Raw genomic sequence first — 57,671 nt, forward strand, 5'->3', positions numbered from 1 at the left:
ACGCCACATACTATTCATAATACGCGAACTGCTCGACTTCAATCCGGAAAGCAAAGGCACCGACATAGGCGGTGCCCTACGCTACATGACCGACGCGCTAAAGAAGAGATGCACGACATTTGTCATCTCCGACTTTATTGACAGCCACGACTACTACAAGGCGCTCACAATCGCCAACAACAAGCACGACGTGACAGCCATACAGGTCTATGACAAGCGCGACGCCCAGCTGCCCGACGTAGGGCTCATGAGAGTCGTTGACCTTGAAACCGGCGCCGACCGCTGGGTCAACACATCCTCAGCCAAAGTAAGGCAGGCTTTCAACAAATGGTGGTATGAACGACAGCAGACGATGATAGAGCGGTTCAACCGCAGTCGTGTCGAACATGCCTCTATCACTACAGATGAAGACTTTGTCAAGGCGCTCATGGCGCTTTTCAAAAAACGCGAACTGAGATAGACACTATGAGCAAATCAATTATCATAAGCCTTATTATCGCCATTGCAGGACTGGCAGTGTCAGACCGCGCGGCTGCCGCTCCCGTGAGCGTAAAAGCGTCGCTCGACTCCGCCTACATCCTGATGGGAAAGCAGACAGTGCTTAATCTTGAGATTGTGCAGGACCGGGGCACTCAGGGTGCGTTTATCAACAACAGCGGCGACACTCTTACCCGCGAAGTGGAAGTCATCAGAGCCGTGAAACCTGACACAACCGACCTGGGCAACAACCGCGAAGAGATAAAACGCGAACTCGTAATCCAGTCATTTGATTCCGGACTGTATACGATTCCGCCATTTGTATATGTAGCCGGCAAGGACACCTTTACGTCCAATGCACTTGCACTTAAAGTAATACCTGTGCCGGTAGACTCTATGGCGACAATTCACGACTATGCCGGTGTCGTCAAGCCCAATACTCGCATATGGGATTATCTTCCCGACTTCATTGTCGACTACTGGTGGATATTCATCATTGTATTGCTCTGTGCGGCAGGCATATTTGTATGGATGCGCTACATCAAGGGCAAGAAAGCCATTCCACTTGTTCCAAAGAAGAAGCCCGTTCCGCCTTATGAGCTTGCAATGCAGCAGCTTAACAGGCTCAAGTCAGAGAAGCTCTGCGAAAACGGTCATGAAAAAGAGTATTACACCCGACTCACCGAGATATTGCGTATATATCTTGACAAGCGATTCGGCATAAACGCCATGGAGATGACATCAACCCAGATTATGCATCATCTGCAGTCCAACGATGATACAAGGACCTCGGCTCCGGTCATGAAACAGATTCTCGAAATGGCTGACTTCGTGAAATTTGCAAAGGTAAGACCTCTGCCCGATGACAACCAAAAGGCATTTAACAATGCCGTGACATTTGTAGAAAACACAAAACCGGTTGAGCCAACCGAGGCAGTAAATGATAACCCACAACCAAAAGTGACTGAATAATGCAACTCGCCCATCCAGAATATCTATGGCTTTTCCTTCTGTTTATACCACTGATAGCGTGGTATATATGGAAACACCGCAATGCCTATCCCGCATTGGAGATTTCTTCAGTGCAGCCCTATGCGAAGCTGCCGAGATCTTTCAAGGAATATCTCATGCACGGTCTCTTTCTGCTTCGTCTCGCCGCAATCGCATGTGTCATCATCGTACTTGCACGCCCACAGACACGCGACAGTTGGCGCACCTCATCGACAGAAGGTACCGACATCATTATAGCCCTTGACATCTCCACGTCAATGCTCGCGCGCGACTTCAAGCCCGACCGATTTGAGGCTGCCAAGGACGTGGCTGCTAAATTTGTGGCGGGACGCACAACCGACAACATCGGTGTAGTCATCTTTGCCGGTGAAAGTTTTACCGCTGTCCCGATGACGACCGACCGCGGAATGCTCGCCAACTATATCCACGACATCAAAATGGGGATGCTTGAAGACGGCACCGCGATAGGTGACGGTCTTGCGACCTCCATCAACCGCATAAAAGACGGAAAGGCTAAATCAAAAAGCATAATTCTCATAACCGACGGAACCAACAATACCGGCAATGTGGCACCGCTCACTGCTGCCGAGATTGCTAAAAAATATGGCATCAAAGTCTATACGATCGGTGTCGGTAAAAACGGCACCGCGCCCATGCCACAACAGAATTACTACGGAGGCATCGACTACGTAAACATGCCTGTAGTGATTGATGAAGCCACGTTGCAGTCTATCTCCAACACTACGGGAGGCAAATACTTCCGCGCGACGGGCAACACCGTGCTTAAAGACATATTTGCGGAAATAGACCAGCTTGAAAAGACCCAAATGGATGTGCGCCACTTTTCTCACACCGAAGACAACTACATGATGTGGGCATGGCTCGCGCTCGGTCTGTTCCTCTTAGAAATCATACTGCGCCACACTGTTTTGCGCACAATCCCTTAGAATAAATAAGCCTATGTTCAGTTTTGCCAATACATATCTGTTATATCTCCTGCTACTGCTTCCCGCAGTGGCTCTGCTCTTTCTTTGGGCGCGCCATTCACGCCGCAAGAGGCTGTCAAGATACGGAAAGACCGATACCCTTCTGCCGCTCATGCCCGACGCATCACGCTATAAGCCCGGCATCAAGATTGTGTTGCAGCTCATCGCGATAGCCGCGCTTGTAATAGTGCTTGCACGACCAAGAGCGGGCGCCAGAGAGGAGGTCAGCGAAGTTCAGGGCATTGAGGTAATGATATGTCTTGATGTGTCCAACTCCATGCTCGCCTCTTCGACCGACGACCCCAAAGGAGTGTCAAGGCTACAGCGCGCGAAGCTTGTGCTTGAAAAACTCATCGACAAGCTTGACAACGATAAAGTGGGGCTTATAGTCTTTGCGGGCGACGCTTATACACAGCTGCCCATCACCAGCGACTTTGTATCGGCAAAAATGTTTCTTAACAGCATATCTACAGAGATGGTACCCACACAGGGCACATCTATCGGCGCCGCAGTAGAGATGGCGATGAACTCTTTCACCCCCGACGAGGATATGCAACGCGCCATAATAATAATCACCGACGGCGAAAGCTTTGACGACGACCCGATTGCGGCAACCAAGGCAGCGGTAAAGCAAGGTATACAAGTCGATGTCATAGGACTTGGCTCGACCAAAGGCTCGCTTATACCTATAGGCGCCAACGGTCAGTTCATGAAAGATGACAGCGGCAACCCCGTCACCACCCGCCTTGATGAAGAGATGGCTCAGAAGATAGCCGATGAAGGCGAAGGCATATATGTGCAGGGTGCGTCGTCAACCGTCGTAAAAGACATAGCCGACCAGCTTGACACACTCTCTAAGAGCAATCTTGAAAAAGTCGTATACTCGGCAAGCGCGGAGCAATTTCCCGTATTCGGATGGATTGCGCTGACATTCCTGATACTTGACATATTCATGCTTGACCGCAAGGTAGGCTGGCTTAAAAAGATTAATTTCTTCAGTAAGTAAAAAAAACAGGCTCAGTCATGAAACATATCATACTTATCATATTACTGGCTACGGCTATCCTGCCGGCGGCGGCTAAGGAAGACACCAAGGACACTTCCACCCGCAAGGAACGCAATTTCATAAGAGAAGGCAACAAGTATTATGAAGAAAAGCGATTTGCCGATGCGGAGGTTGCCTATCGCAAGGCACTGGAGGAAAACGCCGCAAGCGAGATTGCAATGTACAATCTCGCGACATCGCTGATACGCCAGTCGGGCAGCGCCAACCCTAACGAGGGAAACAATCCTGTGGCAGAAGCGCAGACGCTGCTACAGAATGTCGCACAGTCGGCTCAGGACATCTCAGTAGCGGAAAACGCCTTTTACAATCTTGGCAACATGGCGTTTAACCAGCAGCAATATGACCAGGCGATAAACATGTATAAAGGCGCATTGCGCAAAAATCCCGACAACGACAAGGCGCGTGAAAACCTGCGCCTTGCGCAGCTGAAGAAACAGCAACAGGAGCAACAGCAACAAAACAAGGACCAGAATAAAGACCAGGACAAGCAGGATCAGAACCAAGATCAGCAACAGCAGCAGAACCAGGATCAAGACAAAGACAAGGATAAAGACCAGGACAAGCAAGACCAAAATCAGCAAAAGCAAGACCAAAAACAGCAGCCGCCGCAACAGCAACAGGGCGGCATAAGCGATGCCAATGCCGATAAAATCCTCAAGGCGATGGAAAACGAAGAAAATGCCACCCGCCGCAAAGTCCAGGAAATGAAAAAGAAAGAGGCAGGAGCTTCATCGCGACCTGTCGGCAAGCAATGGTAACAATAACCAGCGATTATGATTAGACGAGTATATATATTGATTGCCATCCTGATTGGTATCGCTTTCGGTACCCACGCAGAGACTTCGTTCACGACAATTCCGCCGCGGACAGTCATAGCAGGCAACAAATTCAACATCACATTCCGACTTAAAGACGGTCAGGGTTCGGGGCTGAAAGCTCCGGAAGTAAAGGGGTGTACCCTACTTTTCGGTCCCTCTACGTCAACAATGCAAAACTACCAGTGGGTCAACGGCAAGTCTACTTCATCGACAACGGTCGACTACTCGTTTACCTATCGTGCCGACAGCCCCGGAACATATGTAATCGGCGAAGCCCACATCACATCAGGCGGAAAAACCTATACCACTAAGCCGGTAAGCTTCACGGTGCTTCCCCCCGATAAAGCAGCCCAGGCAGGTCAGAGCGCACGTGTCGATGACATAAGCAGCCAGTCGCCCGACAAGACCGTGTCGGCAAATGACGTGTTTGTGCGCATCATCCTAAACAAGTCCCACGCTTACGAGCAGGAAGCGATACTATGCACCATAAAGCTATATACCAAGTATAGCATAAGCTCTTTTATGCCTACCACCCAACCCGCTTTCGACGGATTTCTCATTGAAGAGCTTAACCTCCAGCCCCAGCTCAACGAAGTCGAGCACTATAACGGTCAGAATTATATGACCGCGATATTGAAGCAGTGTATCATATTCCCGCAGAAGTCAGGAAAGCTCACCATAAACTCCGGCAAATATGATGTGACAGTCGTGCAGCATGAGCGCTTCACCGGATTCTGGGGTGGCACACGCCCTGTTGAAAAAGAGATTAAGGTAAGCTCCAACTCAGCGTCTATCAACATCACCCCGCTGCCGCAGCCACAGCCCGAAGGATTCACAGGTGCAGTCGGTACATTCTCAATCGACAGCAAGCTTAACACCGCTTCGTTCAAGACCAACGAAGCGGCGTCACTGACCTACACCATAAAGGGCACAGGCAATATCAAGTCAATCAAAGAACCCGAAATTGACTTCCCGAGCGAATTTGAGCAATACACACCGCAGACAAGCGTTGACGCCCGCGTCACCGGCTCCACGGTCACAGGCTCAATGACAGTTGAATATACATTTGTCCCTCAGACAGTGGGCAACTTCACAATCGGAGCTGACAAATTTGTCTATTTCAATCCCGACACAAAGCAATACGTGACATTATCGACCCCGTCTTATAACATCAAAGTAGCACAGGGCGCAGCAGTGTCATCGACAAGCAACGTCAGCAAACAGTCGATAGCAAGCAAGAATACCGACATACTGCATATCAAGATGGGCGACCTCGGCTTGAGCAAGACCCACACTTACATCTTCCATTCATGGTGGTATGTTCCGCTCTACATCCTCCTTGCCCTCATTTTGCTCGCCGTAATTCTAATCTACCGCAAGCAGGTGAAACTTAACGCCGACATACAAGGACGACGCCTCGCCCATGCTGGCAAAGTCGCAAAAAAACGTCTTAAAACAGCAAAAGGCTATCTTGACGCCCACGATAACGACAAGTTCTACGACGAGATGCTGCGTGCCGTGTGGGGATACCTCAGCGACAAACTCGGCATCCCTGCGTCACAGCTTACACGCGACAATATCGCCCAGCAGCTTCAGAGCTACGGTGCAAGCGAAAATCTTACATCGTCAATAATCGAGATTATCGACGAGTGTGAGATGGCTCGCTATTCACCAGCAAAGAGCGACGAACAGATAGAACACCTATTCAGGCAGGCATCCGAAGCGATGAACGACATGGAGAACCTGAAGCGGGCTAAACGCTAACAATCATTACTTTCAGCATTATGAGACGAAACGTATTAACATATATCATATTGTTGCTGGCGACAGTCACTGCATTTCCTGCGTCAGGCGTCAACCTGACCCAGGAAGCCGACTCAGCCTACATGCACGATGACTTTGCCGAGGCGACACGCCTCTATCTACAGATTGCCGAAACCGAAGGCACATCATCGGAGCTATACTACAATATCGGCAACTGCTATTACCGCCAGAAACAACTTGGGAAAGCCATTCTCTACTATGAACGCGCGCTACGCCTTGACCCGTCAAATGAAGAGGCACGCGCCAATCTTGAATTTGTAAACTCAAAAATCACTGACGAACCAGGCGACAGAGGAATGTTCATCTCCAATACCGTCAACGGATTTGCCTGCAAAGTGCCTGCAAATACATGGGCGGCGATAGCCATCGGAGCTTTTGTACTGTTTCTCGGAGCGATTGCCCTGTATGTATTCATGTCAGATGTAAGGCTACGCAAGACAGGATTTTTCGGAGCCATCATACTACTTGCCATATGTGTGCTTGCCAACATATTTGCGTCAATATCCACCCGCTACTCCACTTCAGGCAATATCGCCGTGGTAGTCGAGCCATCGACCCTGTTGAGCACTTCACCCCGCGCGCCAAAAGACAGGAGCGAGGAAGCCGTACTGCTCCACGAGGGCACAACTGTAGAAATTCTCGATTCACTGTCGACCAAAGTGGACTCCACTACAGTAAGATGGTATGACGTAAAAGTCGACAACAGCACCCGCGCCTGGATACGCGGCTCTGACATTGAGCGCATTTAAAAAAGCATGTTTTTAAACACATAATATTTCCCTGTTCAAAATTTGGAATTCTGCTGTCAAAATTATAATTTTAACGACAACAAATACTAACAGAATTAATTTACTAACTAAAACTTATAGTATCATGACTAAGACGATTTCATTCAACGATCTCCGCCGCATCAAGGACAGTTTGCCCGACGGGTCAATGCATCAGATAGCCGATAAGCTCAATTGCACCGTACAGACAGTCCGTAACTATTTTGGTGGCAGCAACTATCAGTTTGGACAAAATTGCGGCGTACACATAGAGCCGGGGCCCGACGGGGGAATTGTTGTCCTTGACGATACTACAATATACGACATGGCTATCGCCATACTCGAAGAGCAAGCTGCCGGAAAGGAAGCGTAATCCGAGAAAAACTTATGACTGAAGATCGCCTCATCACTGTGGCAATCCACACTTACGAGCACGCCTTACGCCTCAAGTCACTCCTTGAAAGCGAAGGCGTGCCTGTGGTTTTGCACAATGTAAACCTTTCTCACCCTGTAGTGTCAAGCGGGGTACGTGTAAGAATCCACGAAAAAGACCTCCCTCTTGCACTGCGTATTATTGAAAACACCGATATTTTTGCGACGCCCGACAATGACGCTCTGCCGCCCCACAACCGGGTCATGATTGTGCCTGTCGACTTCAGCGACCACTCTGTCAAGGCATGCGACATAGCCTTTCATCTCGCCTACCGTCACAAAGCGTCAATCATCCTTCTGCACTCATTTCTCAACCCCTACATGGCAAGCGACATGCAGCTTTCCGATTCCGTGAGCTACGACATCGCCGACAGCGAAATGAAGCTGATGATGGAAAAAGAGGCCGACAAGCTAATGACCGGATTTGTCGCCAAAATCCGTGACAGGATAAAACACAGCGAGCTGCCGCCTGTAAAATTCACCACATCGGTAGTGGAAGGCGTCCCGGAAGAAGCCATCATAGAGCTTGCCAAAGAAAAGAAGCCGGAGCTTATAGTAATGGGTACACGCGAAGCCGGAAAAAAAGAAAAAGAGCTGATAGGAAGCGTCACGGCAGAGGTGCTCGATTCTTGCCGTTTTCCTGTGTTTACTGTCCCTGAATCAGCTGAGATATCACGTATGGACGACATACGCCATGTCCTGTTTTTCAGCAACCTCGACCAGGAAGACATCCTTGCGCTTGATGCCGTATATAGATTCTTCACCGACGAGCGCCTTGACGTGACAATAGTAAATGTGCCTTCGCGGAAATTTTCAGGCAACCGCGCGGCTGCGTCCGACAAACTGCTCTCATACTGTGCCGAACACTATCCCTTGTACAAATTCAAGCTTGCTGACCTCTCGCTGAACAATGTCATTGATGACTTCCATGCCATCGAGCAAAATCAGCGTATTGACCTGATAGCCGTGCCTAACAAGAAAAAAAATATATTTGCACGCCTGTTTAATCCGTCGATTGCCCACAAGATGCTATTCTACTCCGACATCCCCATGATGGTAATCCCGGTCTAAAGCACTATGCGCCCCGGACATACAATTTTCATCAGCCGACACCGCAAGTTTTATGCAGGTGAGTATGATTGTGGAATTAAGCGTACAAATTAGCAACGGCAATCTTATCGACAAAAAAAAATTTTAAATTTCTTAAAATCAAAGAGGCCGTTCATTTGAACAGCCTCTTTTTATGTCACAAAAGTCAGTTGGATGGGGTTGATTCCGGAGCGGGCTTCAGCCAGCGGTCAAACCAGCGGAAGAACAGACGCTGCCATAATATGGCGTTCTGAGGCTTGAGAATCCAGTGGTTCTCATCCGGGAAGATGACCATTTCGGCAGGGATGCCACGAAGTTTGGCGGCATTAAACGCCATTTCGCCTTGCGACGAGAGTATACGATAGTCAAATTCTCCATGAGAAATCATAATCGGGGTGTCCCACTTGTCAACAAAACGATGGGGTGAGAGCGCAAATGTGCGCTGTGCGGTAGCATTGTCCTTACGCCAGAACGCACCATAGTCGGGAGCATCGGCGCTGTTAGCAGGTGCGTTTGACGCGCCACCGCCCATATCCCAGTTGGCAAACCACATCTCTTCAGTCTCAAGATACTGGGCCTCCATGTTGAATATACCGGCATGAGCGAGAAGAGCCGAGAAACGATGGTCGTGATTGCCGGCGAGCCAGTATACAGAGAATCCGCCGTAGCTTGCTCCGGTAGCACCTATTCGCTTCGCATCTATGTAAGGATACTGCTTCATGTAATCGACAGCGGCAAGATAATCACGCATGTTCTGACCACCGTAGTCACCTGAAATCTGAGCATTCCACTCTGTGCCGAAACCGGGAAGTCCGCGACGGTTAGGGGCAATGATTACATAGCCGTGAGCAGCCATAAGCGCAAGATTCCACCTATAGCTCCAGAACTGGCTTACAGCCTGCTGAGGACCGCCCTGACAATAAAGGAGAGCGGGATAGGTCTTGGTGCTGTCAAAATCCTGAGGATACAAAGCCCATACAAGCATCTCCTTGCCATCGGTAGTCGGGACCATCTTTCTCTCGACTCTCGGCATCTTGAGCTGCGCAAAAATATCGTCATTCACATGAGAAATCAACGTAGTCTTTTCAGCCGATGCGAGGTATATCTCATTAGGACGAAGCATCGAATGACTCATCACGACAAGTTCGCTGTCCGACACCGGAGAAAGCCAGTCGTAATCACATTCACCCTGAGCGATTACCGACACCGTGCCGTCAAGAAGCATCGAGAATACGGGACGTACACCGTCACGGTAAGCAAGGAAAAATAGTCCGCGGCTCGAAGGCTGCCATGCGATGGCATCAACGGTATAATCCCAATCGGCAGTAAGATCGCGCTTCTCTCCCGTAGCGAAGTCAAGTATAAAAATGCGATTCTTGTCGCTCTCATATCCGTCATGCTCCATAGAGAGCCATGCCAGCATAGACCCGTCGGGCGAGAACACAGGATTGGTGTCATATCCCATCATGCCCTCGGTGAGATTGTCGGTCGACTTTTCCGCAACATCATACAGGAATATATCAGAATTGGTTGAAATGGCATATTCCATACCGGTCTTTTTGCGCGACACATAAGCTACCTTACGGCTGTCGGGCGACCAGGCAAACGATTCTATCCCGCCAAACGGCTTCACAGGCGACTCAAACATCTCTCCCTCCATGATGTCGACCGGATTGCTCACCTTCTTGCCGTCAAAGTCAGCAATGAAAGGATGAGGTATCTCTGTCACCCACTCGTCCCAGTGCTTGTACATCATGTCATCGATAATTCTGCCGGTAGCCTTGGGAAGGTCGGGATAGGCATCCTGAGCAGTCTGAGCATACTTTACATTAGATATAAGAAGGATTTTTGATTCATCTGGCGAAACAAGGAATCCCGACACACCCTTCTCTACCGAACTTACACACTCCCTGCCGGAACCGTCGGCATTCATCACCCACACCTGGCTCACCCCGTTTTCGGGATAAAGGAATGCAATCTGCTTGCCGCCGTTAATCCACACTGCGTTACCCTCCGATGAAGCGGTGCGCGTGATTCGCTGCACGTCACTGCCGTCGGTATTCATCACATACAGGTCATTGTTTGACTTGTTTTCCTCTACACTTTCATAAGAGACGCCATATAGCACTTTCTTGCCGTCGGGAGAAACCACGGCACCGCTTACACGACCGAGAGCCTCAAGCGCGTCGATGTCAAACACCCCGTCGGCACTCTTGAAGTCAGTCTTGTCGATGATTTTCTCATCACCCCCATTATTGGCACACGAAGCAGCCGTAACGAGCAGAGCTGACATAAAAACATGTTTAAAATAGTGATACATATCTGTAAATAATTATTGAAAAGTTACCGCTTTTTGATGATGCAAATATACTAATAATCCGCTAAATTTGCATTACCAATATTTTTGGCAAACAACAATCAATCCTACAAGACCAATGGCTGACAACAATCAATCATATACAACAGGCCGCAATAAGCCACGACATCAATCACTTTACGACACCGGTGGAAGGGTCATGCCCCAGGACAAGGAGGTCGAGGAGGCTGTGCTCGGAGCCCTGATGCTTGAGAAAGACGCCTACACTACAGTGTGTGACATTCTCAAGCCGGAGTGTTTCTACGAGCCCGCCCACCAGCGCATCTATGAAGCAATCCAGAGCCTCGGCGCGTCACAGAAGCCGATCGACATGCTGACTGTGGTCGAGCAGCTGCGACTCAACAACACGCTTGAAGAAGTAGGCGGCCCGGTGGTCATCTCGGAACTGACCTCCCGAATAGCGTCAGGAGCCCATGTCGAATTTCATGCCCGCATCGTGGCGCAGAAATATCTTGCAAGAGAGCTCATCTCTTTCGCCTCGTCAATCGAGGGCAAAGCTTTTGACGAGAGCAACGATGTCGACGACCTCCTGCAGGAAGCCGAAGGAAAGCTTTTTGAGATTTCCCAGCGCAACGTCAAGAAAGATGTTACCCAGATTGACCCTGTAATCAGCCAGGCTATCGAACAAATACAGGCGGCGGCAAACCGCACTTCGGGATTGAGCGGACTGGAATCGGGTTATCATGAACTTGACAAACTCACCTCCGGATGGCAGAACTCCGACCTTATAATCATCGCCGCGCGTCCTGCAATGGGAAAGACGGCGTTTGTATTGTCTATGGCAAAAAACATGGCGGTCAACTATAACACGCCTGTCGCCATATTCTCTCTTGAGATGTCCAATCTTCAGCTTGTAAACCGACTTATAAGCAATGTATGTGAACTTGAAAGCCAGAAGATAAAATCAGGACAGCTTACACCGATGGAGTGGGACCAGCTGATGACAAGGGTAAAACACCTGTTCAGCGCACCGCTGTACATTGACGACACCCCCTCGCTATCCATTTTCGAGCTAAGGACAAAGGCACGACGTCTTGTGCGCGAACATCAGGTGAAATTCATTATCATCGACTACCTGCAGCTCATGAATGCCTCGGGCATGAAATTTGGCTCGCGAGAGCAGGAGGTAAGTATGATTTCGCGCTCACTCAAGCAACTTGCCAAAGAGCTCAACATCCCCATCGTCGCGCTGTCGCAGCTTAACCGTTCCGTCGAGTCGCGTCAAGGCGGCGACGGAAAGCGACCTCAGCTTAGTGACCTTCGTGAATCGGGAGCGATCGAGCAGGATGCCGACATCGTTTGTTTCATTCACCGACCCGAATACTATACACGTTCTTCAGAAGACGCGTCAGGCAACGACATCCGCGGACTCGCCGAGTTCATCGTGGCAAAACATCGTTCTGGCTCTGTCGATGATGTAAAGATGCGCTTTAAGGCAAAGTTTGCCCGTTTTGAGAACTGGGAAGAAGAAGACTCAGGCTTCTCTACCGGCACTGTCGGGTCCAAGCTGAATGACCTCCAGGACACCGACCTGCCGGCATCGCAATTCTCAGGCGGCACTGCCGATTTTCTCAGCGCCGCCGACGACTCCCCCGCTCCGTTCTAAGACGACACATATATTGCAATAACTTAATTTTAACATTTTGCAAAACCTTAGTATTTAAGCCACCGGCGACAATAAATGATGCTGAAATTCATTTACATGGACTAATTTTTCGTAAACTTTTACGAGTGCATATTGTTTTAGGATTAAAACAACATTATTAAACTCAACTATTTCAAAGTTTATGAAAAAAGCATTATTCATGATTGCTCTCATGCTGGGTAGCGTGACTGCTTTCGCACAGAAGATGGACAAAAACGAGGTGAAGCAGCTGCAGAACTTTTTGTCACAGCCGGCTGAAAAAGGAGGAACCAATGCCACTGCATTGAAAATCACTGATCTCAAATCGCCTGCCACTTGGGAAGGCGTTACCGTAACCAACGGAAAGGTGACTGCAATCGAGTGGAAAGACAAGCACCTCGCAGGCGACCTTGACCTTTCCGGATTTACTGCCCTTACAAAGGTTGATGTCTCACGTAACGCAATCACCTCACTGTCAGTTGCCGGTGATGCAGCCCTTACAGAGCTCAACGCTTCACGCAACAAGCTCTCCTCACTGACCCTCAATGGCAACAACTCACTGGTGGACCTGAAGATATACCGTAACCGTCTTACCGACCTCGACATCACAGGAACCCCGCTGCTCAACAATCTTAACTGTTCAAACAATCTGCTTGTCGAGCTAAGCGTGGCAAACTCCACCACCTTGAAGACCCTCAACTGCCAGGGATGTCATCTTGAGTCACTGAATGTGCAGGGATGCGCGTCACTAAAGAATCTCTACTGCGGATATAACAAGCTGACAAGCATCAACCTGTTTGGTGTCGAGAATCTTCAGAACCTCAACATCGACGACAATGAAATCAGCAACATGATTATCTCTGGTCTTCCTACCCTGAGCACATTCATCTGCTCCGACAACCGCATGACATCACTTGCACTCCGCGACTGCCAGGCTCTTATCGACATTGTATGCTCTTACAATGACCTTACAAGCTTCACCGTAGAGGGATGCCCCAACCTACAATATGTCGACTGCTGCTACAACGACCTTACAAGTCTTACTCTCAGCAACCAGACTTTCCTGCAGCGTCTTATCTGCAACAACAACCAGCTCCAGATGCTCGATGTTTCGTTTGACCAGGCTCTTACCTATATCAACTGCCGTTACAACTACATCACCGACTTCCGTACAATCGGTTGCAACAACCTGACAATGGTAGCCTGCCAGTGGAACTACTAAACAACCGGTCACACCGCACACTGCGGACTGACTGACCCCATACAGGGAGCGCGGCACTGACCGCGCTCCCTTTTTCTTTGCATATTCCATGCTTTTTCCGTAATTTTGCACTCTATGAAACATATCAGAAATTTCTGCATCATCGCCCATATTGACCACGGCAAGAGTACACTTGCCGACCGTCTGCTTGAGTATACCGACACCATCGCCGCCAAAGACATGGAAGCACAGGTGCTCGATGACATGGATCTTGAACGTGAACGAGGCATCACCATCAAAAGCCACGCCATTCAGATGGAATATACGCTTGACGGTGAAAAATATATATTGAACCTGATTGACACCCCGGGACACGTCGACTTCTCCTACGAGGTGTCGCGCTCGATTGCTGCCTGCGAAGGCGCATTGCTTATCGTCGACGCTTCACAGGGCATCCAGGCGCAGACAATCTCCAACCTCTACATGGCGATTGACAATGACCTTGAGATAATCCCCGTCATCAACAAAGTCGACCTCGACAGCGCCAAGCCCGATGAAGTGGAGGACCAGATTGTAGACCTGCTCGGATGCAAGCCGGAAGAGATAATCCGCGCATCAGGAAAAACAGGCATAGGCATCCCCGAGATACTTAAAGCCATCATAGACCGCGTACCGGCGCCCAAAGGCGACCCCGAAGCGCCGCTGCAGGCTCTCATATTTGACTCTGTGTTCAATCCGTTCAGAGGCATCATCGCCTATTACAAGATTGTCAACGGAAAAATCAAGAAAAACGACTTCGTCAAATTTGTGTCCACCGGCAAGGAATATCATGCCGACGAGATAGGAGTGCTCAAGCTTGACATGTCACCGCGCGAAGAGCTTTCGGCAGGCAATGTAGGATATATCATCTCAGGCATAAAGACCTCGCGTGAAGTGCGTGTCGGCGACACTATCACTCACGTCAACTCACCCTGTGACAATGCGATTGAAGGATTTGAAGAGGTAAAGCCGATGGTATTTGCCGGAGTATATCCAATCGAGACCGAAGACTTTGAAAATCTCCGTGCCTCGCTCGAAAAGCTCCAGCTCAATGACGCGTCACTGACCTTCCAGCCTGAATCGTCAATGGCACTCGGATTCGGATTCCGATGCGGATTCCTTGGCTTGCTCCACATGGAAATCATCCAGGAGCGTCTCGGCAGGGAATTTGACATGGACGTAATCACCACCGTGCCCAACGTGTCTTACCGTGTCTTTGACAAAAAGGGAGAGATGACCGAAGTGCATAACCCGTCAGGTCTGCCCGACCCTACCCTCATCGACCATATCGAAGAGCCTTACATAAGGGCGTCAATCATAACGGCAGCCGACTATATCGGCCCGATCATGACATTATGTCTCGGAAAACGCGGCGAACTTGTAAAGCAAGAATACATATCAGGCAACCGTATCGAGCTCATATTTGACATGCCCCTCGGCGAGATAGTCATCGACTTCTACGACAAGCTGAAATCAATCTCCAAGGGCTACGCGTCATTTGACTATCACATCCATGATTTCCGCGCGTCAAAGCTCATCAAGCTTGACATCTTGCTTAATGGAGAAAGTGTCGACGCGCTGAGCACATTGACCCACGCCGACAATGCCGTAACGTTCGGACGCCGCATGTGTGAAAAGCTGAAAGAACTGATTCCCCGACAGCAGTTTGACATCGCGATACAGGCTGCGATAGGCGCCAAAATCATAGCCCGAGAGACAATCAAGGCTGTGAGAAAGGATGTGACAGCAAAATGCTACGGCGGTGACATCTCCCGAAAGCGCAAACTTCTTGAAAAGCAGAAGAAAGGAAAGAAGCGCATGAAGCAGATAGGCTCCGTTGAAGTCCCGCAGAAAGCATTCCTTGCAGTGCTGAAACTCGACTGACAAAGCCGGCAGAATACAATCCGGTCATGCGCATCGTAATCGCACCTGACAAATACAAAGGCACCCTTACCACAGTCGAGGCAGCCGAGGCCTTGCGTGAGGGGGTGCTTGACGTGTGTCCGTCGGCAGAAATCCATATTGTGCCTATTGCCGACGGAGGTGAGGGCACTGCGGCTATTCTTGCAGCGGAAATGGGATTTACCCGCCATTCCGCCATGCTGCATCCACCGCTGCCCGGTCTACCTATGACAAAGGCCACCTATTATTTCAGTGAATCGGAGCGTGCCGTGCTGTTTGATTCAGCTACAGCCATCGGGTTCTCGCTTATCCCGGAAGAAAAACGTGACATAATACACTCCTCCTCCGCCCCGGTGGGAGAGCTGTTGCATATCCTTCGCCAACGCCATGATTTCATATCGGCTTTCATCGGGCTTGGAGGCACAGCCACCTGCGACGGAGGGATGGGCATGGTCATGTATCTTGCCAAAAACAAGATTCCCGTGCCCTCGATAGTAGGGCTCTACGACGCGGGCGTGCCACTCGTTGCTGAAGAAGGCAAGCCGTCGGCACTCTCTTTTGCACCACAAAAAGGCGCCGTAGCCGCCGACATGAAATTTCTTGAAGCAAGACTGCGTAAAGCGGCAAGCATGATGCCCGCAGGTAATCCCGACACTCCGGGAGCAGGCGCAGCAGGCGGACTCGGATTTGCAATTCTCGGGCTTGGAGGACAACTGTGCCCGGGAGTCGATGTAGTCGCAGGCACGCGCATAAGCCGCCTTGACCCCGACCTGGTAATTACAGGAGAAGGACGCATCGACCGACAGTCGGCAATGGGGAAGGTGCTTTCCTACTTCATCGATTATCACAGGAAACACGGCACACCTGTCGTTGCTGTAGGTGGATGTGTCGACCCGTCATGCGGACTTTCAGAACACTTTTGCGAAATAATCGCGGCTGACTCTTATGAGCCGCGCGATGTAAATCCGATAACCCCGCAAGTTGCCTCATGGCGACTGAAAGAAGCCATAGCCGACAGACTTCCGGCAATATTAAAGTCAACAGGACTCGCGTAGACCCTTAAACAGCCTTTATGTTTTGATTGTTATAGTGAAGTAATGACTATTTATTGCTTCAACTATGAGTTCGATACATGACGAAAACCCGACTTTCCCGACAAAAGTATACTATTCGGCCAAACGCTCGTTAAGCCGACACGCATCAGGAGGAAATGTGCTCATCGGAGCCACCATGCTTGCCCTTATTGTCGCAAACCTTCCGGGCATCAGCGACCTGTACAATGACTTCTGGAATCAGGAAGTAAGGCTTCAGGTAGGGTCATTCAACATATTCAGCCATGCCGGACACCCTATGAGCATGCTGCAATTTATCAACGACGCCTTGATGGCGATATTCTTTTTCACTATCGGGCTTGAGATAAAACGCGAGGTGCTTGTCGGCGAACTCAGTTCATTCAAGCAGGCGCTTCTCCCCATAATCGCAGCTATAGGCGGCATGATTGTCCCGGTGGGAATATACATGCTGCTAAGTTCCGGCACCGACTACGCCGACGGAGCGGCAATCCCGATGGCCACAGATATCGCATTCTCTCTCGGCATACTCGCTATGCTCGGCAGCAGGGTGCCCATCTCACTGAAAATATTCCTCACCACGCTTGCCGTGGTCGATGACATCGGCGGCATAATAGTGATTGCGTCATTCTATTCATCCCACATAGAAATAATGTATATCCTATATGCGCTTGCGCTGCTTGGAGTGCTTCTGCTCGGTTCAATATTACGCATACAGAGCAAGATATTCTATCTGCTAATCGGCACAGGCGTATGGTATCTTTTCCTGAACTCGGGCATTCACCCTACGATAGCCGGCGTCCTGATAGCATTCTGTATTCCTGCCACACCGGTATTCGCGCCAAAGAAATATGTTCAGATGATACGTAAATCAATATCCCACTTCAATGCCGAAGACGATGAACTTCTCAACCGACGCTCAATACTCAACAAGGACCAGATGAACTGGCTAAAGGAAGTCGAGACAGCATCAGATAAAGTAATATCACCGCTGCAAGACCTTGAAGACTCGCTGCATCCTATCGTCAATTATCTGATAATCCCGATATTCGCCTTTGCCAATGCCGGAATAACTCTGTGGCACATGCAACCGTCGGCTATATGGAGCGGAATAGGTCTCGCCATAATATGCGGACTTGTACTGGGAAAGTTCCTCGGAATATTCCTGTTTACCTGGGGAGCTGTCAAACTGAATCTCGCCCCGATTCCCGACCACACCAACTGGAAAATGATTGCTTCAATAGCAATGCTTGGCGGCATCGGATTCACCGTGTCGTTATTCATCGCCAACCTTTCATTCGGCGGTCTTGGCGCCCACGGGCTTGAATTGCTCAACAATGCAAAGCTCGGTATCGTCGTAGGCTCTCTTCTCGCCGGCGTGCTTGGATTTCTGCTGTTGCACCACTTCCTGCCCAAAACACCCTGTGACGAGCCGGAAGATTAGCTCCCGTTCATCGGAACAGGAGCGGAAGGAACTCGGTCAGATAAATGCGCCAGTTTTTCCAGATATGTCCGTCGGGCGACTCTACATAGGTATAGGGATAGCCGTTTGAGTCAAGCACTTCGCGAAATTTTTTATTCTCTTCATAGAGGAAATCCTTATCGCCTATCGCCACCCAGAAGAGTTTCGGGTCAGCGGCAAACAATGACGCGAGTTTTCCGGGGAAATCGGCATACACCTCCGATGTCACATTATCTCCGGGCAAAATCTTAGCCGAAAACAGCCCTACATAATCAAATAGCGAAGGATACTCCTTTGATATGTGTAATGAATGGAAGCCACCCATCGAAAGACCTGCGATTGCCCTGCCGTCTTTCTCAGGGATAGTGCGGTAATGAGAGTCTACGTAGCCGATAACCTCGGGGAATGTAGCCTCAAACGTCCCGTCCATAGTCCGCGGACGCTGTGCCACCGGCTGGACAAGGCCTTCGGAAGTCTCTCCGGGAGCAGCTTCCTGCGATATATTTCCGTTGGTCATCACGACAATCATCGGTTCTGCCTTTCCCTGCGCGATAAGATTATCGAGAATCTGGGTCGCACGTCCCAGCTCGCTCCACGCATTTTCATCACCACCCATGCCGTGCAGAAGATACAGCACCGGATAGCGTTTTTCGCCATTTTCATAGCCGGCAGGAGTGTAGACAGTCATTCGGCGGTCCATGTCAAGCGAGTCGCTATGATACCACACCTTAGACACTGTTCCGTGGGGCACTTTATTGACCTTGTAAAGGTCGGCCCTGTCGCCTCCTATGATAAAGATATTGGACAATGAAGATATGTCACGCAACAGGTAGACATTAGACGGGTCGTTGATGCGCAGCGAATCAACCATAAACGTGTAGCTGTACAACTCTGGTGAAAGAGGCGCTGTCGTGGTGTATTCCCACACCCCGTCGGTCCCGCGTTTCATGTCGGCATAGCCGGGAGCGTCAAATGCGCCGAAAGGGGTGTCAATCTTATTGGTGGGAAGAAAGTCGCCGGTCACCTTGACATCGCGTGCCCCGGGAGCATTTATACGGAATGTCACACTGTTGTCATCATGTATTTCCGGAGACACCACGGGAGCTGAGCTCCACAAAGCCTGCTGTGCCTGTAAACAAAGTGCCGCCATCGACACCATCGCTGTAAAAACTGTCTTTTTCATTGCGTAAGTATTATTGCTGTATATAAAAAATCATTCCTTGTATCCCGCTTTCCGGAAAAGAGCCTTATCTTCTGCAACTCCGTTTCCTACGGTAGTAAGCATGTCGCCCATAAGCGCTCCGTTCATGCCGCCGCGCAATATGCGCTCCATAGCCTCTTGCGACAGCCTCATCCTTCCTCCCGCAAATCTCAACGTAAGTTTCGGGGCTATAAAGCGGAACAAAGCCACAGTGCGCACAATCTCCTCCTCTTCAATCAACGGCACATTTTCAAGCGCCGTGCCTTTGATAGGATTAAGTATGTTGACCGGGATAGAGACCGCTCCGGCATTGCGCGCCTCCTCGGCAAGCATAAGACGCTGTCTCATAGTCTCACCCATGCCTATAATTCCACCGCAACACACCTCCATGCCCACTTCTCTTGCAAGAGCGATTGTGCGCAGCTTGTCGGCGTGGGTATGAGTCGTACACAACAACGGGAAATAATCCGATGAAGTCTCAAGATTACAATGATACCGCTTCACACCCGCATCATAAAGAGCCTGAAGCTCATCGCGGTTGAGCAGCCCCATAGAGGCACACATATATAGTCCCGTCTCATCCGCGACTTTACGGTATATGTCGCAAAATCTATCTATGTCACGCGGCGACACCTTTCTTCCGCTTGTGACAAGCGAATAGCGCTTCACTCCGGCATCGCTGTTAAGGCGAGCCGCATGCAAAGCCGTATCTGCCCCGACGAAGTCATACTCATCAACGCCTGTCATGTGACACCGCGACTGCGCACACCACTTGCAATCTTCCGAACATCGGCCCGATCTTGCATTAACGATAGAACACGTATCAATAATGTCGCCACACCAATGGGCTCTTACTTCATCAGCAGCATCCGCAAGAGAGTCGGCGGAATAATTGTCATTCAATTCAAGCGCCTCTTCTATCGAAGCCGGGATTCCGGATATAGCGCGCTCCTTTACCTTTTCAAGCATCATGCAAGTATAAAACTTAAATGTTAGTTTACTTTTATCTATGCGAAGATAATTAAAATGCCGATAAGAGCCAAATGAAAAGAAGGATGCCCGTATAAACAGACACCCTTCTCGGAGAATTATCCAACAATTTATTATATCGCTATTTTAAGCCCGGCGACAACATAAACGCCACGTTCCAAAGTCACAGTGTTGCGACCCGGACATAATTCAACAGAGGTTATCTTACGTCCCGACAAGTCATAAAAATCAAGACTTCCCTGATTGTCGGCAACGACTATTACAGAATCTCCGTCGCGATAGAGTCTGATACCGTCACCAACCAAAACCGGCACTTTATCAAGCGACACTGTAATATCCTTGTCAATCTTGAGCACGTCGGGAGCCATATCATCAACAGCGCGCAGATATACCGACGACGGGGTCAGCGGCTCACAATCTTCAGTCTCCATGACCTTGCTGAACACCTTGCCTTCGTCATCAAGTAGATAATCTCCACTCTCGACATCCTTGGAGCGATAAACGCCATACAATGTAAAGTTCTTGCCCTCTTTCACAATCTCTCCGGCAGCAGGCGTAAACGGCACGTCATATACAGTCTCGTCAGAAGTGCCGACTGCCTTGAATGAGATTTCCGACAGTCCGGTCTCCTCACCGTTGAGACGCACGAGATAAGGTGTATTTGCGCTGAAAGATGATTGCTGAGACAAGCTTTCAGAATCATTGCCTGTGAATGAATACAGTCCGAGCTCTCCTGACTCCTCTCCTATTTCATGAGCAACTCCGTCGACATATATCTCTCCGGGTACAAAAGGCAATACCAGTCCTTTCCAATGACCCTCATCACCGCTCTCTACAACCGAGCGGTAAGTTATGCTCTTGTCGCCAAGACGGAAACTTCCGGGAGTAGAGAATGCCTTATCACCCTCAAGCAAGATGTCATTAACGGCGATTCTGGTACCGTTTCCATTATAGATTATGTTACCTGCATCAGTCAATGACGCGGCAAGAGCAACGTCAGACACGAATATAAGGCAGTTAGGATTTACGCCGGCAAACGATTTGGCGTCAATGCCGCCCGCATTGCCGTCACGAGTCATGGCCCGGCTTACTCCGGTATCAGCGCCCGATGAGTTTAGAACAATGACAGTAAGGTTGTCGCAGCCGTTAAACGCTCCCTCGCCGATTGATGATACCGACGGTAATGTTATATTCTCAAGTGACTGACAGCCGCCGAAAGCATTCTTTCCGACCGACAATACACAATCAGGAATATTCACGCTGTTAAGATCTGTCATACCGGCAAAAGCGTCATCAGGAATCGACTCGTTAGTTATACCGGAAAGGTCTACCGACTTGAGCGAGGTGAAATTTTCCTTGATTGTATTGAAATCGTCATCGCTCATCTCGCCGGTCAGCCCTATTGACTCGATGTCATCCACGTCGGCACTATCTATCGCGCCAAGCTCGTCGGCGCTGATTACCGCCCCGTCCTTCGGCACGGCTGTAATGCTTACTCGAGTGTCGCCCTGCAGGTCAACAATTGTATATACACCATTTTCATCAGGCGACAGCAACTGCTCCCTAAGCTCATACTCCGGCGATAGTCCGGTCTTGGTCATGACCTTTGTCACGGCATTCACCTTTATATCCATGCCCGATGACTGAGTGTTGACAACAAAACTATAGTTCTCCCCTTCGCGGTACAATGTAGGCTTCGCAGATGATTCAGGGTCAAACAGCCACATCTCAACATTCTTCCATTCATTTTCCTCCGATACATTCAACAGAGTAGCCTCTATGCCTGCCGGGGCGACAAAATCAATACCGTAGTAGAACACCAAATCAATCACATGATTCTGCGGGCGTCTAAGTGAAGTATCGGAAGAATCCGCCGGGTTAAAAACCACTCCGTGCTGACCATACTTCAAATATGACGAGGTATAGGTGATATCCTTCCGGTTGTCATATAATTTAAACGCAACACCCGGACGCATCACCTCATTGTCTTTGCTCTTCAGATCGCAGTTTGGCAAGCCAAGTGTCACTGAAGTCTGAACTTCCGGATAAGGAATCTTTGTCAATATGAATGCTTTGGGATTAAAGTTAAATACCCTGGTAGGATCTATCTGGATGTTAAAATACACCGCCGCCGACTCGATTGTCAGCTCATTCCAGTAGGTAGCCTTTTTATAAGCCTCCACCGCCTCTCCCGGCACCTCAAGAGTTATCGCGGCTACATTCTGCGGGAAAGGATTCATGCCAAGTTGCGCAGGAGTCTTACCAAGCGCTATAATCTTATTCAGTGAACGGCATGAGGTAAATGCACCTGCCCCGATATATGACACATTCTCCGGAATGGTAATTTCGGTAAGACTCATGCAGCGAGAAAACGCGCTCGCCTCTATGCGTTCGAGAGTAACAGGCAGAATTATTTTATTCAACACCGTCGCAACTGTCGGCTTACTTGCCGCAAACGCGTTGGATGGAATCGAGTTGGGCTTACCCTTACCGGAAGCCTTGATCTCGACGTCAGCAAGATCCAGGGCCTTTATCGTAGACGCGTGATTACTGAAAGCCTCAAAATCGGCAGTAGTCATGACACCCACCACCTTCAATCGCTCAGGACATTGCTCGATTTTACTTGCGAGCTCTCCCTCACGCACATTCACCACGGTATAGGTATCGGTGCCTGCGGGGTTTACCTGTATAGCGATGTCAAGGTCTTCTGTAACGGCAGGGATAGAAAGATTACCCACCGATTGATTGACCACCTTATTTATGCCGTTTACGGTAATAGTGATTACATCGTCAACCGACACGGGCGTAACCTTCAAAGAGAACGGCATACCTCTCACGACTTGCGTCACAGCACCTTGAATCGAAGCGCCCTGCACGCTTTCAGGCATAGTCACCGTATGATATATGACCTTATTCCCTACTGCCGCAATGCTGTCGCTGACTTCTCCGCTTTCAGCCTTGACGAGTCGCCATGTCTTCTTATTGTAAGAGGTGACAATCATTATGCTGTTTCCCTCGCGCACTGAAGCATCCTTGACCATGCAGTTAAAATTGCATGGCAGATTGCCATGATTGGTATAGGCATTTGTCACTATCGGGGAGATAATCTCCTTTATGTTTCCTTTACCGTCAGTAAGCGCTGCCGCATAAAACATCGACGCATCGTCGCCTGAGGGTATTGCCAAGGCATTTGCCCTGATAGAGAATGCCTTGCCGGGCACTACGTTAATCACATCGGTAACAAGTCCGACACCACCTGCCGCACCTGTAATCTTCCACACCGATGCACCGAGAGTAGCCTCAGGCTGCCTGGTCACCGTGTATATCAGCACATCCTTGTTGACGATAGTCTTATAGACCCCTGTCTCATCAGGGAAGAGACGGTCACTGTTGGCATAAACCTCAACTGTCGCATCGCCGAATGAATCATCGGTGGCGACTGTAAATTTATATTCCGAGCCTACAGGGACTTCGCTTCCTGTCGTAAGAGGAGTAAACATTACACCGCTGGCATCCTGAAATTTCACATCACAGGCAGTAACAGGCACAGGGTTTTCCTCAACTATTTCATGAAATTCATTCCAGTTTTCCGCTTTGCGATAAGCCGCCGCTGCGCCGACAGGCACGACAAGACGTGACTTCGGGCTTCCGACAAACACACACCAGTTAATCCATGCGGGAGCCGACCGGCGTAAGACAACCTCAGTCAAATCACCGCAGTTAAGGAATATATTGTATTCATAAGTAGAGACTGACGACGGAATCTCTATCGAGCGCAGACCCGCGGCATTGAAACATCCGTTTTTCAACGTAGTGAGCTTATTTGGCAGAATTATCGTATGCAGGCTGCCGCATCCCTTAAATGCGTTTGCAGGTATGGCATTTGCAGGATTGGCTCCGGAAGCAGCAATCTCGACATTGGACAAGTCAAGACGCTCAAGACGCATACGCTCGCGCATAAACGTGAAATCATTCACGTCGATAGTTCCAAATAGAGTGAGGTCAGTGATTGTACCGGCATCCGTGTCACTAACAAGTGAAGCGAGTGAGCCTGCCGACACCCACAGATTACGCTTGCTCACCACCTCCGCCGCATTTTGGGCGATAATGCTTATATCCTGGTCCTTGTTTACATTTTTCAGTCTATACACATTTCCCGAAGCGGGAGTGAGGATAAATCCGTTTGCCTTGACTGTCACAACCTTGTCGGCTGCGTCAGGAGTAACCTTAAATTCATAGTCACGACCCTTGATTACCCGGCAATCACCGGCTACTATGTCAACGCCCTCGACTGCCGAAGGAATATTTATGGCAAAATAAGGTATTTCATTTCCCTTGGCAGGAATCTCTCCGATTACATTAAGCTCGGAGGCGACAGGGAGATATTCACCGGCTGCATTTATAGTGGCAAGACGTACAATATCGCCTGCGGAAACCTCACATCCGGAGGGGACGGCACAGTCAATATCCACATAATTGACCGTCTGCAACGATGACAGCGATAAATTGCGCTGACCGCTTAGCTCACATTTAACGGCGCCGTCAGAATCAAGCAGGACAACGGCAATCTTGCCTTTATAGTCGGCAGTCGAAACATTTTTCAACGCGCCGGCCCGCAAAGTGAATTTCTCTCCGGGCAAAATGTCGGTCACATCGATAGTCATACCCACCTGATTACCGTCGGCAGTAAGATGAACGGGCGACCATTCAATAGCCGACTGAGCCGGCTTTATATTATACACAATCGTGTTAAGACTGTTAAAGTTGTAATCGCGGCTCGCCTGTGGAGACAGATTGTCGGAGGCGAAATATCCGTCGGCAATGCCTCCCCAGCCCCAGTTGATATGGAAATAGACAGTAGTGCCGTCATATTCATATCCGTCACACACAAACGCATGACCTACCGAGACATCCTGACCGCAATACAACACAGGACGGTCGGCATCAATCTCCGACATGACAAGCCGGTCCCATTCCTGACGCTCCATCTCGGTGCCCTTCTTGTAAGAGACCCCGGCATCATATCCGAAATGGTCAATCAATGCGCCCGGTACTCTCACCTCAAAAGCGCTTGACCCTGACATACCGAAATCGGTAAGTATGGACTGTGCCGCATGAGACATGAGCAATGCCACAGCATCACCTTCATCTCCGGTATAGCCATATTTATAATTGTCGGAACGCATTTTATCCCAATCATAGGCGACATTGAAATCCACATCCCCGAGAGTTCCTTTTCCACGCTCAGGCCAGTTGTGATATTTCATTATTATAGCCATTGCCGTAGCTACACATCCGGTAGCCTTACGCCCCGGAATCAAGTTATTGAACGGAGAGTCCTGGCTCCATTTAGCCGTAGGCAACACCTTGTTGCTTAGCGCCCTGCCGTAGATTCGGCGCACGACACTACGGTCAGCCATCATTACAGCCGAAGCGGGATGACCGATCACCGCCGACACGTTGTCGGGGACATCATCGACATCATACACGCTGTCATAAGAATATCCGATCACAGGCATATGGCTGTCATCAGCCGAGATTATTACAAATCCATTGCCCTCGACAGCACCGAATACATAGCAAACCGCTTCACCACGGCTGTCGGTCTTTGTCTGAATACAGGTCAAGGCTGATTCATCGGCAAGACGTCCGTAGCCCCTGTCAACAAAGAAGTCTACGGCGGCACTCTTAGCCTCCCGCTCTGTCAGGAGTCGCGCCTCAGCCGAATTAGCCTGTAAAATCACACACAACGAAATAATCAAAAATTTTAGGTAATGTGAATACATGTTTTTATAAATTTACTATAAGATTTTTTGCACTTACAACATAAAGTACCATTCACTAATAAATCACCAGCACTTTTACCCGGCAAAGGTAAGGAAAATCATTAGTATTCTACACTTTTACCACAAAATTTAGGAAATATTTTCAATGTGATAAATTATGGATATACCGGATTGCGGCAAAAAGATAAGACCCCTTCTAAGAATAAAGGGAAGCCGGTCGTAATGACGTCACCTGCTTCCCCTATGAACTTTCTGTATTAACAAGCGGCAAAATCAGAGCCGGCAGCCGTCGGGGCCACACTGATGAGCCTCCGCCGCCTTCTCGTCGGATGCCGACTGAAGTTTCATGGCACGCATGATAGCGTGCTTGAAATCCTCTACCGACAAAGCTCCCGGCACATCAAACTCCCCGGCAAACATAAAGTACGGCACTCCGCGCACCCCCTTGTAAGCCGCCTCCTGCTCGTCGGCACGTACATCATCCACAAAACGGTTGCTCGCAAGCATCTCCCTTACTTCATCACGATTGAGTCCGGCGTCTTCAGCCACTTTCAACAATGTCGATTCATCGGCAAGAGGGAGATTGTCGGTAAAATAAGCGGCAAAAAGACCGCCGTTAACCTTGTCAGCCACCTCCGGGTCACCCTTGCTTACCGCAAGTTTATATAACCGGTGGGCGTCAAGGGTGTTGGTATACTGTGCCGACGCATATTTGAAATCAATCCCGGCATCCTGCCCCATACGGGAAATTGTGTCAATCTTGGCAAGTGCCTGCTCTCGGGTCACGCCATATTTAGTCGCGTATCGGTCGACCGCATTGGTCATAACGGCAACCGGGGCATTGGGGTCAAGTTCATATGCCCTGGCGTCAAACTCTATCTCATCTTGCAATCCAAGTTCCTTGATTGCCTGACGCAATCTAACCTCTCCTATATAGCAGTAGGGACACGCATAATCGCTCCAAAATGTAATTTTCATAATTTGAGTGTTTTAGGGTTATATCTCGGAAACAACAGTCATGAGAAATGGTTGAGGCCGGAAACTCAATTTAACGTGAAGCAACTATCTGCCACATATTTTCATTAAATTTGCAGCAGTTAATCTCATCGCATCTCAATGAAAAGTGTACTGAAGAAGATAATGTGGACAGCGATAGCAGCTGTGGCAATATTTATAACCGCACTCATAATACGCGTCATCTGGGAACAACGTCAGCTCGACGCCGGGTCAAAACGCATCAATGCCGTCATCGAGCAGGTAAGCCGCGTGCATCACGAGGAACACATGCAAAAAGTCGGCAGACACCGCTACCGCAAGATGCCTGCCTACACTGAGACCATAATACATTACACATATGTCGTGGACGGAAAATCCTACAGTGATGACATCAGCACACGGCACCCCATGCTGCGACGCATATGGAAAGGCGACTCCATTCCGGTCAGATATGCGCTCTCCAATCCTGAGATACACCGGGCGATGCCCGACAGCATCCGCAAAAACCGCCGTCCGGCATTTGCCTACTGATGGCTGCGTAGCGGATAACGGCTCGGACGGAATAACAGCCGCAAAGAAGTGGGATAAGAGAAATATGCCCACACCCAGTTGGTCAGCACGACAAGCTTGTTACGCATCCCGAGAAGCGAAATCAGATGGATGAACATCCACACGAACCATGCCACCACACCTGTCAACTGGAAATGCTTCAGATCGGCAACCGCCCTGTTGCGTCCGATGGTAGCCATCGACCCCTTGTCCTTGTAGGAAAACTCATTTTCCATCATGCCCCGGTTAAGATTTTTCGCGAGGTTGCGTGCCTGCTGGATAGCTACCTGCGCCAACTGCGGGCATCCGCGCGGATACATTTCATCACAGTGGAGGGCTATGTCGCCGAGAGCGAAAATGTCGTCATGTCCCTCCACGCGGTTGTAAGCGTCGACCAAAATCCTGTTGCCCGCGCCGCGGGGAAGCTCGCCATTCTCTATCTCCGGGGAGTCGCCGGTCACACCTGCGGTCCATATGACCATTCCGGAATACTGACTCGACCCGTCGGCAAACGTAAGCACATTGTCATCATAAGACTTCATCGACTGCTTCAACACCACATTGACCGACAATTCCTTCAGATATTTAAGGGCAAAACGCGACGCCGTCTCGCTCATCGTGTGCAGCAGACGGTCTGACCCCTCGACAAGAGTTATCACAAGCTGCTCCGGAGGGATTGACTTATACTCGCGACGCAATATATAGCGCTTCATCTCGCCAAGTGCGCCCGCGACCTCCACTCCTGTGGGGCCGCCCCCTATCACAGTAAAACTCAACAACTTCTTTCGCTCATCGTCATCACGACATATGCTCGCCCTCTCAAGCCTGTCGAGTATCTCGTTGCGGCAACGTATCGCCTCGCCCGTGCTTTTGATTGTAAACACCCGCTTATAGAGGTCGTGCATGTTAAAAAAGTTATTTGTCGTCCCTGTAGCTATCACAAGTTTGTCGTAAGGGATAGTCTCATATCGTGTAACCACCTTTTTCCCCGCCACATCTATCGACTTCACCTCACCCATGTGATAGGTCGCCGCATTATCCATCTTGCGCATCTCGCGCCGAAACGGAAACGAGATGCTCGCGGGCTCAAGTCCGGAGGCGGCAACCTGATAAAACAGAGGCGGAAAACTATGAAAATTATTGCGGTCGACAAGCGTGACGTCATATCGTTTACGGTCAAGCCTCTTCACCAGATTGATTCCGGCAAAGCCGCCCCCTATCACCACTACTTTTTCTTTAGAATCCATACTATATGTTATTTTTTTCAAAATTCCTTAATAATAAATTTTAATAGCGTAACTTTACACCGCTATTACAAGCAATAAGCCACGCATCATGAAACGTCTGAAATATATACTGCTTTTCATCATATTATGTTCACTCGGCATCGTCCCGGCAAAGGCGCAGGTCAACACCGACCAGGTGCTGCGTATAGGTCAGAACTCATTGTACCTTGAAGATTATGTATTGTCTATACAATATTTCAATCAGGTAATCGCAGCCAAACCATATCTCGCGCAGCCCTACTTTTTCAGGGCTATAGCCAAGCTTAGCCTCGACGACTATCGCGGCGCCGAAGAAGACGCCTCGCTTGCCATTGAGAAAAACCCTTTCATCACCAACGCATATGAAGTAAGAGGCGTGGCACGTCAGAATCTCGGAAGACACCGTGAAGCCATAGCCGATTATGAAAGAGCCCTTGAACAGCTTCCGGAAAACCGCGGCATACTTTTCAACAAGGCGCTCGCCGAAGAGGAGATTGAGGATTATGATGCCGCTGAAAAATCATTTGCCACCCTTCTGAGAGTGTATCCGCGCTTTGACAACGGCTACATCGGCAGGGCGAAACTGCGGCTTGCCACAGGCGACACGATAGCCGCCCTCGACGACATAAACCGTGCGCTTGAGATTAACAAAAATGCGACCAATGCCTATGTGATGAGAGCCGACATCGCAATATCGTCGTCAAAAGATTTTGCCAACGCTCTCGCCGACATGGATGAGGCGATAAAGCTCCAGCCTCAGTTTGCCGGATTCTTCATCAACAGGGCATTCCTGCGCTACAACCTCGATGACTATTTCGGGGCAATGGCTGACTACGATTACGCCATACAGCTCGAACCGCTCAACACCGCCGCCCTGTTTAACCGCGGACTGCTGCGCGCCGAAGTCCACGACAACAACAAGGCTATCGAGGACTTTTCCAAAGTCATAGGGCTCGACCCCAATAATTATCACGCCCTTTACAACCGCGCCCTGCTGTACAAGGACATCGCCGACTATCCCAACTCGGTAAGCGACCTTGACAAGGTGATTGAAGCGTTTCCCGACTTTTCGGGTGCCTATTTTGTACGGTCGGAATCCCTCAGGCTCATGGGCGAGACAGCCAAAGCAGAGCGCGACTACCGCAAGTCGCTTGCTCTCTCGCGGCAGCCTGTCACCGACAGTCATGACAACGAGGGCGATAAGCAGCCCAGCGAAAAACCGGAGACACAGGAAGATGTGGCAAACCGGTTCACCTCTCTGCTGACCATCGCCAACAACGCGCAGGTCAAGGAGGAATACAACACCGCCGGCATAAAAGGCCGCGTACAGGACCAGAATGTAATAATCGAAATCGAGCCTTATTTCACGCCGTCATATTATGTCACCACTACAGAAATAAAGGAGATACCCTACTATATCAAGGAGATAGACGACATAAACGCCACCCGCATGCTCCGCTTTGTGGTGATGGTCACCAACCACGAGCCGCAGCTCAACGACGAAGAGGCGATTGCTCGGCATTTCAACTCAATCGAGTATTACAACTCCTATATCGCGACCCACACACCTCGTGCAATCGACTACTTCGGACGTGCGATGGACTACTATACTCTTCGCAACTACCAGGCGGCAATAGCCGACCTCAACAAAGCGGTAGAACTCGCCCCCGACTTCACTCTCGCCTACTTCCTGAGAGCAAACGCACGTCTTAGAAACACCAATCTCTCGTCAATAGGCGAAAACAACAGTACCGACGACAGCCGCCTGCGCATGCACACGGCAAAAATCGTCAACGCGGAGACAATGGCCGACATCGACAAGACAATAGAGCTGTCACCGAGAATGCCGTTTGCCTATTACAACAAAGGCAACTTGCTCGTTGCCAACGGCGACCTCACCTCTGCCATAAGCGCCTATACAAAAGCCATTGAGCTTAAACCGGAGTTTGGCGAGGCATATTATAACCGTGGCTACCTATATCTACAGCTCGGCAACCGCGAGGCGGGTATCGCCGACCTCAGTAAGGCAGGCGAACTCGGGATTGTGCCAAGTTACAATCTTCTTAAAAGAATGACACGATAATAAGGAATTATTTATTATATTTGCAGTAATACTAACCAAATCTACCAAGTAATGACACCTGAAGACGCAAAAACACTTGAACAAAGGGGCATTGCACCCGAACTTTTCAATGCACAGATAAAACGATTTGAAACAGGATTCCCTTACCTGCGCATACTTGACTCCGCTCGCATAGGCGCGGGCATCGTCAGCCTTGACGACAGCGGCAAGGAAAAAGCCGTGGCAAGATGGGATAAATTTCTTGCCGACGGTGGCGAAGTCTACAAATTCGTGCCCGCCTCAGGAGCGGCTTCTCGCATGTTCAAGGCTCTGTTTGAGTTTCTTGACGGAGAGGCAAACGAACCTGCCGAGGGAAGCGCGGTCGCAAAATTCATAGCCGACCTCAACCGCTTTGCCTTCTATCCTGAGCTTAACGAAGTGGCTAAAAAACTTTATGACGCCGATCTCGACTCTCTGCTTGCCGACCGCCGCTATAAGGAGATAGTCGCCGCCCTGCTTGGCAAAGAAGGACTGAACTACGGCAATCTCCCCAAAGGTCTGCTTGAGTTTCACTCTTACCCGGAAGGAGCGCGCACCCCACTTGAAGAGCATCTTGTCGAAGGCGCCCAGACTGCGGCAAACAGCAACGGCATCGTGAACCTGCATTTCACCGTGTCGCCCGAACACCGCGCGCTGTTTGAGAAAAAAATCGCCGAAAGCGTGCCGGCAATCGAAAAACGCTTTAACGTAAAGTATAACATAAGCCTCTCGGAGCAGAAAAAATCGACCGATACCGTAGCTGTAAATCCCGACAACACTCCTTTCCGTGACAACGGCGAGCTGCTGTTCCGTCCGGGCGGTCACGGCGCACTGATCGAGAATCTCAATGACATCGACTCTGCGGTCATTTTCATCAAGAATATCGACAACGTAGTGCCCGACTCAAAGCGCGGCGCCACTATCGACTACAAGAAGGTAATCGCCGGCTATCTCATGGAAGTCCAGGACAAGGTTTCATCTTATCTGGCGATGATCAACACCGGCAAATACACCATCGACGATGTAAGGGAAATGATTACATTCATGCACGACACCCTTAACATCCGCGATGAAAAGATGAAGTCGCTTGAAGACGCCGACCTCGTGCTTTATATCAAAAACAAGCTCAACCGCCCAATCAGGGTGTGTGGAATGGTACGCAACGAAGGCGAGCCCGGAGGAGGCCCGTTCATCACCTACAACCCCGACGGCTCGACCTCACCCCAGATTCTTGAAAGCACCCAGATAGACCCCGCCAACGACTCTTACAAAGAGATGGTAGGCAAGGCTACCCACTTCAATCCCGTTGACCTCGTATGCTATGTCAAGGATGTGGAAGGCAAGAAATTTGACCTGCCCGGCTATGTCGACCCCGACACCGGATTTATCTCGTCAAAGTCTAAGAACGGCAAGGAGCTGCGCGCGCTTGAGCTTCCCGGACTATGGAACGGCGCCATGAGCGACTGGAACACAGTGTTTGTTGAAGTACCCATCGCCACGTTCAATCCGGTAAAGACCGTCAACGACCTTCTCCGCGACGCCCACCAAGGCTAAAAGGAAGATTGTCGGAACATAATCAATCGCGCACTTGTTATACCGGTGTATGAAAAAGAAAGACGCTGTTTTAAAACTTTGGCGCGAATGTTTCAACGATTCCGACCAATATGTCGATATGTTTTTCTCAGAAGTGTATCGTGATGACGACGCGCTTCTGCTTGAAGAAGACGACCGACCGATAAGTTCCATGTTATTACAGCGTTACGCCATGAATTTTCATGGCGTGACGCTTTCTGTAAGTTATATATGCGGAGCCGCTACGGCTCGCCGGTCACGAGACCGGGGCTACATGTCGGCACTGATGAGGCAGGCGCTCCGGGAGTCCTTTGACCGTGGCGACGGATTCTGTACATTGATTCCCGCCGACGACTGGCTCTACGACTATTACGGCAATTTCAGCTTCTCACCTGTCTTTTATGTCGACATCGAGCGCTACACCTCGGCCCATACATTCCGTCACGAAGGCGACTACACGCTATATGAAACCCTTGACAGCCGGGAAGCATTCAACTTTTTCCGGGAGATGATGCTGTGTCGCCCCTGTACGGTCCAGCACACAGAGCAGCAATACCGGCAGATACTTATGGATAATTCAGCCGATGCCGGAAGCGTGGCTGCCGTCGCCGACAGCGAGGGCACCCCTCTGGCGATGGCGTTTGCCGTTCCGGTTGACGACGAGGTAAGAGTAGCCGATGTACTCGCGGTTGATGACGATGCGCGCAACGCCGTGCTTGAGGAAATACACCGCAGGTTTGCCGGCATGCCGGTCAATGTCTACGGATATTACCGTTGCGGCGAGGGAGAGCTTCAAAGGCGCGGAATGGCGCGTATAATAAATGTGGAAAAATGTCTGTCAGTAATTTCCGGAGCCTACCCTAAGCTGAATCTTACATTAAGAGTCAGCGACCCGGTCATCGAAGAGAATAACGCCACTTTTGTAATGTCGGGAGGCAAATGCCATAGGACTGACGAACCGGTCGACCGTCTTGACTACGATATTGATGTCGAGGTGCTCACCTCGATAATATTCGGCAATGACGTCACCCGGCACATTCTCGACTTCCCTGCCGTCAGACCGTTTATAAGCCTTATGCTCGACTGATTACTCCCACACACAAAAACAAGATTAAGCCAGTTATGAAAAAAGCTATAATATGTGCGGCGGTTGCCGCAATAAGCGCCATGTCGTTCACGATGAAGGCGCAGGACACCCCGAAAGTAAAGGATATTAACGAGACCCAGTTTCTGGAGAAAGTGTTCAACTACCGTAACGACTCCACCGACGTCACTCTGTCGCGCCCGGCTGTAGTCGATTTCTGGGCGCCCTGGTGCGCGCCATGTATGCGCATAGCCCCTGTTATCGACGAGCTTGCCGTGAAATATGGCGACAAGGTGGATTTCTACAAGATGAATATTGATGACAATCAGCAGGTGGCACAGGACCTGCGCATATCGTCGATACCTCTTGTCGTCTTTTTCCCTGCCGGAAGCCACCCGTTCAAGGGAGCCGTAGGCGTTCAACCGACAGAGGTCTACGAAAATGCGGTAAAGGAGATGATTTCACAGGCTGAAGCCGACTCGGCTGCCGGTGCTGCGGCTGAATAGCCCGTCAACGTGCCGCTTCTCTCAGTCGCCGCTCAAGAAGGTTGACAAACTGATAATTTTTTAGCCCCCAGCGCGGATATATCAGCAACTCCTCCGGCGACTGACTCGTAAACCGCTCTATCGCGACAGAGGGGTTTATGCGCCTTACAATCGCCACACACAGGTTGATATAATCATCGACCGACATGCGCGGCACATCGTACAGGCCTTCCTCTACATCACGGGCGAGACGGGTGCCGCGCACCAGTTGCAGCTGATGAAATTTCACTGTATCTATAGGGAGAGCCGACAGGGCGTCGACCGATTCAAGCATCATGTCGGTTGTCTCGCCCGGAAGCCCCATTATCATATGCAGCCCCACGTGTATGCCGCGTGCCGATGTACGGTTGACGGCATCGACGGTCTGTGACCATGTGTGACAACGGTTTATAAGCTGCAGCGTAGAGTCATGACAGCTTTCGGCGCCATATTCCACCATGACAAAAGTCCGGGTGGACAGACCCTCGAGATAGTCAAGCAGGCGGTCGGGCATACAGTCGGGACGGGTGCCTATGATTATGCCGACAATCCCGTCGACAGCCAGCGCCTCCTCATAAAGGCGGCTCAGCCGGTCTATATCAGCGTGAGTATTGGTATAAGCCTGAAAATAAGCGAGAAACCGCATCGACGGATACTTACGGGCGAAGAATCGCTTTCCCTCTTCAAGCTGCTCGGCGACACCGAGCGCAGGAAGGCAGTAACCGGGATTAAACGTCTGGTTGTTGCAGTAAGTGCATCCGCCGGTACCCACTGTGCCGTCACGGTTAGGGCAGCTGAAGCCGGCGTTTACCGATATCTTCTGAATCTTCCCTGAAAAATGTTCAGCAAGGAAATCGCTGAAATCACGATAAGGCTTTGCCATGACTGATTACATGTGTACAGTCTTGTTCATGAGCCACGCATCCAGAACCACCATCGCAGCCATAGCCTCGACTACAGGCACCGCACGCGGGAGCACACAAGGGTCATGACGTCCGCGCGCTTTCAACGTTGCGGCATTGCCGGCGTCATCCACGGTTGCAACCTCTTTAAGCAATGTGGCTACAGGCTTGAAGGCTACCTTGAAATATATGTCCTCCCCGTTGGAAATACCGCCCTGGATGCCTCCGGAGTGATTGGTGAGGGTATGTATCCTGCCGCCGTCATTAGTGAACACGTCAATCATCTCGCTTCCACGCCTGCATGCTCCGGCAAAGCCCATGCCATATTCAAAGCCCTTTGCTGCATTGATTGACAGCATAGCCTCGCCAAGGCGCGAGTGGAGCTTTCCAAATGCCGGCGAGCCGAGACCTACCGGCACTCCTTTTATGACACAAGTCACGATGCCCCCTATTGTGTCACCGTCCTTCTTGACTTCCGATATAAGCCGCTCCATTGCTACGGCTTTTTCCGGGTCAGGGCATCTTACCGCATTAGTCTCTATCAGCGACGGGTCATAGAGTGTATAGTCATCGTCAAGAGCGATATCGCCCACACGCGACGTATAGGCATAGACCGATACACCCGCTCCGGCGAGAGCCTGCATGGCAAACGCGCCACCAACGACTCGGGATATGGTCTCGCGCGCCGACGACCTGCCGCCGCCGCGATGGTCACGCAATCCATATTTAGCGGTGTAGGTATAATCGGCATGGGAGGGGCGGAAGAGATGGCGCATGTTGTCATAGTCGCCTGAGTGCTGGTCGGCATTCTCCACGATAAAGCCCACAGGAGTGCCTGTAGACTTGCCTTCAAAGAGTCCGCTTAAAATTTTCACGCGGTCTTTCTCGTCGCGCGCCGTCACGATTGCCGACTGACCGGGACGTCGCCGGTCAAGCTGGCGCTGCACCTCATCAAGGTCGATTTCCACTCCGGCAGGCATGCCGTCGATTACACCGCCTACCGCGGCGCCGTGGGACTCGCCAAAGGTGGTGAGCCTGTATATTTTGCCGAAACTATTCATCATCTTTACTGTCCATAGGTGTAGCAATGTCAGCCACTGTTGCTCTCACATAAGATATAAGATCGGCGGGCGAGATACGGAGCTGAAGCCCGCGCACCCCCGCGCTGACATATATCTCATCGAAGTCGGTGGCCGTCGAATGAAAATAAGTGGGAAAACTCTTCTTCATGCCTATAGGCGAGCAGCCGCCGCGGATATAGCCCGTAAGAGGCAGCAGCTCTTTCATCGGTATCATCTCGGCTTTCTTTGCCCCGGCTACTTTTGCCGCCGCTTTCAGGTCGACCTCCATGTTTCCCGGAATGACACACACGAAGTGTCCACACCTGTCGCCATGCAGCACAAGGGTCTTGAACACCTGGCGTATATCCTCGCCAAGCTCCTCGGCGACATGGTCGGCAGCAAGATTATTTTCATCAACCGTATAGGGCACAAGCTCATAAGCGATTTTTGCGCGGTCGAGAAGACGCGCGGCATTAGTCTTGTTTATTCCACTCATAATAGACAAAGATAACTATTTTAGAATATAAAAAAAAATCCGTGCCCAAATTTGAGCACGGAAAATCTGCGTCATGCAGTATGTTTTAGAAGGTGTAATAGAATCCGAAGCTGATATTGTTGCCGTTAAGCAATACGCCCCAGCCCTCGTCGGCACCACCGTCTTTAGCCGCATGGTTGGCACCCTGATAACCGAGCATGCCGACATGGGCAACGATGCTGCACTTCTCGGAAAGAGCCACGGAAATACCCGGCTTCACACCAATTTCCCATGTCACGGCAGTCTTGCCGTTTTCTCCGTCATAGCTTGTGCGACCTGCGCCGACACCGAAACCACCGTCGACAAACAAGCTTACGATACCGCTCTTAAAGAATGAATAACGATAGTAAGGGGCAATCTGGAACAGATTGGTAGTAACCTTTTCACTGTTATGGTAATAAGACCATCCGATAGTAGTACCGATAGCAGTATTGTCACTAAGGTTGTAACCAATCTCGGGGAGGATGCCCATTGTTGTCACATGGTCGCTGCCGTTACGCCAGGCACCGATAGATCCACCTACATAAATGTCTTGTGCAGCCGCGCCGAGAGCGACAACGGCAGCAATAGCAAATGCAATAAACTTCTTCATTGATTTTGAATTTTAGTTATTGAATTATATTTAAAGGAGTCAATTATTTAACCCGCATTGTAACTATATAACAAAATTTCAACGACCTTGTTTGCTCTCACGCAAAATCCAACCTCTCGGGGATATGCATACACTGCAGGAGCAGCGGGCGAGTGGAAATACAAGATGGTTGTCTTCGATTAGAAAGTATAACCGAGAGATACCTTTACATTGGTTGTGTTAACCTTGCCAGTTACATTATTAACCTTGTGGCTGTAAGCGGGGATAAAGTCAGTACCAACCTGCACGCCGAGATAATACTTCTCATAGTTCAAGCCGACACCAATCTGCCATCCCATCTGGAAGCGGTTCCAGGTATTATCCTTGCCCCACATAGCGTCTTCACCATCGTCAAACACGCTCTCCCACTTGCCAGTCTCTTCTTCATCTTCAAATCTCATTCTCTCTGAAAAATGAAGCTTGAAGTTAAGACCTACATAGGGGTCGATTGATACACCTTCAGTGATGTTGAAGCGATAAACAAAGTTTACAGGAACCTGAAGGTTGATATTCTGAGTCTTTAGGGTTTCTTCCCACCCGTCTTCTTTTTCTGTGCGTGAACCGAAAAGGAAATCGATATTGGCACCTGCCTCAACAAACATGTTGTTGGCCACGCCGAAACCGTGGGTGTAGTTAAGACCAAAACCGTTTGTTCCAAGAGTCTCGGCTTTTTCAGTGTAAAAGAAATCCATCTCCTTGTTGAAAGATAGACCTGTGTAATCATAAGACAAGGCTACGCGATTATAGTCCTGTGCATTCATAGATACGCTTGCTGCGATAAGGGCTACAGCAAAAATCAACTTTTTCATAATTGCTAAATGGTTTAGTTAAAAATATAATAAAGTATTAAAATACTCCAATAGAGGTTTAAATCGGTTACAAATCTACAAAAAGTGTTTCATTTTACCCCCCCCATTTTGTTAATTTTTATTAATATAATTGATTTTGCCGTATTTTGTATAATAAATGTTAATTACGGAATTTTTTAGCTAATTATTTTTTGGCGGTTAAAATATAATCCCTACCTTTGTATCAGTTTTTCATGGTATTAGATTTAAGGTAAAAAGATTATTCGTCGTGACGACGAGTAATTTTTTTTTGCCGTTAACTTAAAAGAACAAGATTATGGCGACAGAAAAAGATACATTCACTTACATGACACTTCCCAACGGACTGCGAATAGTCCACTGCCCCTCACGTTCACAAGCCGAGTATTGCGGACTTGCCGTCAAGGCGGGAAGCCGTAATGAGACACCCGACACATACGGGATAGCCCACTTTGTCGAGCACACCATATTCAAAGGGACCGACAAGCGACGGTCATGGCACATAATCAACCGCATGGAGGCTGTCGGCGGTGAACTGAACGCCTATACATCGGAAGAAGTGACCATGGTGTATGCCGCCTTTCCGAAAGGCAACCTTTCACGCGCCATAGAACTGATAGCCGACCTTGTAAGCCGCTCACGCTTTCCCGAGCGCGAGATTGACAAGGAGCGCGAGGTGGTGATGGATGAAATATCATCATATCTCGACACCCCCGCCGACGCTATTTTCGATGAATTCAACGACCTTATATTCGCCGGGTCACCGTTAGGACATAACATACTCGGCAACACGTCGACCATCGCGTCGTTCACTCCCGCCACCTGCCGAGGATTTCTCGACACATATTATACACCGGGCAACATGGTGCTTTTCTATCTCGGTCCCACTTCTGCCTCGCGTCTCTATGCAGCGGCAGAGCGCTATTTCGGACCACTGCACCACCCTACCGCCACAGCCGCCACGGAAGCGCCGGCAGTCAATAAGGCATTTGACATCACACGCAACATCAACACCCATCAGAGCCACACTGTGATAGGGGCGCGCATACCCGGAATGCATGAAGACCACAAGCGAGTGTTCGGACTGCTCACCAACATGCTCGGCGGACCCTGCATGAACTCCCTGTTCAACGTGGAGCTGCGCGAGCGCCACGGCTACGTCTACTCGGTCGACGCCTACACATCGCTCTTTACCGACTGCGGACTCTTTACCGTTTATTTCGGCTGCGACGACGAGCACGTGATGCCATGCCGGCAGCTTATATTTGACATAATCGACCGCCTCGCCGCCGACCCCGTGAGCAAGCGCACCCTTGACGCAGCAAAAAAGCAGTATCTCGGACAGTCGATAGTAGCCGGGGAAAACCGCGAGCAGTATGCCCTGTCGATAGGCAGGAGCGCGCTGTTCAACAACAGGATAGTGCCTGCAAAGGAAGCGCGTGAGCGCATCAACAGCATCACCGCCGAAGAGCTGCAGGAAGCGGCGCGGATGCTCACCCGCGAGCGATGTTCGATTCTTACATTTAGTAAATAATCTGTCCCATTTGTCGCGGGAATGATGAAATATGCACATTTTTCCTTAACTTCGCATGTAAAGAACAGAAGATTACTCAAAGGATGAAAATAGGAAACATAGATCTGGGTGAACGCCCGGTGATGCTTGCACCGATGGAAGATGTCACCGACCACTCTTTCAGGCTTATCTGCAAAGAGCAGGGAGCCGACATGGTGTACACCGAATTTGTATCGGCCGACGCGCTCATCCGAAATATCAGTGCTACCACACGCAAACTCCACATAAACCCCGCCGAACGTCCTACAGCAATACAGATATACGGCAGGGAAACAGAGCCGATGGTTGAGGCGGCGAAGATAGTCGAGGCGGCCAAGCCCGACATTCTTGACATCAATTTCGGATGTCCTGTGAAAAAAGTGGCGGGCAAGGGAGCGGGTGCAGGAATGCTCCGCGACATCCCCAAAATGCTTGCCATAACATCAGCCGTGGTGAAAGCCGTCAACATTCCGGTCACGGTAAAGACACGCCTGGGATGGGACCACGACTCGAAAATAATCGTGGAGCTCGCTGAGCAGTTGCAGGACTGCGGCATCAGCGCACTCACAGTGCATGGAAGGACACGCTCGCAGATGTACACGGGTGAAGCCGACTGGGAAATGATAACACGAGTCAAGGAAAACCCGAGGCTGACGATACCGCTTATAGGTAACGGCGACATAACCACTCCGGAGAAAGCCGCAGAGGCTTTCAGCCGCTACGGCGTGGACGGGGTGATGATAGGCAGGGCGTCGATAGGCGCTCCGTGGATATTTCATGACGTGAAGCTCGCCCTCGCCGGCAAGTCGCCGGAGGAAGAGCCGCTGTCGCTGTCGACCAAATTCTCGCTCCTCAGGCGACAGATAGCAGAAAGCATCGAGAACATCGACGAGTACCGGGGCATACTTCACATACGCCGCCATCTCGCGGCTTCGCCATTGTTTAAAGGCATACCCCACTTCAGAGACACGCGTATAGCGATGTTGCGCGCCTCGACCCACAGCGAACTAAACGCCATACTCGACCGTATAGAAAATGAAATACTTCCGGCAATCAACACCGCCGGAGAGATAAACCATAACGAAAACCAAGAATAAAGCTATGATGATTAGACGATTTCTGGCATCAGCCATCATCTCCATGCTCGGCATCGGCGCAGCGACAGCAGCCGACGACATGCGCAGATATGAACTCGACGTGAAGGACTTTAACGAGCTTATCGTTATAGAGGGACTGCGCGTCGACTATCGCTGCAACCCTGACTCGGCAGGCTATGTGAGCTTCGTTACATCGCCCGACATAGCATCGGTGCTTATGTTCACCAATGAAAAAAGCCGTCTTGAAATGCAGATTTCAACCGACGGCATAGACTATGACAATCTACCTCTCATTAATGTCTATTCACGCTTCCTGAGCAAGGTTGAAAACAGCGGCGACTCGCTGGTGAGGGTGCTGTCGATGAATCCGACACCCAATTTCAAGGCGCGCCTTATAGGCAACGGCTCTCTTGCCGTACATGGCATCGACGCAACCAACCTTGACGGATCGCTCGATACCGGCAACGGCACGCTCACGCTCTATGGCAAGGCGACAAAGGCAAAGTACACGCTTGTCGGCACCGGTTCTATCCAGGCCGACGACCTGGAGGCTGACGAAGTGAAGTGTTCGCTACTCGGCACCGGTTTCATAGGGTGCTACCCCGTCAGCAGCCTTAACGTGATAGGAGCGAGCGGCAAGGTCTACCACAAAGGCAACCCGACAATTAAAAACCGCTCTCTCGGAATAAAGATAATCGCGATCGACGAAGACTCGGTAGAGCGCAAATAGCGCAACATCATCACCGGCCGACAGCGGCAGAGCATCCCCCCGACCCGACTTTGCGCCTGCTGACGCCGTAACGACCAACTGACAAAAAAATAGCCGCGACAAAAAAATGTGCCGCGGCTATTTTCATATGATTTAGAGATGTGTCATCCTATGGAAATGCCTGAGAAACCCATGAAGGCAAGTGCGAGCAAGCCTGCGCAAAGCAGAGCCACAGGCACACCTTTCATCGGTCCGGGGACAGCCACAAGCGTCAGCTTCTCCCTTATGCCGGCAAAAATCACCAGCGCGAGCGTAAAGCCCACGGCAGTAGCGATAGCATAGGTGAGCGATTCGCCCAGATTGAAGCCTTTCTGTATCACAAGGATTGCGACACCAAGCACCGCACAGTTAGTGGTGATAAGCGGAAGAAACACACCGAGAGCCTGATAAAGAGCCGGCGCAATCTTCTTTAATATAATCTCCAGCATCTGCACGAGAGCGGCAATCACAAGGATAAAGACAATTGTCTGCAGATATGCGAGCCCGAGCGGGTCAAGCACATAAATCTGAAGCAGCCACGCCACGAGAGTGGCAAGCAGCATCACAAATGTAACAGCAGCTCCCATACCGGTCGCTGATGACAGCTTCTTTGAAACGCCGAGAAACGGGCATATTCCGAGGAACTGCGCGAAGACAATATTGTTGACAAATATTGCCGTTACGATGATTGAAAGATATGTGAGCATGATTATGAACGATTACGTATATAATTAAACAACGCCACAAGAAATCCAAGGGCAATGAACGCTCCGGGGGCAAGGACAAACACGAGCGAGCCGTAGGTCTCGGGATAAACCTGAGCGCCAAACACGCATCCTGTGCCGAGAATCTCACGCACGGCGCCAAGCAACGTAAGGGCGACAGTGAAACCAAGACCTATGCCGACACCGTCAAATGCGGAATCAATCACGGAATGACGCGATGCAAAAGCCTCGGCGCGTCCAAGCACGATACAGTTTACCACAATAAGAGGGATAAACAATCCAAGGCTTGCGTTAAGCTCAGGGAGATAGGCCTGCATCATCATCTGAAGCAGCGTCACGAATGTGGCAATCACGACAATAAACGCCGGGATACGCACCTTGTCGGGCACGAGGCTCTTGATTGCCGAGATAACGATATTGGAACAGATGAGCACTCCCATCGTCGCGAGACCCATAGACATACCGTTCATTGCAGAGCCTGTGGTGCCAAGCGTCGGACACATACCGAGCAGGAGGACAAATGTAGGGTTTTCCACTACAAGTCCGTTATAGATGATACGTAGTTTATTCATTGTTGCGGTCATTTTTATAAGTCACAAACGCTTTATAACAATCACAAAGTGCCGACAGGAACGCACGCGAGCTGATAGTGGCGGCTGTGATAGCGTCAATGTCGCCTCCATCCTTCGCGACGGTCATGTTGACTGTAGCCGGATCTTTGTCAATGACACTACGGTTACCCTCTTCCATGCGGAACCATTCATTCATCTTGGCTCCAAGACCGGGAGTCTCGGCATGGGAAAGCACCTGATAGCCGCGCACAACACCGTCGGCGTCAAATCCATACATCACTTTCACCTCGCCTGAGAAACCGTTGAGAGTGTAACCCTCTACCGCAGCACCGACAAACTTGTCGCCCTCAAAGGCGGGATAGACGATAAACGGATTACCGCCCACGATCACATTAACATCCTGCGCCTTGGCAAGGGGGTCGTTGTCAAACGCCGGCAACACATCTTTTATAGCATCGACACGGGTCTGCTTTTCAGCCGCAGCTATAGGCTCGGCGGTAACACCGTTGGCCCACGCGAGAAGCGCCGAAGCGACTATGGTAATCACGCCCAGCGAGATTATCATGTTGGGCAGTGTAGAAGCCAGTTTTTTCATTTTTTACTCCTTTCTCCGAACTTACGCGGCTTAATATAACGGTCAATCAGAGGCACGACACTGTTGGCAAGCAGAATAGCGAAAGACACACCCTCTGGATATGCTCCCCACTTACGGATAACGATTGTAATGACTCCGATAAGCACACCGAACACAATCATGCCCTTATGAGACATAGGCGAGGTCACATAGTCGGTAGCCATGAAGCAGGCTCCGAGGATAAGACCGCCCGACAGAAGCTCGACAGCCACATTGTCGCCGAGACAAAGAGTGAACAGAGCTACCGTACCGAGCACGGCAACAGGGATATGCCATGTAATCACCTTCACACAAAGAAGATAGATAAAGCCGATTATCAGGGCTATGGCTGCAACCTCTCCGAGCGAACCGCCCATATATCCGATTGCCTGATTGGCAAGGTTTACATCGGCAGCCTGAATCTCTCCGAGTTTAAGCATGCCGAGAGTTGTCGCTCCGGTAGTGGCGTCGGTATAATTCCAGGTATTTTCCAGCGGGATAGGCCAGGAGGTCATCTGCACAGGGAAAGAGATAAGCAGGAACACACGACCTACAAGAGCCGGATTCCAGATATTGCATCCGAGACCGCCAAACGCCATTTTACCGATACCTATCGCAACGACACAACCGATGAGCACAATCCACACCGGAAGATTGGACGGGAGGTTAAAGGCGAGAAGCAGACCGGTCAGTATAGCCGACCCGTTGGCAAGTGTAGCCTCCGGATTGCCAAACATCCAGCGGTTCACGACATACTCGGTGACCATGCAGCCGAGCAGTGCGGTGACAGTCACGATCAAAGCACCCACTCCAAAGAAATAGAGCGAGCATGCGAGCGCAGGAAGGAGCGCTATTATGACGTGCCACATGCATGACGACACGGTTCTGCGTGTGTGGACATGAGGCGACGCCGAAATTGTTAACATTGGGCTCATTTTTCCATTGTTTATTTTTGCTGGCGCGCACGGATGATGCCGCCGACAGTAGTTTTACCAAGTCTAATAAAATCAAGTATCGGACGGGTGGACGGGCAAATAAAGCTACAGCAACCACACTCGATGCAGTTCATCACTTTAGCCTCCTCTACCTCTTCCCACCTTCCGAGGCGTGAAAGCGTGCTTATGAGATAAGGCTCGAGCCCCATTGGGCACGCGCTGACACACGACGCACAGCGGATACACGGCTCAACCTTGTTGCGCACAGCCTCTTTCTCAGGAAGCATCAAGATGCCGGAAGTACCTTTCACGGTGGGCGCGTCAATCTGCACGACGCTCTTACCCATCATCGGACCGCCAAGGATAATCTTTCCCGTGTCGGCAGGCACTCCGCCGGCAACATCTATGAGCTCTTTCATGTTGATGCCTATGGCAGCGCGGTAATTGCCCGGCTTCGCTACCGAAGGACCTGTCACAGTAACGACACGCTCGATAAGCGGCTTGCCAAACTTCACCGCCTCATAGACAGCATAGGCAGTGGCTACATTCTGGACTATCGCACCGGTAGCGATAGGGAGCGCCCCTGAAGGCACTTCCTTGCCTATCGTTGCATCGATAAGCTGCTTTTCACCGCCCTGCGGATATTTCACTTTCAGCCCCATCACTTCAATGCGGCTGTCGGCAGCGGCAGCCTTTGCTGTAAGGAGGTCGATGGCGTTGCCCTTGTTTGCCTCGATGCCTATTATGGCACGTTCAACTCCGGCAGCCTTCATAAGCAACTGCACTCCGGCAATAATCTCGTCGGGACACTCAAGCATCAACGCATGGTCATTGGTAAGATAGGGCTCACACTCTACAGCATTGATTATAAGCACCTCAGCCGTGCTGCCCGGAGGGGGCGACAGCTTCACTTTTGTAGGGAAGGTAGCACCTCCGAGACCCACTATTCCGGCGCCATCGATGATAGCGACAAGCGCCTTTGAATCAAGGGCGGCTATCTCCTCATCGCTACGCAGCGGTTTAAGCGCGGCGATTGCCTCGATATCGCGCTTGTGGTCCTCCTCGTCGGCGGTAATGGTCACGGTGTCGACGGGGATGCCCAACGCGGTCTTATACTTGTCAATTTTTGTCACTGTACCGGAGATTGAGGCGTGTACATTAGCCGACACAAAACCTCCCGCCGCGGCAACAAGGTCGCCACGGTTAACATGGTCGCCCTTCTTTAATTCACATTTTGCCGGAGCTCCGATATGTTGCGCAAAGGTAATTACCACTTCGCGCGGCAGCTCTACGGGGACAATCTTCTCCGAGGCTGTCAGTTTACTTTCAGGCGGATGCACTCCACCTTTACGAAATGTATGCAACATGGTGTTATTCGGTTACCTTGGTTTCCTTTACTATTCTCGTGGTGTGGATAGCCTTTGTCGGGCATTCAGCCACACACTTGTGACACAGACGACACTTCTCGAAGTCGATATAAGCGAGATTGTCGGCTACGGTGATTGCCTCAAACGGGCACACCTTCTGACACTTGCCACAGCCGATGCAGGCTGCCGAACATTCTTTACGCGCTTGCGCTCCGCGATCCTTGTTGGCACAAGCCACCCAGACACGCAGACCCTTCGGTCCCTTGGCACGCAGCTCGAAAATGTGGCGCGGACAAGCTTTGGCACATGCACCGCAGCCGGTACATTTGTCATAATCCACGACAGGAAGTCCGGTCACGGGATCCATGTGCAGCGCGCCGAAACGGCAAGCACCCACACAGTCGCCACAGCCGAGACACCCGTAGGGGCAATCGGTAGTGCCGGCACTCAGCGAGCTGAGAATGGCACATGAGCGCGGACCGTCATAATTGGAAGTTGTGGGGCGGTTTTCGCACGAACCGTTACAACGCAGCACAGCGACCATAGGCTTTGCCGCCACTGCGGTAAGTCCGACAATTTCTGCGATTTTACCCATCGCTTCCTCGCCGGCACCGGGACACATCAGATTGTCAAGCGAATCGGCGGTGGCGCAGGCACATGCAAAATCGTGACAGCCCGAACGACCGCAGCTACCACAGTTGGCACCCGGCAGAAGCCCTTCAATCTGTTCGATACGAGGGTCTTCTTCCACATAAAACCGCTTCGAGACAATAAAGAGAATCAAGGCACTCAAGATGCCTATGCCTCCTAAAATTAAAATAGCAATAATGATTGGTGACATCTCACGGTAATTTGTTGGTATTAATTAATGATTTAGTTAGTGTATTCTTAAAGCTTCTCAATAGACCAGGAGAACCCGCGATTCACGCGTCCTCTCATAAGGTATAGCCCGCCGAAGTAAAGCGACACAAGCAGCAGCCCCGACAAGGCACACAGTCCCTCGTCAAACCCTGCCGCCGAAGCTATCGCCACGCCGGCGGCAAGCGCGATACACGGCAATACGAGCGCTATCAATGTGGCGGAATACTGCTTGCGGTCGGAAATGGCAAGCCTCACGCTCTCGCCACAGGAAAACCGCCCGCTATCATTGACCGGCACATTGATAACGTCACTGTCGTCATCACCCGAAGTCTTGCACATAAACCTTACGCTGCATCCGCCACACTTATCGGCGCCGTCATGTATCTTCACACCGACAGACCCCGCAGTTACCTTGACCACGGTGCCTGTATGGGTAATCGTGCCGGTCATCAGTCGGCAAGCTTATGTATTACAAGTCCGGAGCGCAATTTCGGTTCAAACCAGGTGGTTTTCGGAGGCATAATATTGCCGGTGTCGGCAATACGCATAAGCTGCTCCATCGACACCGGATACAGCGCGAGCGCTACCGCCATCTCGCCTGAATCGACGCGGCGCTTCAGCTCGCCGAGACCGCGTATGCCGCCCACAAAGTCAATGCGCTTGTCACTGCGAAGGTCATGTATGCCAAGAATGTCGCGAAGTATCAGGTCGCTTGACACCGTAACGTCAAGCTGCCCTATCGGGTCACTGTCATCATATGTGCCTTCGCGAGCCGTAAGGCTGTACCACTTCCCGTCAAGATAGAGCGAGAAGTTGTGGAGCTTGCAGGGGCGATACTCGTCTTCACCCTTCGGCTCTATCTCAAAGCTCTTGTCAAGAGCCTCAAGAAAGTTTTCAGGAGTCAAGCCGTTAAGGTCACGCACCACGCGGTTATAGTCAATAATGGTAAGATGTGACGCGGGGAAAGCTACAGCGAGGAAATAATTGTATTCCTCTTCACCGGTATGAGCCGGATTAGCCTTTGCTTTTTCATTGCCGACAAGCGCGGCAGCGGCAGTGCGATGATGACCGTCGGCAATATACAGCGAGGGCATCGCCTCAAACGCATCGGTAATCTCGCGGGTCAAAACATCGTCGTCAATCACCCAGAACTGATGGCCGAAGCCGTCGGGGGCAACGAAGTCATATTCCGGAGCGCCGGCTGTAACCGTCTTGATTATGCGGTCAAGCACGTCGCAGTCGGGGAATGCAAAAAACACAGGCTCTATGTTGGCGTCGTTGACACGCACATGCTTCATGCGGTCCTCTTCCTTGTCGCGACGGGTAAGCTCATGCTTTTTAATGCGTCCCTCCATGTAGTCGTCCACATTTGCCGCCACGACAAAGCCATACTGAGTCCTGCCGTTCATAGTCTGAGCATATATATAGTAATGCTCCTTTTCATCCTGCACGAGCCAGCCGTTGCGCTGAAAGGCGTTGAAATTGCTCACAGCCTTGTCATAGACCTTAGGGTCATGCTCATCGGTGCCTGGTTCAAAGTCGATTTCTGGCTTTATTATGTGATAGAGCGACTTCTCGTTGCCGAGAGCCTCCTCACGCGCCTCCTCGGAGTTCAGCACGTCATAGGGCCTTGAGGCCACCTGAGTGACAAACTCGCGAGGCGGGCGTATGCCCCTGAATGGTTTTACCTTTGCCATTGCTTGTCAGTTTTTTATGATATTAATTTTTAGATTGTCATGATGACGTCATGCCTTATCGGGCAGTTGTCATCCTCTTATGATTGTCTGCTCCCTGTCGGGACCTATAGACACAATTGTAATCGGAGTCTTGAGCTCTTTCTCAAGGAATGTGATGTAATCCTTGAACTGCTGCGGGAACTCGTCTTCGCTCTTCATCGCCGTCATGTCGGTCTTCCAGCCGGGGAGAGTGACATAAACCGGCTTGATTTCGTCTTCCTCGATTGAGAACGGGAAATCCTCTACGCGCTCGCCGTTGATTTCATAAGCCACACATGCCTTAATCTCATCAAATCCGTCAAGCACGTCGCTCTTCATCATGATAAGCTGGGTGACACCGTTAATCATTATGGCATATTTTAGAGCCACGAGGTCAATCCATCCGCAGCGGCGTTCGCGTCCGGTGACGGCACCGTATTCATGACCGAGGTCACGTATCAGCTTGCCTGTCTCGTCAAACAGCTCTGTCGGGAACGGACCCGCTCCGACACGTGTACAGTAAGCCTTGAATATACCGAACACTTCACCGATTTTATTGGGAGCAACTCCAAGACCGGAGCATGCACCGGCACAGATGGTATTGCTTGAGGTGACAAACGGATAGCTTCCGAAGTCCACGTCAAGCATTGTGCCCTGCGCGCCTTCACATAACACACTCTTTCCAGAGTCAAGAAGCTTGTTGACAAGATGCTCGCTGTCTACAATGTCATATTCCTTTATATATGCTATAGCATCGAGCCACTTCTGCTCCAGTTCCGAAAACTCGGGATTCTCGCCCATAGAGCGCAGAATCGCCACATGACGGTCACGCGCAGCAGCATACTTCTTATCGAAATTGTGGTAAACATCGCCGAGACGCAGACCGTTACGGCTCACCTTGTCGGTGTAAGTAGGGCCGATACCCTTTCCGGTAGTGCCGATCTTTGCTCCGCCCTTAGCCTTCTCGTTTGCAGCGTCAAGGAGGCGGTGGGTAGGCATAATAAGATGTATCTTCTTTGAAAGCTTCAGTATCTTTTTAAGATCCATTCCGCTCTTTTCAAGAGCCTCTGCCTCTTCACGGAAAAGCACCGGGTCAAGCACGACACCGTTTCCGATTATATTTGTCTGACCATGCTGGAATATTCCTGACGGAATCGACCGGAGCACATATTTCTTTCCCTCAAACTCAAGAGTGTGACCGGCATTTGGACCGCCCTGAAAACGTGCCACCACATCGTAGCGAGGCGTAAGTACATCTACTACTTTTCCTTTACCTTCATCGCCCCATTGCAGGCCGAGCAAAACGTCAACTTTCATGTTATTCTATATTGTTTTGTTTTTCAGTTTTTTCGTTTCATAGCGCTTGTTACGGCGGGCGCAAGCCGCACATATTCCGTAGACATATAGACAAAAGTAGGATGTGTGGAACGCCGAGTAACTGCGTGAGTTCATAAATCTTACAAGCTCGGGGTCCTGCGACTCCTTTATTTTGCCACACTGCTGGCAGATGAGATGCAAGTGATTGGACATGCCGGTCACCAGCTCATACTGAGCCGGCTGTGTGCCAAACTGATGACGTCTTACAATGCCGCAGTCGGTAAACAGCTCCATCGTATTGTAGAGCGTCGCCCGGCTCACATGAAAGCCGTCATCCTCGATAGCCGCATACAATGCCTCGATGTCAAAGTGGCGCGTCATCGCACACACTTTGTCAAGTATAGCATAGCGCTCCGGGGTCTTCCTTAGTTTCTTCACCCTAAGATACTCCGTAAGCGCGGCTCTTGCCATTGTCCGTGACTTGTCGTCAATCATCGTAGTGCAAAGATACGTCAATCTGCGTTGTTAACCAAATTTTAGTTCTCTAAATGTTTTTAATGCTAAATCAGACTTTTCACAGAGTTTTTTTGTTATTTTGCAAAACGGTTAAAAATACGACAAGAATGACAGGCGACAAAAAGACCACCCCATCAAGACTGTCCGGGCTTATAAAGACCTGGACAGAGAGGGCCCGTAATTTCTGGACATACTGCACCACAGGGGTGTGGAGCGACACACGCCGCAACTGGAAAGTAAACACGATAAAGACCCTCAACCTGTCGGCTCAGTCATTCATGAACAGCGAGCTGCAAAACAGAGCCTCGATGCTTACTTACAACACATTGCTTGCCATTGTGCCCGCGCTTGCGCTGCTCTTTGCCATCGGCAGGGGATTCGGGTTTCAGAACCTGCTGAAATCGCAGCTTTTCACCTTTTTCCCTTCTCAGCGCGAAGTGCTGGAGACTGCAATAGGCTTTGTCGACCATTATCTTGCCCAGGCGTCACAGGGGATTTTTGTCGGAGTAGGTCTTGTGTTTCTGCTCTGGACCATGATTTCCCTCATGAGCAATATTGAAGACTCGTTCAACAAGGTGTGGGGAGTAAAAAGCAACCGCCCTATGGCGCGAAAGGTGATTGACTACACGGCAATCATGTTTTTACTGCCGATATTGATGGTGTGTTCAAGCGGAATCTCCCTGCTCATGTCGACAACGATTGTCGACAATCCCCACTTCAAGATATTCTCTCCGGCAGTAAAGGTGCTTCTTGACCTTGCGCCGTTTTTCCTTACGTGGCTGTCGTTTACCGGGATGTACATGCTTTTCCCAAACACCAAGGTAAAATTCAAGCATGCACTTTATTGCGGTACCCTCGCAGGCACGGCGTTCCAGATACTGCAATATCTTTTTGTGTCAGGACAGATATATGTGTCGAAATACAATGCCATATATGGTAGCTTCGCATTTCTTCCGCTGCTGCTCATATGGCTTCAGCTCGTGTGGAGCATCACCCTTGCCGGAGCGGTGCTGTGCTACTCGTCACAAAACATCTTTCAGTTTAACTTCAGCAATGACATAAACGCCATGTCGCTCGACTATAAACGCAAGATAGCGGTCGTGATCATGACCATAATAGTCAAGCGCTTCAGCCAGCGTCTTCAGCCGTTAACCATTATGGATTTCGCCGCTCTCTACCACATGCCGTCACGCATAGTAACCGATCTTATACGCGAAATGGCCGATGCCGGACTGCTCTCAATCGTATATTCCGAAAACGAGAAAGAACAGCACGCATATCAGCCCGCGGTCGACATCCACGAAATAACTCTCGGCTTCGTACTTGACAAACTTAATTCCCAGGGAACCGAAGATTTCATACCAAACTTTCAGGAAGAGTTTGCACCCATAATCAACGAAGTAGAAAACTCGATTCAGTCAACGATAAAAAATGGCTCTGAGGTGGTGCTGATGAATATCGCAGTCGACATATCGGGCACACCGTCAACGAGACATAAATAATGATTAATAAAAACAATACAAACAAAAACAGATGAAAAATCCTATTTCCACCAATGAGGCACCGGGGGCTATCGGGCCCTACAGCCAGGCTATCGACACAGGTTCATTTATCTTCGCGTCAGGACAGATTCCCATCAACCCTGCCGACGGAAGCATCCCCGAGGGCATCAAGGCGCAGACCGCCCAGTCACTCGCCAATGTAAAAGCAATCCTTAAAGCTGCGGGACTGACAACGGCAAATGTCGTAAAGACCACAGTATTTCTTGCTGACATGGGTGACTTTGCAGCAATGAACGAGGTTTATGCCGAGACATTTGAGGCTCCCTACCCTGCCCGCTCTGCGGTTGCTGTAAAGACCCTTCCTAAAAATGTACTTGTAGAAATAGAAGTCATCGCTGCGCGATAGACCGCAGCACCGTAAAAAAAGATAAACCGTGGGAAGTCCGGGCAATACCGGAATATCTTCCCACGGTTTATCTTTTTCCGAAGTTCACCTCACTTTGCGCTTGTAGCGACGCAAAGCATCAGCGATAATCCACTGCAACTGTCCGTTGACAGAGCGGAACTCCTGCGCCGCCCAGCGCTCCACTTCAGCCATTATTTCAGGCTCCAGGCGGAGCAGGAATCCCTTGCTTCTGATTTGCCGTTTTTCTTCCACGACACCACAATTATTGATAAAGTGTACCGGCGTTTACGACAGGCTGTGCCGGCTCATCGGCACAAAGCACCACAAGCAAATTGCTGACCATAGTCGCCTTACGCTCGTCATCGAGCTCGACCACCGCCTCTTCCTTCAGGCGGTCAAGCGCCATCTTCACCATCGAGACGGCTCCCTCGACTATTTTCTCGCGGGCGGTGATAATTGCCGTAGCCTGCTGCCTGCGGAGCATCACTGCAGCAATCTCAGGCGCATAGGCAAGATAATTCAGGCGTGCCTCCACGACAGTAATGCCTGCCATTGAAAGTCGTTCGTTAATCTTGTGCTCAAGCAGTTCGTTGATCTCCTCGCCTCCACTGCGCAATGTAAGCTCGCCATCGCGGCTATCGGTCTCGTCGTAAGCGTAACGGCTTGCCACCTCACGCAGGGCGGCATCACTCTGAATGCCGACAAAGCGAGCAAGCGCATTTGCCGTGTCACCCTGGCTTACCGACATCATGTTCAGGCTCTTTTGCTCACTATCGACGTCAAATACCGCGCGATAGGTATCCTCCACTTTCCATACAAGCACCATGCCTATCATAACGGGATTTCCCGATTTGTCGTTGACCTTGATCGGCTCTATATCGATATTGCGCAGACGCAGGGAGATTCTTTTACGGTTCATCAGCGGGTTTACCCAGAAAAATCCGGTATTACGCAGTGTTCCCTTGTATTTGCCGAAAAACACCATGACCCTCGATTCATTGGGCTGCTGGGTAAAAAAGCCAAATGAAAAGATAATGATTGACACAATGATTATCATTGACAGCAAGACTGAGGCGTCACGAAACACCTCCATGACAAAAGAAAGATTAAACATCAGCAACAACGGAAGCAATATATAAATGACGAGCAGCATGACAAACCCGTTAAGAATCACCCCGGTGTACTGAAATTCTCTGTTTTCCGACTTTTCCATATGATATTATTTTGATATTATTTACATATCGCAAAAATAATTCAATCCGGTCCAAATAACAAATATTTTGTCAAGATTTTATCATCTGTAGATTGACCGAGGCACAATCTTGTAGTATCTTTGCAGTAAACAAATAAAAAATCAATCAATGGCAACAAGCTTTCTTCAAGTCGATAAGTTAACAAAAAGTTATGGCGACAGGATGTTATTTGAAGATGTCACCTTCGGAGTGTCAGAAGGCGACAAAATAGGCATCATCGCTAAAAACGGGACAGGCAAGTCCACGCTGCTCAACATTATCGCCGGAAAGGAAAGCCCCGATTCCGGAGAAATAATATTCCGCAACGGCTTGCGTGTCGGCATTCTTGACCAGACACCAGTCTTCGGACAAAACACGACTGTCATGGATTACTGCCTTGACGTGAGACACGACTTTCATGACGATGACGAAGCCCGCGACTACGCCGACCGCTGCCGGCAGCTTTTGTCGCAGCTCGGCATAAACGACACCGGAGCAAGCATTGCCACTCTATCGGGCGGACAGGCAAAACGGGTGGCGCTCGCAAAGGTGATACTGTCAGAGCCGGAACTGATAATACTCGACGAACCTACCAACCATCTTGACATAGCCGTAATCGAATGGCTCGAAAACTGGCTAAAACGGTCACGCGTAACTCTGCTCATGGTGACCCATGACCGATATTTCCTTGACCGGGTGACAAACAAAATCATCGAAATAGACCAACGACAGATATTTACCTACGACGGCAACTATGACTACTATCTGCGCCGACGCCGCGAACGCATCGAGGCACTCACCTCCGAACTCGCCAAGGTAAAAAACACCCTGCGCAAAGAGCAGGAATGGATGCGCCGACAGCCGCAGGCAAGAGCGGGTAAGGCAAAATACCGTATCGACGCCTTTTACGACCTTAAAAGCCGCTCACGCGTCAACCTTACAGAAGAAAATGTAGCTCTTAACGTGAAGTCATCCTATATAGGGTCAAAGATTTTCGAGGCAGAGGGTGTAAGCAAAAAATTTGGCGACAAGGTCATACTTGACGATTTCACCTACACATTTTCACGTTATGAAAAACTTGGCATCATAGGGCATAACGGTGCCGGCAAATCAACGTTTATCAAAATGCTGCAGGGTCTTGTACCGGTCGACAGCGGAGCGTGGAACGTAGGTGAAACCGTAAAATTCGGATATTACAGTCAGGAAGGCATTGCGTTTGACGACAACAAGCGTGTCATCGACGCTATCACCGACATCGCCGACGACATAGTGGTTAACGGAGACTGCCGTTACTCACCGATGCAGTTTCTCACCCATTTCCTCTTTTCTCCCGCCGACCAACAGAAATATATCCACACGCTCAGCGGCGGCGAACGCGCAAGGCTGCATCTCGCTTCCGTGCTGATGCAGTCACCTAATTTCCTTATCCTTGACGAGCCTACCAATGACCTTGACATTGTGACCCTCGGAATATTGGAGGACTATCTGCGCGGATTCAAGGGGTGTCTTATCGTCGTGAGTCATGACCGCTTTTTCCTTGACAATATTGTCGACCATCTGTTTGTGTTTGAAGGAGATGGCGTGATTCGCGATTTTCCCGGAAATTACACCGACTATCGCGAATACACCGAAGAACGCCGCAAACTGTCGGAGCCGAAGAAAGCGCAGGAACAGCCAAAAGAGAAGCCACGCAACAATCGTGAATCATCCAACAAGATGACATTCAAGGAACGTAAAGAATTTGAGACGCTCACAGAAGAGATTGACTCCCTGACAGCTGAGAAGGCCGAACTGGAAGCCGCGTTCAACAGTGGCGAGGTTGTCGATGACATACTTGGCAAGTCAGCCCGTTATGAAGAGATAAAAGCAATTCTTGATGAAAAAGAGCTGCGCTGGCTTGAACTGTCGGAAAAAAGCTGAAATCAGCCGCTTATTCCATGAACGGGCATCCTGACTCGCCTTTCCCTGCCCTCACCCTGAACAACCGCCATCTCTCCTCAGGGATGTCGGCATCAAGAGCCTCGGCGCGTGCCATCACGAAAAACAGGTCGGAAAGGCGATTGACATAGACCATTATTCCCGGCTCTACCTCATCAGCCTCATTAAGGCGCCACAGGCATCGTTCAGCCCTGCGTGCCGTGACTCGCGCATGATGCAGAAAAGCCGACACAGAGTCACCGCCCGGCAAAATAAAATATTCAGGCTTGCCGGTTGACCCTGTAATCTCATCGATACAATCCTCAAGCTCCTCCACATTAGCAACAGGAAAAGAGCCGCTGTCGCAGGAACGCAGACATGAAGGCGTCGCTACATTACTCATCAGCCTCATCAATGTCATCTGTATCTTTCTAAGAACCGGCTGCCGGAGATTAGACGCATCCATCAGGGAACGCACGATTCCGACTGCCACATTAAGTTCATCCAGAACACCCAGTGCCTCAATACGCAGGTCGGTCTTCAGCACCCTTCCACCGCCATGCACCGACGTATATCCTGTATCACCCGTGCGGGTATATATCTTATTCATTTCACACTATAGCTTCAAGCAGCGAAGCAATGTCCATATAACGCACTCCGCCAAATTCAAATGCATCATCAGTCACTACAATCTCATCATCGGCGCTGTCAGTCAATGCTATGGCATTTCGGGCAAGAGCCTTGACAACCATGTTGTAACGGACACCCGCACCTCTTACCGCCATCTCCCTCACAGGCGTCATCGATATTCCAAACAAGCCGGTAGAGGCATCAAACCTGACTCCTTCGCGCTCAAAGTAAGACGCAAGAGCCCCATTCAGTGCAAGATCCTCAGGCGTCCCGGTCGTGACTCCCCTTGACTTGTCGACAAGCCATATTTTGTCGGCGGTCAGCAACGCAAGTTCAAGATCATGGGTCGACATGAACACAGTCTTTCCCTGACTGCGTGCAAGCGAGAGCAAGAGTTGCATAAGTTCCACTTTACTGGGAAAATCAAGAAACGCGGTAGGCTCGTCAAGAAATATCACCTTAGTCTGCTGGGCGAGAGCCTTGGCAATCATCACCTTCTGCCGCTCACCGTCACTAAGCGTATCCACCATACGGTCAGACAAAGAGGAAATCCCGACAAGCGCCATAGCCTCATCCACTATCGCCTTATCCTCCAGGGAAAGCCCGCCCCAAAAACCCGTATAGGGCGAGCGTCCAAGCCCGGCGAGCTCGCGTGCCGACATGTTGCCGAGCGACACCCTGTCGGTAAGTACGACCCCGATAAGTTTTGCTAGCGCAGAATTGGAATAAGACCCGAGCGGCATGCCAAACAATTCAATATCACCCTTTACTGCCGGGATGAAGGAGGAAAGCGTCTTCAAAAGTGTCGACTTGCCTGCGCCGTTCTGTCCCAGAAGACATGTAAGCTCGCCTGCATGAAGCGACGCGTTTATTCCCGAGGTAATAATCCTGGTGTCACGTCCCGAGATGTAACCGGTAGATAGGTTACGTAGATTTACTGTGATTTCATGTATCATAAGCCAATCTATTTACGATGACGCAACAACACCCATAACACGACAGGCGCACCAATCAATGGCGTCACGGCATTAATCGGAATCACATTGCCCGACGGCAATATGCACAGCAACGAGCAGCCGAGAGCCACGGCTGAACCACACAACAGCGTGGCAGGCATAAGTATGCGATGATTGTCGCTGCGGAATATCATGCGCGCGATATGTGGCACGGCAAGACCGATAAACGACACCGGTCCGCAATAAGCCGTAATCACAGCCGACAGCAATCCGGTGGCAAGCAACAGGAGATTCCTCACCCGCTTTATGTTAACCCCGAGATTACGCGCGTATCCGGCACCGAGAAGCATTACGTTAAGCGGCTTTATCAGCAAGAGGGAGAGGAATATACCGCCGAGGGTAATCGCCGAAAACAGCGGCAGCTGATTCAGAGAGACCCCGTTAAAGCTGCTCATGCCCCACATCACATAATTCTGCACGCCTTCAGCCGTCGACACATAGTTAAGCAGCATGATTACCGACGAGGCAAGATAACCAATCATAATACCGGTAATCAGCAGCATCAGGTCATTTTTCAACATTGTCGACAGCCCGAGAAGCAGCGCCATTATCAGAAGGCTTCCCGCAAACGCACCCAATATCACTGCCGCATAGCCCCCGACAGTAAGCGTGCCCACTACCACAGAACCGCCAAAAAGCAGCATGACAAGAGCCACGCCGAGGCTTGCTCCGGATGTTATGCCAAGTATTGACGGACCGGCGAGCGGATTTCGGAATGAAGTCTGCAACATAAGTCCGGAGACGGCGAGCCCGGCACCCGCGAGAAGCGCAGTGACAGCCA

Annotated in this window: 51 protein-coding genes (2 of these 51 only partly in view); 25 read left to right on the forward strand and 26 right to left on the reverse strand. The window is 50.3% G+C overall.

Features of this window, described 5'->3' with window-relative positions; all coding sequences use genetic code 11:
* From E4T81_RS06660 to E4T81_RS06700, 9 genes are all read left to right on the forward strand, one after another.
* Window positions 1-460, forward strand: the 3' portion of a protein-coding gene (locus E4T81_RS06660; protein WP_135042650.1) for a DUF58 domain-containing protein. Its footprint begins 416 nt before the window's first position; 460 of the gene's 876 nt are visible here — the last part of the coding sequence; the start codon falls outside the window, past its left edge; the stop codon is at window positions 458-460.
* Window positions 461-465: 5 nt separating this feature from the next.
* Window positions 466-1,449: a cell wall anchor protein gene (locus tag E4T81_RS06665; protein ID WP_135042652.1), complete on the forward strand. Its 984-nt coding sequence runs from the start codon at window positions 466-468 to the stop codon at window positions 1,447-1,449.
* A complete protein-coding gene (locus E4T81_RS06670) occupies window positions 1,449-2,435 on the forward strand; it encodes a VWA domain-containing protein (RefSeq protein WP_135042654.1) in 987 nt (328 codons plus the stop codon). The genes E4T81_RS06665 and E4T81_RS06670 overlap by 1 nt, the downstream gene beginning before the upstream one ends.
* Window positions 2,436-2,448: 13 nt before the next feature.
* Window positions 2,449-3,480, forward strand: a complete 1,032-nt coding sequence (locus E4T81_RS06675) for a VWA domain-containing protein (RefSeq protein ID WP_135042656.1) — start codon at window positions 2,449-2,451, stop codon at window positions 3,478-3,480.
* A 17-nt stretch (window positions 3,481-3,497) separates the two neighbouring features.
* Window positions 3,498-4,298 carry a tetratricopeptide repeat protein gene (locus E4T81_RS06680; protein WP_135042658.1) on the forward strand — a complete coding sequence of 267 codons (801 nt, stop codon included), beginning with the start codon at window positions 3,498-3,500 and terminating at the stop codon, window positions 4,296-4,298.
* Window positions 4,299-4,313: 15 nt separating this feature from the next.
* Complete coding sequence (locus E4T81_RS06685; protein WP_135042660.1) at window positions 4,314-6,122, forward strand: BatD family protein; 1,809 nt, start codon at window positions 4,314-4,316, stop codon at window positions 6,120-6,122.
* Between the two features lie 20 nt (window positions 6,123-6,142).
* On the forward strand, window positions 6,143-6,931 hold the full coding sequence (locus E4T81_RS06690) for a tetratricopeptide repeat protein (RefSeq protein ID WP_135042662.1): 789 nt from the start codon (window positions 6,143-6,145) through the stop codon (window positions 6,929-6,931).
* A 124-nt stretch (window positions 6,932-7,055) separates the two neighbouring features.
* On the forward strand, window positions 7,056-7,322 hold the full coding sequence (locus E4T81_RS06695) for a DNA-binding protein (protein WP_135042664.1): 267 nt from the start codon (window positions 7,056-7,058) through the stop codon (window positions 7,320-7,322).
* 14 nt (window positions 7,323-7,336) lie between these two features.
* Window positions 7,337-8,452, forward strand: a complete 1,116-nt coding sequence (locus tag E4T81_RS06700; protein WP_135042666.1) for a universal stress protein — start codon at window positions 7,337-7,339, stop codon at window positions 8,450-8,452.
* Window positions 8,453-8,636: 184 nt separating this feature from the next.
* Here the strand turns inward: E4T81_RS06700 and E4T81_RS06705 are convergent, their stop codons facing one another.
* On the reverse strand, window positions 8,637-10,763 hold the full coding sequence (locus tag E4T81_RS06705) for a S9 family peptidase (protein ID WP_135042668.1): 2,127 nt from the start codon (window positions 10,761-10,763) through the stop codon (window positions 8,637-8,639).
* A 142-nt stretch (window positions 10,764-10,905) separates the two neighbouring features.
* Here E4T81_RS06705 and dnaB point away from each other — a divergent pair, with 142 nt between their 5' ends.
* The 5 genes from dnaB to nhaA all read left to right on the forward strand — a co-directional run bounded on the left by dnaB (window position 10,906) and on the right by nhaA (window position 18,127).
* Window positions 10,906-12,453: a replicative DNA helicase gene (gene dnaB / locus E4T81_RS06710; RefSeq protein WP_135042670.1), complete on the forward strand. Its 1,548-nt coding sequence runs from the start codon at window positions 10,906-10,908 to the stop codon at window positions 12,451-12,453.
* Window positions 12,454-12,634: 181 nt separating this feature from the next.
* Window positions 12,635-13,693: a leucine-rich repeat domain-containing protein gene (locus E4T81_RS06715; protein ID WP_135042672.1), complete on the forward strand. Its 1,059-nt coding sequence runs from the start codon at window positions 12,635-12,637 to the stop codon at window positions 13,691-13,693.
* A gap of 114 nt (window positions 13,694-13,807) precedes the next feature.
* Window positions 13,808-15,595: a translation elongation factor 4 gene (lepA, locus tag E4T81_RS06720; RefSeq protein ID WP_135042674.1), complete on the forward strand. Its 1,788-nt coding sequence runs from the start codon at window positions 13,808-13,810 to the stop codon at window positions 15,593-15,595.
* Between the two features lie 26 nt (window positions 15,596-15,621).
* Window positions 15,622-16,668: a glycerate kinase gene (locus E4T81_RS06725; RefSeq protein ID WP_135042676.1), complete on the forward strand. Its 1,047-nt coding sequence runs from the start codon at window positions 15,622-15,624 to the stop codon at window positions 16,666-16,668.
* Between the two features lie 64 nt (window positions 16,669-16,732).
* Entirely contained in the window at window positions 16,733-18,127 is a 1,395-nt protein-coding gene (gene nhaA / locus E4T81_RS06730) for a Na+/H+ antiporter NhaA (RefSeq protein WP_135042678.1), read from the forward strand.
* 7 nt (window positions 18,128-18,134) lie between these two features.
* On the opposite strand, the gene E4T81_RS06735 is transcribed toward nhaA, so the two are convergent.
* The 4 genes from E4T81_RS06735 to E4T81_RS06750 form a co-directional block, all read right to left on the reverse strand.
* Window positions 18,135-19,328, reverse strand: a complete 1,194-nt coding sequence (locus E4T81_RS06735) for an esterase (RefSeq protein ID WP_135042680.1) — start codon at window positions 19,326-19,328, stop codon at window positions 18,135-18,137.
* A 30-nt stretch (window positions 19,329-19,358) separates the two neighbouring features.
* Entirely contained in the window at window positions 19,359-20,318 is a 960-nt protein-coding gene (gene bioB / locus E4T81_RS06740; protein WP_245207027.1) for a biotin synthase BioB, read from the reverse strand.
* Between the two features lie 131 nt (window positions 20,319-20,449).
* Window positions 20,450-26,080, reverse strand: a complete 5,631-nt coding sequence (locus E4T81_RS06745; RefSeq protein ID WP_209308164.1) for a C10 family peptidase — start codon at window positions 26,078-26,080, stop codon at window positions 20,450-20,452.
* Between the two features lie 315 nt (window positions 26,081-26,395).
* On the reverse strand, window positions 26,396-27,100 hold the full coding sequence (locus tag E4T81_RS06750; RefSeq protein ID WP_135042684.1) for a DsbA family oxidoreductase: 705 nt from the start codon (window positions 27,098-27,100) through the stop codon (window positions 26,396-26,398).
* A 138-nt stretch (window positions 27,101-27,238) separates the two neighbouring features.
* On the opposite strand from E4T81_RS06750, the gene E4T81_RS06755 reads away from it, so the two are divergent.
* Window positions 27,239-27,649: a hypothetical protein gene (locus tag E4T81_RS06755; RefSeq protein ID WP_135042686.1), complete on the forward strand. Its 411-nt coding sequence runs from the start codon at window positions 27,239-27,241 to the stop codon at window positions 27,647-27,649.
* Here E4T81_RS06755 and E4T81_RS06760 read toward each other — a convergent pair.
* On the reverse strand, window positions 27,643-28,914 hold the full coding sequence (locus tag E4T81_RS06760; protein ID WP_135042688.1) for an NAD(P)/FAD-dependent oxidoreductase: 1,272 nt from the start codon (window positions 28,912-28,914) through the stop codon (window positions 27,643-27,645). The two genes, E4T81_RS06755 and E4T81_RS06760, sit on opposite strands and share 7 nt — an antisense overlap.
* Window positions 28,915-29,002: 88 nt before the next feature.
* Between E4T81_RS06760 and E4T81_RS06765 the strand changes: the two genes are divergently transcribed.
* From E4T81_RS06765 to E4T81_RS06780, 4 genes are read left to right on the forward strand one after another with little or no spacing between them, the layout of a single operon-like run.
* Entirely contained in the window at window positions 29,003-31,015 is a 2,013-nt protein-coding gene (locus E4T81_RS06765) for a tetratricopeptide repeat protein (protein WP_135042690.1), read from the forward strand.
* A gap of 51 nt (window positions 31,016-31,066) precedes the next feature.
* Entirely contained in the window at window positions 31,067-32,587 is a 1,521-nt protein-coding gene (locus tag E4T81_RS06770) for a DUF4301 family protein (RefSeq protein ID WP_135042692.1), read from the forward strand.
* Window positions 32,588-32,636: 49 nt separating this feature from the next.
* Window positions 32,637-33,692: a GNAT family N-acetyltransferase gene (locus tag E4T81_RS06775; protein ID WP_135042694.1), complete on the forward strand. Its 1,056-nt coding sequence runs from the start codon at window positions 32,637-32,639 to the stop codon at window positions 33,690-33,692.
* A gap of 35 nt (window positions 33,693-33,727) precedes the next feature.
* Window positions 33,728-34,195 carry a co-chaperone YbbN gene (locus E4T81_RS06780; RefSeq protein WP_135042696.1) on the forward strand — a complete coding sequence of 156 codons (468 nt, stop codon included), beginning with the start codon at window positions 33,728-33,730 and terminating at the stop codon, window positions 34,193-34,195.
* A gap of 4 nt (window positions 34,196-34,199) precedes the next feature.
* On the opposite strand, the gene E4T81_RS06785 is transcribed toward E4T81_RS06780, so the two are convergent.
* The 5 genes from E4T81_RS06785 to E4T81_RS06805 form a co-directional block, all read right to left on the reverse strand.
* On the reverse strand, window positions 34,200-35,096 hold the full coding sequence (locus tag E4T81_RS06785) for a TIGR01212 family radical SAM protein (RefSeq protein WP_135042698.1): 897 nt from the start codon (window positions 35,094-35,096) through the stop codon (window positions 34,200-34,202).
* Window positions 35,097-35,102: 6 nt separating this feature from the next.
* Entirely contained in the window at window positions 35,103-36,179 is a 1,077-nt protein-coding gene (aroC, locus tag E4T81_RS06790; RefSeq protein WP_135042700.1) for a chorismate synthase, read from the reverse strand.
* Window positions 36,169-36,672 carry a Cys-tRNA(Pro) deacylase gene (gene ybaK / locus E4T81_RS06795; protein WP_135042702.1) on the reverse strand — a complete coding sequence of 168 codons (504 nt, stop codon included), beginning with the start codon at window positions 36,670-36,672 and terminating at the stop codon, window positions 36,169-36,171. Before ybaK ends, aroC begins: the two co-directional genes overlap by 11 nt.
* A gap of 85 nt (window positions 36,673-36,757) precedes the next feature.
* Entirely contained in the window at window positions 36,758-37,303 is a 546-nt protein-coding gene (locus tag E4T81_RS06800; protein ID WP_135042704.1) for an outer membrane beta-barrel protein, read from the reverse strand.
* A 179-nt stretch (window positions 37,304-37,482) separates the two neighbouring features.
* A complete protein-coding gene (locus E4T81_RS06805) occupies window positions 37,483-38,151 on the reverse strand; it encodes an outer membrane beta-barrel protein (protein WP_135042706.1) in 669 nt (222 codons plus the stop codon).
* 316 nt (window positions 38,152-38,467) lie between these two features.
* On the opposite strand from E4T81_RS06805, the gene E4T81_RS06810 reads away from it, so the two are divergent.
* The 3 genes from E4T81_RS06810 (at window position 38,468) to E4T81_RS06820 (ending at window position 41,548) form a co-directional block, all read left to right on the forward strand.
* On the forward strand, window positions 38,468-39,703 hold the full coding sequence (locus E4T81_RS06810; RefSeq protein ID WP_135042708.1) for a pitrilysin family protein: 1,236 nt from the start codon (window positions 38,468-38,470) through the stop codon (window positions 39,701-39,703).
* Between the two features lie 83 nt (window positions 39,704-39,786).
* Entirely contained in the window at window positions 39,787-40,818 is a 1,032-nt protein-coding gene (dusB, locus tag E4T81_RS06815) for a tRNA dihydrouridine synthase DusB (RefSeq protein ID WP_135042710.1), read from the forward strand.
* 4 nt (window positions 40,819-40,822) lie between these two features.
* A complete protein-coding gene (locus tag E4T81_RS06820) occupies window positions 40,823-41,548 on the forward strand; it encodes a GIN domain-containing protein (RefSeq protein ID WP_135042712.1) in 726 nt (241 codons plus the stop codon).
* Between the two features lie 143 nt (window positions 41,549-41,691).
* On the opposite strand, the gene E4T81_RS06825 is transcribed toward E4T81_RS06820, so the two are convergent.
* From E4T81_RS06825 to E4T81_RS06870, 10 genes are all read right to left on the reverse strand, one after another.
* Window positions 41,692-42,273 carry an electron transport complex protein RnfA gene (locus tag E4T81_RS06825; RefSeq protein WP_135042714.1) on the reverse strand — a complete coding sequence of 194 codons (582 nt, stop codon included), beginning with the start codon at window positions 42,271-42,273 and terminating at the stop codon, window positions 41,692-41,694.
* Window positions 42,274-42,275: 2 nt separating this feature from the next.
* A complete protein-coding gene (locus E4T81_RS06830) occupies window positions 42,276-42,863 on the reverse strand; it encodes an RnfABCDGE type electron transport complex subunit E (protein ID WP_135042716.1) in 588 nt (195 codons plus the stop codon).
* Entirely contained in the window at window positions 42,856-43,458 is a 603-nt protein-coding gene (locus E4T81_RS06835; RefSeq protein ID WP_135042718.1) for an RnfABCDGE type electron transport complex subunit G, read from the reverse strand. The genes E4T81_RS06830 and E4T81_RS06835 overlap by 8 nt, the downstream gene beginning before the upstream one ends.
* Window positions 43,455-44,411 (reverse strand): RnfABCDGE type electron transport complex subunit D, encoded by a 957-nt coding sequence (locus E4T81_RS06840; RefSeq protein WP_135042720.1) that lies wholly within the window; start codon window positions 44,409-44,411, stop codon window positions 43,455-43,457. Before E4T81_RS06840 ends, E4T81_RS06835 begins: the two co-directional genes overlap by 4 nt.
* Before the next feature lie 11 nt (window positions 44,412-44,422).
* Window positions 44,423-45,778, reverse strand: coding sequence for an electron transport complex subunit RsxC (rsxC, locus tag E4T81_RS06845; RefSeq protein ID WP_135042722.1), 1,356 nt, complete (start codon window positions 45,776-45,778; stop codon window positions 44,423-44,425).
* A 4-nt stretch (window positions 45,779-45,782) separates the two neighbouring features.
* A complete protein-coding gene (locus tag E4T81_RS06850; protein ID WP_135042724.1) occupies window positions 45,783-46,619 on the reverse strand; it encodes an RnfABCDGE type electron transport complex subunit B in 837 nt (278 codons plus the stop codon).
* 47 nt (window positions 46,620-46,666) lie between these two features.
* Window positions 46,667-47,089 carry a SoxR reducing system RseC family protein gene (locus E4T81_RS06855; RefSeq protein ID WP_135042726.1) on the reverse strand — a complete coding sequence of 141 codons (423 nt, stop codon included), beginning with the start codon at window positions 47,087-47,089 and terminating at the stop codon, window positions 46,667-46,669.
* Window positions 47,089-48,336, reverse strand: a complete 1,248-nt coding sequence (locus E4T81_RS06860) for a DUF1015 domain-containing protein (protein ID WP_135042728.1) — start codon at window positions 48,334-48,336, stop codon at window positions 47,089-47,091. The genes E4T81_RS06855 and E4T81_RS06860 overlap by 1 nt, the downstream gene beginning before the upstream one ends.
* 69 nt (window positions 48,337-48,405) lie before the next feature.
* On the reverse strand, window positions 48,406-49,671 hold the full coding sequence (locus tag E4T81_RS06865) for an adenylosuccinate synthase (protein ID WP_135042730.1): 1,266 nt from the start codon (window positions 49,669-49,671) through the stop codon (window positions 48,406-48,408).
* Window positions 49,672-49,677: 6 nt separating this feature from the next.
* A complete protein-coding gene (locus E4T81_RS06870; protein ID WP_135042732.1) occupies window positions 49,678-50,166 on the reverse strand; it encodes a Fur family transcriptional regulator in 489 nt (162 codons plus the stop codon).
* 128 nt (window positions 50,167-50,294) lie between these two features.
* On the opposite strand from E4T81_RS06870, the gene E4T81_RS06875 reads away from it, so the two are divergent.
* A complete protein-coding gene (locus E4T81_RS06875; RefSeq protein WP_167761757.1) occupies window positions 50,295-51,689 on the forward strand; it encodes a YihY/virulence factor BrkB family protein in 1,395 nt (464 codons plus the stop codon).
* Between the two features lie 31 nt (window positions 51,690-51,720).
* Complete coding sequence (locus E4T81_RS06880) at window positions 51,721-52,095, forward strand: RidA family protein (protein ID WP_135042736.1); 375 nt, start codon at window positions 51,721-51,723, stop codon at window positions 52,093-52,095.
* A gap of 84 nt (window positions 52,096-52,179) precedes the next feature.
* Here E4T81_RS06880 and E4T81_RS06885 read toward each other — a convergent pair whose 3' ends face one another.
* Window positions 52,180-52,347: a DNA-binding protein gene (locus tag E4T81_RS06885; RefSeq protein ID WP_135042738.1), complete on the reverse strand. Its 168-nt coding sequence runs from the start codon at window positions 52,345-52,347 to the stop codon at window positions 52,180-52,182.
* A 10-nt stretch (window positions 52,348-52,357) separates the two neighbouring features.
* Window positions 52,358-53,308: an SPFH domain-containing protein gene (locus E4T81_RS06890; RefSeq protein ID WP_135042740.1), complete on the reverse strand. Its 951-nt coding sequence runs from the start codon at window positions 53,306-53,308 to the stop codon at window positions 52,358-52,360.
* 148 nt (window positions 53,309-53,456) lie between these two features.
* Here E4T81_RS06890 and E4T81_RS06895 point away from each other — a divergent pair, with 148 nt between their 5' ends.
* Window positions 53,457-55,247 (forward strand): ABC-F family ATP-binding cassette domain-containing protein, encoded by a 1,791-nt coding sequence (locus tag E4T81_RS06895; RefSeq protein WP_135042742.1) that lies wholly within the window; start codon window positions 53,457-53,459, stop codon window positions 55,245-55,247.
* Window positions 55,248-55,257: 10 nt separating this feature from the next.
* On the opposite strand, the gene E4T81_RS06900 is transcribed toward E4T81_RS06895, so the two are convergent.
* The 3 genes in view from E4T81_RS06900 to E4T81_RS06910 are tightly spaced (at most 8 nt apart) and all read right to left on the reverse strand, a layout consistent with a single transcriptional unit that may run on beyond the window.
* Window positions 55,258-55,854 (reverse strand): cob(I)yrinic acid a,c-diamide adenosyltransferase, encoded by a 597-nt coding sequence (locus E4T81_RS06900; RefSeq protein ID WP_135042744.1) that lies wholly within the window; start codon window positions 55,852-55,854, stop codon window positions 55,258-55,260.
* A gap of 1 nt (window position 55,855) precedes the next feature.
* Window positions 55,856-56,830, reverse strand: coding sequence for an ABC transporter ATP-binding protein (locus E4T81_RS06905; RefSeq protein ID WP_135042746.1), 975 nt, complete (start codon window positions 56,828-56,830; stop codon window positions 55,856-55,858).
* 8 nt (window positions 56,831-56,838) lie between these two features.
* Window positions 56,839-57,671, reverse strand: partial view of an iron ABC transporter permease gene (locus E4T81_RS06910; protein ID WP_135042748.1) — the 3' portion only. The gene runs 160 nt beyond the window's last position; 833 of the gene's 993 nt are visible here — the last part of the coding sequence; its start codon lies off the right edge, out of view; it ends in the stop codon at window positions 56,839-56,841.

The sequence above is a fragment of the Barnesiella sp. WM24 genome, assembly GCF_004570975.1.
Classification (GTDB): Bacteria; Bacteroidota; Bacteroidia; order Bacteroidales; family Muribaculaceae; genus Muribaculum.

What these genes read in the sequence shown, in the direction of transcription:
- E4T81_RS06665 (WP_135042652.1), top strand. Translation starts at nt 466, where the DNA reads ATGAGCAAATCAATTATCATAAGCCTTATTATCGCCATTGCAGGACTG.
- E4T81_RS06670 (WP_135042654.1), top strand. Translation starts at nt 1,449, where the DNA reads ATGCAACTCGCCCATCCAGAATATCTATGGCTTTTCCTTCTGTTTATA.
- E4T81_RS06675 (WP_135042656.1), top strand. Translation starts at nt 2,449, where the DNA reads ATGTTCAGTTTTGCCAATACATATCTGTTATATCTCCTGCTACTGCTT.
- E4T81_RS06680 (WP_135042658.1), top strand. Translation starts at nt 3,498, where the DNA reads ATGAAACATATCATACTTATCATATTACTGGCTACGGCTATCCTGCCG.
- E4T81_RS06685 (WP_135042660.1), top strand. Translation starts at nt 4,314, where the DNA reads ATGATTAGACGAGTATATATATTGATTGCCATCCTGATTGGTATCGCT.
- E4T81_RS06690 (WP_135042662.1), top strand. Translation starts at nt 6,143, where the DNA reads ATGAGACGAAACGTATTAACATATATCATATTGTTGCTGGCGACAGTC.
- E4T81_RS06695 (WP_135042664.1), top strand. Translation starts at nt 7,056, where the DNA reads ATGACTAAGACGATTTCATTCAACGATCTCCGCCGCATCAAGGACAGT.
- E4T81_RS06700 (WP_135042666.1), top strand. Translation starts at nt 7,337, where the DNA reads ATGACTGAAGATCGCCTCATCACTGTGGCAATCCACACTTACGAGCAC.
- E4T81_RS06705 (WP_135042668.1), bottom strand. Translation starts at nt 10,763, where the DNA reads ATGTCAGCTCTGCTCGTTACGGCTGCTTCGTGTGCCAATAATGGGGGT.
- dnaB (WP_135042670.1), top strand. Translation starts at nt 10,906, where the DNA reads ATGGCTGACAACAATCAATCATATACAACAGGCCGCAATAAGCCACGA.
- E4T81_RS06715 (WP_135042672.1), top strand. Translation starts at nt 12,635, where the DNA reads ATGAAAAAAGCATTATTCATGATTGCTCTCATGCTGGGTAGCGTGACT.
- lepA (WP_135042674.1), top strand. Translation starts at nt 13,808, where the DNA reads ATGAAACATATCAGAAATTTCTGCATCATCGCCCATATTGACCACGGC.
- E4T81_RS06725 (WP_135042676.1), top strand. Translation starts at nt 15,622, where the DNA reads ATGCGCATCGTAATCGCACCTGACAAATACAAAGGCACCCTTACCACA.
- nhaA (WP_135042678.1), top strand. Translation starts at nt 16,733, where the DNA reads ATGAGTTCGATACATGACGAAAACCCGACTTTCCCGACAAAAGTATAC.
- E4T81_RS06735 (WP_135042680.1), bottom strand. Translation starts at nt 19,328, where the DNA reads ATGAAAAAGACAGTTTTTACAGCGATGGTGTCGATGGCGGCACTTTGT.
- bioB (WP_245207027.1), bottom strand. Translation starts at nt 20,318, where the DNA reads ATGATGCTTGAAAAGGTAAAGGAGCGCGCTATATCCGGAATCCCGGCT.
- E4T81_RS06750 (WP_135042684.1), bottom strand. Translation starts at nt 27,100, where the DNA reads ATGAAAATTACATTTTGGAGCGATTATGCGTGTCCCTACTGCTATATA.
- E4T81_RS06755 (WP_135042686.1), top strand. Translation starts at nt 27,239, where the DNA reads ATGAAAAGTGTACTGAAGAAGATAATGTGGACAGCGATAGCAGCTGTG.
- E4T81_RS06760 (WP_135042688.1), bottom strand. Translation starts at nt 28,914, where the DNA reads ATGGATTCTAAAGAAAAAGTAGTGGTGATAGGGGGCGGCTTTGCCGGA.
- E4T81_RS06765 (WP_135042690.1), top strand. Translation starts at nt 29,003, where the DNA reads ATGAAACGTCTGAAATATATACTGCTTTTCATCATATTATGTTCACTC.
- E4T81_RS06770 (WP_135042692.1), top strand. Translation starts at nt 31,067, where the DNA reads ATGACACCTGAAGACGCAAAAACACTTGAACAAAGGGGCATTGCACCC.
- E4T81_RS06775 (WP_135042694.1), top strand. Translation starts at nt 32,637, where the DNA reads ATGAAAAAGAAAGACGCTGTTTTAAAACTTTGGCGCGAATGTTTCAAC.
- E4T81_RS06780 (WP_135042696.1), top strand. Translation starts at nt 33,728, where the DNA reads ATGAAAAAAGCTATAATATGTGCGGCGGTTGCCGCAATAAGCGCCATG.
- E4T81_RS06785 (WP_135042698.1), bottom strand. Translation starts at nt 35,096, where the DNA reads ATGGCAAAGCCTTATCGTGATTTCAGCGATTTCCTTGCTGAACATTTT.
- aroC (WP_135042700.1), bottom strand. Translation starts at nt 36,179, where the DNA reads ATGATGAATAGTTTCGGCAAAATATACAGGCTCACCACCTTTGGCGAG.
- ybaK (WP_135042702.1), bottom strand. Translation starts at nt 36,672, where the DNA reads ATGAGTGGAATAAACAAGACTAATGCCGCGCGTCTTCTCGACCGCGCA.
- E4T81_RS06800 (WP_135042704.1), bottom strand. Translation starts at nt 37,303, where the DNA reads ATGAAGAAGTTTATTGCATTTGCTATTGCTGCCGTTGTCGCTCTCGGC.
- E4T81_RS06805 (WP_135042706.1), bottom strand. Translation starts at nt 38,151, where the DNA reads ATGAAAAAGTTGATTTTTGCTGTAGCCCTTATCGCAGCAAGCGTATCT.
- E4T81_RS06810 (WP_135042708.1), top strand. Translation starts at nt 38,468, where the DNA reads ATGGCGACAGAAAAAGATACATTCACTTACATGACACTTCCCAACGGA.
- dusB (WP_135042710.1), top strand. Translation starts at nt 39,787, where the DNA reads ATGAAAATAGGAAACATAGATCTGGGTGAACGCCCGGTGATGCTTGCA.
- E4T81_RS06820 (WP_135042712.1), top strand. Translation starts at nt 40,823, where the DNA reads ATGATGATTAGACGATTTCTGGCATCAGCCATCATCTCCATGCTCGGC.
- E4T81_RS06825 (WP_135042714.1), bottom strand. Translation starts at nt 42,273, where the DNA reads ATGCTCACATATCTTTCAATCATCGTAACGGCAATATTTGTCAACAAT.
- E4T81_RS06830 (WP_135042716.1), bottom strand. Translation starts at nt 42,863, where the DNA reads ATGAATAAACTACGTATCATCTATAACGGACTTGTAGTGGAAAACCCT.
- E4T81_RS06835 (WP_135042718.1), bottom strand. Translation starts at nt 43,458, where the DNA reads ATGAAAAAACTGGCTTCTACACTGCCCAACATGATAATCTCGCTGGGC.
- E4T81_RS06840 (WP_135042720.1), bottom strand. Translation starts at nt 44,411, where the DNA reads ATGAGCCCAATGTTAACAATTTCGGCGTCGCCTCATGTCCACACACGC.
- rsxC (WP_135042722.1), bottom strand. Translation starts at nt 45,778, where the DNA reads ATGTTGCATACATTTCGTAAAGGTGGAGTGCATCCGCCTGAAAGTAAA.
- E4T81_RS06850 (WP_135042724.1), bottom strand. Translation starts at nt 46,619, where the DNA reads ATGTCACCAATCATTATTGCTATTTTAATTTTAGGAGGCATAGGCATC.
- E4T81_RS06855 (WP_135042726.1), bottom strand. Translation starts at nt 47,089, where the DNA reads ATGACCGGCACGATTACCCATACAGGCACCGTGGTCAAGGTAACTGCG.
- E4T81_RS06860 (WP_135042728.1), bottom strand. Translation starts at nt 48,336, where the DNA reads ATGGCAAAGGTAAAACCATTCAGGGGCATACGCCCGCCTCGCGAGTTT.
- E4T81_RS06865 (WP_135042730.1), bottom strand. Translation starts at nt 49,671, where the DNA reads ATGAAAGTTGACGTTTTGCTCGGCCTGCAATGGGGCGATGAAGGTAAA.
- E4T81_RS06870 (WP_135042732.1), bottom strand. Translation starts at nt 50,166, where the DNA reads ATGATTGACGACAAGTCACGGACAATGGCAAGAGCCGCGCTTACGGAG.
- E4T81_RS06875 (WP_167761757.1), top strand. Translation starts at nt 50,295, where the DNA reads ATGACAGGCGACAAAAAGACCACCCCATCAAGACTGTCCGGGCTTATA.
- E4T81_RS06880 (WP_135042736.1), top strand. Translation starts at nt 51,721, where the DNA reads ATGAAAAATCCTATTTCCACCAATGAGGCACCGGGGGCTATCGGGCCC.
- E4T81_RS06890 (WP_135042740.1), bottom strand. Translation starts at nt 53,308, where the DNA reads ATGGAAAAGTCGGAAAACAGAGAATTTCAGTACACCGGGGTGATTCTT.
- E4T81_RS06895 (WP_135042742.1), top strand. Translation starts at nt 53,457, where the DNA reads ATGGCAACAAGCTTTCTTCAAGTCGATAAGTTAACAAAAAGTTATGGC.
- E4T81_RS06900 (WP_135042744.1), bottom strand. Translation starts at nt 55,854, where the DNA reads ATGAATAAGATATATACCCGCACGGGTGATACAGGATATACGTCGGTG.
- E4T81_RS06905 (WP_135042746.1), bottom strand. Translation starts at nt 56,830, where the DNA reads ATGATACATGAAATCACAGTAAATCTACGTAACCTATCTACCGGTTAC.